The following is a 57671-nucleotide window of genomic DNA, read 5'->3' as shown; positions in this document are numbered from 1 at the left end:
ATGAACTCAGTGGAAGCGGAAGCCGAAGCCGAATGGTCTGACTGGCTATGAACCCGTCTGTAAAGGCAGCGCTTATTCTCGTTATAGTCTTCGCGATTGGAGGACTATCCGGTTTTGTCGCCAGCAAACAATTGGGTGGGCGTCCAACACGTACGATCGGCCCTGGCCTGGATCCCTTTAGAATGGAGCGAGGGGTTATTGAACACATCGAGAATCGTTTATCCAATCAGTATGACCTTACTGAAGAACAACAGATGGGTATTCGAAAGATTCTTGATGATTCCCAAAAGCTCTATGAGACCCTTTACCTGGACACACGGCCTTCACTTGACCAAATCCGTCGTGCTCAACAGGCAGCTATTCGTGAGCTCATGACCGATGAGCAGCAGGTGAAATTTGAAAAGTGGCTGGAAGAACGTCGAAAACGTTGGGAGGAACGTGGCGGCAGAGGGGAGCGTGGTCCTCGCAATGGAGAACGTGGCGGCAGAGGGGAGCGTGGTCCTCGCAATGGAGAACTTGGAGAACGACCACCTAGGATGAAAGAACCGACTAACGAGAGTAGTGGCGAATCGACCCAAAATTAATTTGTAAGACCTGGATCATCGATCCGGGTCTTTTTTTAGTACAGTTTATCTGCCAGTCCATTTAAGGCCTGCCGAGTTTCATAAAAACTCTGATAGAGATCGTCGTAGAGTTCCTGCATCGCGAACTCTTTAGCCAATGGGTGATTGCGTGCGGCCTTAAAGTGACTCCTGCCCATGGATTCGTAGTAGCGAAGTCCGGGAGCGGCTCGGCGTTGTTCCCGGTGACGGATGTGATTGGGGAAGAGTCCTGAGAGAAAGAGTGTTTGATTCCCCAGGTGGGCGTATAAGAAAAATCTGTGATAGTAATCGGACTTTTCAATCTGAGTCACGATATCGATCAAGTAGTGCATAGGCTCTTTCAACTCGGGGAACAGTTTTTTCTGATGATCTTCCCTCGAAAAGCTGATGAGCAAACTGGCGATATAATCTGACATCTCCCGATCATCGATATCGGCGTTTAGCAGAGTTTGCCGGACCAAAACATAGAAATAGAGCTGAGCTGAAATATTTACGGTTAAGGCACGGTCTTGAATCGCCTCATACAATTCACTCTGATCCAAGATGGCGTCCAGCATCTCCGGGTCGAGAAGGAGAGACTTCAAAGCTATTTCATCCTGCGCGGCCTCAAGAAGCACCGACTGGATAAATACAAAATCTTCAGCGGACAGGCGAGTCCGACATTTTGGACGGACGAGATTCATTGGTTAAAATCATAGAGCAGTGTGCATGCCATTCATAGCTTAAAAGGGCATCCTGCCTTTTTTATCATTTTATTAGCCCTCTTCTTAAGAATCTTAAACTTCTGCCTTGTCCCCTTTTGGGAAATGAACTCCCTTCTCCCTTTATGGAGATTGTGTTTATGGGGACTGGTACTTCACACGGAGTGCCCATGATTGGTTGCGACTGCAACATATGTACCAGTGACAATCCCAAGAACCGGAGGACGCGGACTTCGATCCATGTCCGCATGGGTGACCACGCGGTCCAGGTTGATATTTCTCCAGAGTTTAGACTCCAATGTATTGCCCACCAAGTGGATCATATTGATTGGGTCGTTCTCACCCATGCTCATGCAGATCATGTGGCTGGTATGGATGATCTTCGACGGTTTGTTGATTTTAGAGAAGGGGAGGGTGTTCCCGTCTATGCCTTCGAGGAGGTCTTGGAACGAATGCGCCTCATGTATCCTTATGCAGTTCGAGATCGTCCTGAATTTCGTGGTTACCCGGCGTTTATCCCTCATGCGGTGGAACGCCATGGGACGTTGGAGTTTCCTTGGGGGACGCTGGAAACGACGGTGTTACCTCATGGCCGCTTTGAAGTTATGGGATTAGTGTTTACCGAAGCGTCATCCGGTAAGAAATTTACTTACTATACCGACTGCAAGTCGGTGAGTGAAGAGGCTCGTGAACTCGCCAGCGATTCGGACATGGTGGTGCTCGATGGTTTGCGGCATGACCCGCACCCGACTCATATGAGCATCGAGGAAGCAGTGGAAGTTGCTAACTCTATTGGTGCTCCACAAACCTATTTGATCCACATGACTCATCATGTCGATCACGACGAAGTGGACATGCAATTGCCGGATCGAGTGAACCTTTCCTTCGACGGCTTGAGGGTTCGATTGTGATTCTTTCAGGAAGGGGCTTCTAGTTTCAGAAGGGCCAGACCATTGGTATTAGGAAAATACTTACGCTGAAATACATCAGGTTGAGCGGCAGGCCAAATTTAATGAAGTCACTGAATCGGTAGCCACCTACACCATAAACAAAGGTATTGGTTTGGTAACCAATGGGTGTAGCAAAGCTGGCCGAAGAAGCGATTGCAGTTACGACCAAGAACGCTCGAGGGTCCACTCCCATGCTGGCTGCTATGCCAATGCCGACCGGTGCCAGTAAAGCTGCCGTAGCGTTGTTTGAAAGTATCTCAGTGAGTATCGAGCACATGAGATACATAACGGCTAGCATCACGTAAGGTTGCCACTGAGGCGCTACAAAGGAATTCACAGCTGAGACGGCATTATCTGCGATCAGAGTAGAGGCGCCCGTTTCCTGCATGGCCAGTCCGAGTGCCAACATCCCATAGATGAGGAAAATGATGTTCCAGCCCACCGATGAAAAGGCCTCCTTGGAACTTACACAATTGGTTACAAGAAGCACTGCGACTCCAATAATCGCCGACGCTACGATGGGGAAGTTGGTGAAAGTGGTGAATCCAACGATACCTAGAATGGTTGCCAACACTATGGGGATTTTTTTCCGTCTGCTCCTTGAGGGCACGTGAGGTTTATCGAGCAAAATAATGTCGTTTGAATTTCTCAACGATCCGATGGCTTGATCGGTGCCCATCATGAGTAGCGTGTCACCAAATTCCAACGGCAGTGTTTGCAGCTTTTCTCGCACGTTCTTGCCTCGTCGGTGCAATGCGAGAACGATCATATGGAAGCGTTGGCGGAAATTGATTTCTCCCACCGTCTTACCAACGATAGAGGAAGCGGGTCCAATAAAGCCTTCCACGATTGAACCTTCTGATGCGGCTACCTGTTCGAGCCCCTCGCCAATTTCTCCAAGGAAATCAACACCTTCCAAGCTCCTTGCCTGAGCTATCCCGTGGGGTTTGCAGGCCAATACCAGTCGATCTCCTGATTGAAGGGTAATCTTATTCAATGGATCTTCCATTGGCATGCCGGATCGCACGATTTCCAGAATGCGAACACCTGGCGTTTTCAGGATTCCAGATTCGATGATTCCTTTTCCTGAAAGAGGAGAGTGAGCGTTTATGAAGGCTTCTGTGATGAATTCACGCCGTTCCTCGGGTGACAGAATTTGGGTCAGTGTTTCACGAACGGGTAGCCGTTTCCTTGAAAACACCATAAGGTAGATCGTCCCTAGTCCAAGCAGGGGTAGACCGACCTTAGCCAGCTCAAACATGGAGAAAGGGGCCATGTCGTAGGTCTCTGCGATACCACTTATAAGGATATTGGTGCTGGTTCCCATCAAGGTACAGACTCCACCGAAGATAGATGCATAGGAGAGTGGAATCAGTAGTTTGGAGGCCGGAACATCCATCTCTCGTGCCAAGCTCAGCAATACTGGCATGAATATTACGACGACCGGGGTATTATTAATAAACGCCGAGACAAACGCCACCGACAGTATCATGACAAATAGGAAGGGGATGTAACCCGCCTTGGCTAATTTTTTGAAATAGCCGGTCATGATCTCGATGGCTCCACACCTTTCCAATCCGGCGCTCACCATAAACATGGCACCGACGGTTACGGGCGCAGGGTTTGCCAGCACGCTGAGTGCGGAGTCCACAGGTAATAAGCCCAGGGCCAATATCAGGGCAAAGGCCGAGATAGCCGTTACCTCGACAGGCACTTTTTCCCAGACGAAGCTAGCGAGTGTTAATGCCAGAATAGCGAACACTAATACGATATCCAATGTCATACGTAATTAATGAGAAATCCAATATTGTGACTGCAAAATAGAGGAACGCCACCGTCGGGGTAAAGTGTGATTCCGTTTGTGGTTTTAAAACAACCAACGATCTACCACGAGCACGGCAAATAGCAAAGGGAGATGAATAATGGAGGCATAAAAGAGTTTTCTCGCGGGCCCATCCATATCGACGGCCTTAAAGAACTGCCAGGCTCGCCAGCCTATAAAGGCACTTAGGATTGTGGCTCCGGCCGAGTAAAGGTGTCCAGTGATGGATAGAAGGATGGGAACCAAGGTAACTGCTATCAGTAGTATGGTGTAGAAAATAGCGCTGTAGCTGATTTTTACCGCGCCGTTCTGAGTTGATACCAGCATGCGGAACCCACCGCGTTGGTAATCCTCACGATACATCCACGAGATGGCCATAAAATGTGGCATTTGCCAAAAAAGGAGAATGCCAAACAGTACCCAGCCCAAGGTAGAAATGGAGCCTGTAGCCGCTGTCCAACCCATCAGAGGGGGAATAGCTCCGGGAAGGGCACCGATTTCCGTGGCTAATGGGGTCACTTGTTTGAGTGGAGTGTAAATGACTACGTAGATGATGACGGTCGCAAGGCCGAGCCAGGCAGTCAACAAGTTGGTCCAAACGAACAATACTGCGATCCCTACGATCGTTAGCACAACGCCTAGAAACAAAGCAGTCAGTGGCGAGATAACTCCACGGGTTATGGGCCGATCCTGTGTCCGCTTCATCTTTTTATCTGCATCTCGTTCAAACCACTGATTGAGCACAGCAGCTCCAGCTGCAGCAAAGGAGGTCCCGATCGTCAATCCGAGGAAGACGGGTACGTTCTTAACCGGACTTGCTGCAAAATAGCCGAGCAATGCCGTAATGATCGACATCAAGCTCAGCTTGGGTTTGGTCAATTCCAAGTAATCAGCAAGACGTGCTTTACCCGCGATGGGTTCTGGTATCAGTGGTGACGATGAATCGACCGCTGAGTTGGAATCTCCCTGACTCATGAATGAGATTGTCCGGTGGAAACTTCGGAAAAGTCAACCGACTCTATGTTTTCTTCAGATGTAGGGAGTGTTGTTTTCAATGCTGGATTGTATTGGAAAAATGTAATCAGCCATGTGGTGGCGAAAAGGAAGGCTCCTACGATAACATGAACCGTAGTGGGAATCGGACTCCGGTAGGTCCAAATGACCATAGCTCCAAGAGTTACTTGAGTGAAGAGGAGTATCAGCCCAATACCGCAAAACAATTTAATTCGGCCGTCTAGCTCCTTAGTGGTCAGAATGCGACTCGCCCAGTAGATATAGACCGCAAAGATAGCCAAAGCCATCGCTCTGTGAGCAAAATGGATGCTAATGCGGAAATTCCAGGCTTCAGGAATGATACCTCCCTCTGGGGTCAGCGGAAAGGTCGGTATAGCGAGCCCGGCACCGGAATGACGCATGATGGCGGCGATGATCAGTTGCACAAAGATGAGTCCACACACGACCAGACCAAACCCTCTTATCTTGGCTTTGCCTTTTGGCGGAAACGAAAGGTCGCGGAACCACCAGCTGGATTGTCCAGCTGCGATAGATACAAGCATGCACAAGAAGACTTGAGCCAGGCAGCCATGAATCATGGCGAATTGCAGGCTGTTGAATAGCACTCGAAATCCACCAAGTAGACCCTGCAAAATGACGGCTACCAAAGATACAATTGCTAGTATACGCATCCATTTCCGGCTGTCCTTTACCCATATCCAAATCGCGAGGCTCAAAGTGAGCAGGCCAATCGTTGCGCCCAAGAGGCGGTGACTATGTTCTGCCAGCATGGCTTGGTTCTCCAACCAGCCCTTGGGATTGAGAGAACCATTGGATAGCGGCCAGTCTGGGAAGACCATTCCTGCGCCAATGGATGTGGTAAACCCTCCGGCATAAAGCAGAAAGGTCGTCACAAATAAGACGAACAGGCTATAAAATGCCAATAATGGCTTGTAGGCTGCGGATTTAGACACGGTTTTATTGATTCGGATAGTTGCTTTAAAAAAGGTGAGAGCCAAAAAGATCGATTTTGATCGGGAAATCAACCTTTTGGACCAACTAAACTGTAAAAAGATGTGTATTCCAAATTTACAGTTTGGCCATCCGCAAAAAATCAGATTCAAAGTCTAGTCTTTCTCTTACTTTTTCATCTCCCATAAAAATTGTAGAACTTTCTCCTAGAACATACGTCTAAATCCCCGATGAAACTGCTATTGCTTTGTTTGTTATGCCTTTCGCCTGAGGTGCTTCTAGCCGATGGATCCTGGTCTTTTTCAGGTGTTATTCGTTCGGTGAATAAGGAAGAGCCCAAGATAGTGGCTGCACATGACGGGATCCGTGGATTTGCAGAAGAGGCGGGCGAGCTTGAATTGATAGTCGGAGCCGGAGATCATCTAATTGCGAAGCCTGAGAGTATCATCAAGGGGCGATTAGTAGAAAAAGGGGGTGTTTTATCGTTGGAAAATATCTGGCCTGCTGAGCCTCAAGCTGAGCGCTCCATGATGCTTATCAATAGAGACCTCACCCGACCTCGCATTGGTGCTGTTAGCAAGGGCATCTTGAGGGTGGGGGACGATCTTCCTCGATTTGCGATGTATAACCAATTGGGAGATTTGATTACTGCCGAGGAGTTTCAGAACAAAGCCATCGTTCTCAATTTTATTTTCACACGGGGTAAGGTGCCTTCGATGAGTCCAGCCACGGCTGATCGCATGGCAGAATTGCAGGATAAACTAGAAGCCGCAGGATTGGCGGATTCAGTGTGTTTGGTATCTGTCAGTCTGGATCCAGAGTTTGATACGCCTGGATTGTGCTACGAATTCTTAGACGAGCGGAGTGTCGATCATGGGGGGTATTGGATGCTTACAGGGTCTAAGAAAACTTTAGACTATCTTACCAAGCAGGTCGGCGTTGTCGTCGCTCCGAGTGAAAAAACCATTCTCAACCACTCCATGGTGGTCTTGGTTTTGGATACGCAAGGAAAGATCTTTCATCGTATTCCTGGAACGCGATGGAAATTAGAAGACGTATACAATCGACTTGAGGTGATGCTCAAAGGCTGGAACTAGGGGCAGTTGCTGCCTGTTCTAACCAAAGGTCTTTTTATCCCATCCCCAATGTGTTCGAGCGGGAGAATCGAAACGGATGTATACCCGAGTGGCTTCAATGTTTAGCTGCTGAAGTAGGAAATCGCAGATGAGAGGTGTTAATTGAGCGGGTTGGTCCTCACTTAACCCGAGTGAGGCTAGTTCTACCGTTGCTGCCGGTTCCTCTGTGCCTCCGAAGGATAACCCAGCATCGAATTGCGTATGCACCATGCAGTAGGACTCCGGCTTGTTAAGCCACTCGGCTAATTGGGACGAAAGCTGCTTTCTCAGCGATGCTTCATCTTTGGGCTTTGGTTGATTGGTGATGACGGATATCTGAGGCATATAATAAAGGTTTTATCTTATGAAAAGAGCAGAGCTAAGCTCTTCTTTGATGAAGGAACGCTTGTAATTCGTATTAATCACTTTCAGATAAAGAGATATGTCAAATAGCTCCAGACCCAATATTTATCTCGTCGGTTTTATGGGAACCGGTAAGTCGACGATTGGGCGGCAGCTTGCACAGCAGCTGGAGTATACCTTTATCGATAGCGATCATGCTATTGAGGCGAAAGCTGGAATAAGCATTCCCGAGATTTTCGAGACCCAAGGTGAGTCAGCCTTTCGTGCCATGGAAAAAGCATTTGTCGAATCGGGTCATGACAGTGAGGGATGTGTGGTTTCTACCGGTGGTGGCTTGGTGTTTCAACCTGGTTTGACCGAGATGCTTCAGGCCAAGGGGGTAGTCATTACTTTATTCGCGTCTCCGGAAACGGTTTACGAACGCACACGTTCGAACAAGAACCGGCCGCTTCTCAATGTAGAAGATCCGAAAGTGGAGATTGAGCGATTGTTGAAAGAGCGGACACCTATCTATAGTAAGGCTGGAATTGGAGTGCTTACGGATGGTCGCGGCGTAAACGACATCGTCTCACATATTATCCGGATATACAGACGCAAAGTCGGTCTTTGAGGAATTATTCGTTAGCTCCGTTTTGTTCAAAGAGCTCTACGAACTTTTGGGGAGGTCGGATGGGCATGCCCTCGGGATTCATAAACGCATGCTCTGTTGATCCGGTCGCTATCAGTGTCTCTCCTCGAAATACCTCGTATGCCATCTTGAGGCGAATCCGTGGTTTTTCTCTCGCGGTACAAATGACGATTAATTGGTCATCAAAGTGCGCAGGCTTCTTGTATTTCAAATGGGCTCCCAGTACCGGTAGTAAATAACCCTCTTTCTCCATCTCTTTGTAAGGCATTTCGAGGGCGTCCATAAACTCAATTCGTGCTAGCTCGAACCACGCCAGGTAATTCGCATGGTGGGCGAATCCCATGGCGTCAGTCTCAACATAGCGTACACGGATGGCGGTCTTGTTCTGAATCATGACAGTTTGAATTAGGACTCGATGATCAAGTCATCATGGCCGAACAGCATGTCTACCGACTTGTCCCAGCGATACTTTCCTACCCACTGGCGGCCCGTTTGGCCCATGGATTTCCGCAATTCCGGATTTTCAATTAAATCCGTAAAGGCTTTAGCGAGTGCCTTTTTATTTCCCGGAGGGACTAGCAGACCGGTCTTGTTATGCTCCACCGCATCCGGAACACCGCCAATGTGATGGGCTACGACGGGCAATCCATGCGCGGATGCCTCGAGGTAAACCAGCCCGAATCCTTCAATACTCTTTTTGTAGTGCAGGCTGGTCATGGCAAATATGTCCGCTTGTTTGTAGACTGCTCGAAGACTTATATCGTCGAGTTGTCCAAGCATTTTCACGTTGATGTCAGACTGATCCACTAGACGCTGGAGTTCTTTTTGATACTCCGAGTGCTTGCCATTGCCGACCATCCAGAACTCCACTTTGGGTTTCAGGTGCTCTGGAAGTAGGTTGAGCGTTTTTAGGATGAAACTTTGTCCTTTTCGTGGATGTAGCCTGCCTACAGTCAGAATCACTACTTTTTCCTGATTCGCCGACTTCTGATGATTTGTGCCGACAAAGTCGGAGCGCAAAGCACAGGGCGTAAGCACCGTCTTGTGGGTTGCGTCAGGAAAACGAGAAACCAAAAGCCGGTGCGTATAGGAGGATACAGCGCTCACTCGGTCTGCTTTGGCGATCAATTTCTTCAGCAAAAGCCGATGGTGGATTTTTCCATAGTAGTTGAGAATCTCTGATCCGTGAAAGGTAAGAAAGAGCTTCCCCGGTTGGAATGCTTTAAAGAATTGGAGGTAAAGCATGGCTGAGATGGGGCCTGGTTCCGGCAAGTAAACTGCAGCACGCCTCAAATCTCGGCGTTTGTCTATGATCTCCTTACTGGTCGCCATTAAGCAGGGAAGGTCCTGCGTTCCCTTCATGTCCAGCCTACGGACTTTAAAGGGCCAGGGCTTGTCGCTCATCACGCCTCCATTGTCAGGCGCCCATACCTCAACATCAAATCCCTGCTGGCTGCAGGAAAGCGCCATTTCCTCAGTAAATGTGGCAATTCCTCCCTTTTGAGGGTGAAACTCGTGCGTCAGGATAAATAGAGGACGCGTTTGGCGTCTCTTTGCCTTGGGCGGGCGCTCTGCTCTATTTTGCAAAATAAGCATTTACAACGGCTATGAAGCTAAAATAGTTGGCGTATTACAAATGAATTCTGGGATTGAGAGTGATACCGTTGCAGTTGCCCCCTTATCTGATAATGAGCGAGGTGATTTAGCTGATAGTTTGAAGCGTTGTTCTGAGGAGACGCGTCAAGCTGCCTTTGAGTTTCGTGAGTCAGGCAAGTTGAGTCTGCTCCCGACAATCATTCTTGGAATCATTGAGCGATTTCTGGAACCGGAGATCCGCCCAAAGCTGAAAGAAGGGGATGGATCGCTCAAGCTAATTGATGACCTCGGGATCGATTCACTGACTATGATGGAGATCGTTGTGTTGGTTGAGGAGTCCCTCGATCTGTCAATCGACAACGAAGAACTCCGCGATCTTCGCACTTTGGATGATGTTCGAGTATTCCTCGATGCCAAGATCCGTAACATCCCAGTTCCTGAGAAAAATAAGCACTACGGAGTCGAAGCCATTTTGGCAGCCATCCCTCATCATGTGCCTTTTCTGTTCCTCAGTGAAGTCTCAGTAGGGAAAAATGAGGCCATCGGCATCTATCCCATATCTGGATTGGAGGAGTTCCTCAAAGGGCATTTCCCCGAGAATCCTATTTTTCCAGCTAGCATCATGCTCGAGGCGTTGGGGCAGTTGGCAGTATTTTACCTCGTAACCGCTCATAAAAGTGAGTCCGGACAACCGGTTAATCCTAAAAAGATTTTGTTTACTGGTTGTGAAGCAGTGCGTTGCCAGCGGATTTGTGTGCCAGGTGAGACCCTCACATTGAGCATCAAGCCTAAGAGTATTCGTCACCCGATCGCCAAATTTCAAGGCAAGATTACGGTAGAAGGAGAAAGTGCAGCCTGGGCCGAGGACATCAGTGTTACTTTTGATTGGGCAGAAGCAACGGAAGCCTAACGGTTTATCCGAAATATTTGCTTGCCTGTCAGATTGCCATGCGGCGACCATGCACCCCTGTTTTGACAGGTTATGTCGCGTGTATTTGTAACAGGTTTGGGTTTTATCTGCAGTATCGGAAACGATGAGCAGTCGGTGGTAGACCATCTTCGTGAATTGAAGCATGGAATGGAGCTATTTCCTCCTCTTCAGGTTCCTGAATCACCCGTGAAGTTGGCCGCCCCTGTCAAAGACTTCGATTTAGAATCCTTTGACCCTGAGGATTGGACCTATCCGAAGGAATATCGTCTGAGACGAGAAATGCTTCGAAGTTTCTCCCCACACGTGATGTATGCCTACTGCTCTATGAAGCAAGCCATCGAGCAGGCAGGATTGGAAGAGTCCGATGTCTCAAATCCTGAAACGGGGCTCTATACCGCTTCGGCTGGCTCTTCCCGATTCCTTTACCAGAGCATTGATAAAATGTACAAGCGCGGGATCATGCGCTGCAACCCCCTCAATATTGTATCATCGGTGGCTGGGACTGTAAGCTTTAACTTGGTATCAAATTATCAAATACAGGGTGCCTCAACGGGATTTGCTTCAGCGTGTGCCTCTTCAGGCCATGCATTGGGCTTTGCTTTTGATGAGGTGAAGCGTGGACGCCAAAAACGTATGTTTGTGGTCGGGGCAGAGGACTGTAATTTCGATAGTATCGTACCGTTTGCTGTCATGCGGGCCTTGAGTCTTTCAACAGACCCGGATTCGGCAGCACGACCATTTGATAAGAATCGACAAGGCTTCGTTTCCTCCGGTGGAGGCGTCACCATGATTCTTGAGTCTGAAGAGGAAGTCCAACGTCGTGGCGTAACTCCTTATGGCGAGATCGTTGGTTGGGGCCAGGCATCCGATGGCTATAATGTGGCCATCTCTCACCCCGATGGACGTGGATTGCAAAATGCTATGCAGTCTGCCTTGAAGGACGCTCAGATTACCTCTGAGAAAATTGGCTATCTGAATGCCCACGCTCCATCTACGCCAATTGGAGACTTGTCCGAGGTGATCGCCATGAAAGAACTATTCAATACCGGCACCTCTCCAATGATCAGTAGCACCAAAGCGCTTACGGGCCATGGGTTGTCGCTTTCCAGTATTTTGGAGTCAGGTATTTGCATGCTTAGCTATAAGCATGGCTTTGTTCCTGGCTCAGCTCATATTGAAGAACTCATGCCAGAAGCTGAGTCATTGAATATTATCCAGACGACACAGCAGGAAAAACCGGAGTACATGATGAGTAACAGCAGTGGTTTTGGTGGGGCCAACACATCGTTGATTTTCCGCTCATGCCAACGTTAGGCGAGCGGTATTCTCGAGCATTGATAACTGGAGCTAGTTCCGGTTTAGGTAAGGCGTTTTCTGAAGGACTTATTTCTGAGGGAGTTTGTGTGTGGGGCACATCGCGTGAGCCAGAGAAAATGGAGTCCAGTGATCAATTCACCCCGGTCAAACTAGACCTTACGAGGGAAAGAGAATTTAAAGAGTGGTTTGATCATTGGGATAGTGAGTCCGGCGGCTTTGACGTGGTCATCAATAATGCAGGGGCCTCTTGCTTTGGACGATGGAAAACGATTTCGGCTGAGGATGTGGAAGAGCAAATCCGTGTATTGCTCACAGGTCCCATGCAATTGGGGCGCGTTGCTTACAGGGCGATGGTTGGTCGCGGTCAGGGGAGTCTCGTAAACATCTCCTCAGTTGCAGGAGAAATGCCCATTCCCTACATGACCGCCTATAATGCTTCAAAGGCAGGGCTTTCTGCCTTTTCCCAATCGCTTATGCTTGAATCACCGAAGCGTCCGCCCTGGATCATTGATTTTCGTCCTGGTGACTATCAGACTTCATTCAACAAGCGTATGAAGAAGCGCCTGGAGAATGATTCAGAGTGTGAGTCCGTTTGGAATGAGCTCGAAAAGCTCATGGCCGAGGCCCCTGAGACGAGCGCAGCTGTCTCCGACCTCATCTCTGCTCTCGGTAAATTTAGGCATAGCACTCGGTATTCCGGCTCCTTTGTTCAAACAAGCATTGCTTCCTTGGCCAACCGGCTTTTGCCTAACGCACTCAAACGCTACACCCTTCGCAGCTACTATAAGATTTCGTGAGTAAAGAACCCTTAAGAATACTTGTCCTGACCTCTCGCACGGGTGGGGGACATGATGCACGTGCGGATGCATTCGAATCATGGTGCCACAAACTCTACGATGGGGAAGTCGAAGTACGTATTGAAAGACCCTTGGAAGAGGCATCTGCGGTGACTCACTTTGGTGTAGGGTTCTATAATTTTATTCAGAGGTATGCTCCTTTGCTCCATAATCCCTATTGGTTGATTGTTGAGTTGTTCGGCTATTGGCAGAGAAATAAGATCAAATTCGGTAAAGCTTTCTTTGAGCGCCTTCTGGGTGAGTACCAGCCACACCTGATTTTCAGTGTGCACGATTTTCTGAATCGGGGATACTTTCAGGCAGCTAGACGCGTATTGGGGGATCGGGTACGATGTGCCACTTATTGTGGAGAATTCTCTGGCGGCTTTGGCTACAGTAAAAATTGGGTGGAGCCTACAACAGACCTTTACTTTTCAAGGACCAAGACTGCTCAAGATTATGCTATTCAACAAGGGATGGCTCCTGAGCGTTGCCTGGTTCGTGGAAACTTAATGCACCCGGCTGTTTACGAAGGCATCATGGATGAGAAGGAGCGTAGAGACTTCCTCGTCAACGACCTCAATTTATCACCCAGTAAGCTCACTATTTTTCTAACAGCAGGTGGCATGGGCTCGCATAATCACTTGGAAATGCTTCGAGTGCTTAAACGTTACTCCAGCCGCGTTCAGGCCATTCTTGTGTGTGGGCGCAACGAAGCCACTGTAACAAGAGTGCGTGAGTGGAACCGGCGTTACCCGGACTTTCAGCTTTATGTGGAAGGCTACTCCATGCGGATGCATCACCTCATTCAAGTGAGCCATGCTATTGTGAGCCGGGGTGCCACGACTTGTGCTGAGGCATTATTCTTTGGTGTGCCGATCATCTTCAACACGATCGGTGGAATCATGCCGCAAGAGCGTTTGACCTTTAAGTATTTTTATCGGGCAGGGGCGGCGGTGCGCATTGCCAACCTGGATGATTTGAACTATCAATTGGGCTTGTGGCTTACCCATAGAAGGGAATACGCGCTCATGCAGGAACGGTGTAAAGAGATTGGTGTAATTGAAGACCCCACTCGATTGATGAATGAATTGATTGGCTTGGCCAGGGAAGCTGCTAATGGAAAATGAAACCGTTACGGGTCATCTATATATGTACTACTTTCCCAAAGCTGAGTGAGCAGTTCATCCAGAGAGAGGTAGATGGCCTTCGGGCCAGACCTGGAAGCATCGACTTAGAGATTGTGAGCCTCTGGGGAGGGGAACAGTTGTATAAAGGGGTTCCGATCCGTACGTTTCCGAAGTGGAAGTTACTGCACCTTCTTTGGAGTCTACCTTGGGCTCTTATTCGACAACCCGGGACTTTGGTAAAGAGTTTGGGCAAGTTCTTTACGGATAAACCGCCTTCCATGCTCAACTTTTTTGAAACAGCATTAGGTTATGGTTATGCCATCGTAAATTGGGTAAGCATCAAAAAAGATCCTCCAGATCTTATCCATGGAATCTGGGCCACGTCTCCGGTATCAGCTGCATACTTTTTAAGTGCGCTGACTGGCGTCCCATTCTCAATGGGAGCCCATGCCTTCGATGTCTTTGAAGATGGGGGCGATTGGCATCTGCAGGAAAAGTTAAAAGAGGCCGTTATGATTCATAGCTCTTCCGGCAATACAGGTCGTCAGTTACTTCGCTTGGGGGCTGACGAAAAGAAACTACGGGTCATACGTCGCGGACTGGTTGATTTCCCAGAGTTTAAACCCCTGCGTCACAATCGGAAAACTATTCGTATTGTTTCAGTCGGTCGTCTCGTTGAGAAGAAAGGCTTTTTCTATCAGATTGATATCTTCAAGGAACTGAAAGCCAGTGGTCTAGACTTCAAAGCGCGAATAGTCGGTAGTGGGGGCTTAGATCAAGCCCTACGTGATTATCGTGATAAATCAGGCTTGCACAACGATGTCGAATTCTGGGGTCTGCTATCTTTTGACGCAGTTCAGGAACAATTGGCCTGGGCGGATCTGTTCTTTTTTACCGGACGCATCAGTTCGAAAGGGGATCGGGATGGATTACCCAATGTGATCGGTGAGTCTCTTGCTCATGGATTGGTCGTTCTCTCAACGGACGTAGGCTCTACTACAGAAGCCATTAAAGATAGGAAAAGCGGTCTTATTTTGCCAGGTGACAATCCTGCGAAGTGGGTCGATGCAGTTCGTCTGCTTATTCAGGATGATCAGTTGTTTGAATCTTTGAGAGTTCATGGACGCGAGTGGGTGGAAGCCAATTTTGATGCCCATCAAAATTCCAACCAATTGCACAAGGCCTTTCAGTTTGCCGTAGAAAACAGCCCCTGATCTTCTATTCCGTATGGCACTTTTTTATGACGTCACCAAAGCAACGAGTTCGAAGCAGCACTCAGGGCTGATTCGAGTATCGGAAAGGCTGAGGCAGGCGCTTGAGGAACATGTGGCCGACGAACTTGTACCTGTAGAGTGGATTCAAAGAAAGAAATGCTTCCAGCTTGCAGGGAGCCGAGAAAAGGCCGTTCTGACTCCGCGAGATCATTTTCTAACTCCTGAAGTTTTTTCGTCTGACAATCGACCGGGCTTGTATCAGCTACTTATTGAATCAGGAGTGAAGAGCGCTGCTGTATTTCATGATGCGATTCCCTATAAATATCCGGACATTACTTGGCCAAAGAGCGTCGAACGTCATCCGCAATACATGCACGACTTGGCAGGTTTGGATCAGATTTTCAGCGTATCTCAGGCCAGCCAAAATGATCTGACAGACTATTGGGAAAGTGCTGGGGTGGATCCTAGATCCGAAATGGATCTTCTGAGATTGGGGGCTGACTTTTTCGACCCCTCTCAAATTGAATGGAAGCATCAGCCAGGAACTATTCCTGTGCTAGTCAACGTTGGTATCATCGAACCACGTAAGAATCAGGAGGAGCTTCTTGAAGTCGCCTGCGGTCTTTGGGATCGAGGCTATGACTTTGAGCTACATTTTGTTGGCCGGATTAACCCACACTTCGGTAAGCCCATTGCTAAAAAGATAAAGAAGGCTCAGAGGGCCGGCTATGCTGTTTTCTTGCAGTCTAAACAAAGCGACCAGACGTTACTTGATTTGTATTCGAAAGCTCACTTCACCGTATTTAATTCTATCACGGAAGGATTTGGATTACCGGTTGTTGAATCCCTTTGGTTGGGAATTCCTTGTATGACCAGATGGCTACCCAGTCTTGAAGCATATATTGATGGCAAGTCCTGCATCGGAGTCCGAAGCCCTGGCGAGTTGGAAACAGCGATGATCATCTGGGTATCCGATTCTAAGACATTAGCTGCGGCCACCAATAGTGCTGCGGATCGAGTCATGGGCACCTGGAAAGATACCGTGAAACCAATTCTTAAATGGAAGGAGACCTGTTGAAGCCCATCCATTGCCTGGCTATTTCCAATTCTTACCCGCCGGATCATGCCGGTGGATATGAATTGGGTGCCTGTAATATTCTGGAGCATTTGGCTGAAGGTTGTGCTTGGAAGAACACAGTTCTCTCGGCGGTCAGAAACGAGAAATCGCCTAAAACAGATCCCTTAACGCTAACAGGATTCTTTCCTGGAAGACTGGGTCCAGAAATCGAAGGTTGGAGAACCAAGCGAGTACTTCTGAAAAACCACGACCAAATCGGCCGGGGTATTAAGTCCAAGGCTGCAGAAGCAGACGTTGTATTTGTATTCAATCCACGACGGTTGATATACCCTGAGTGGACATCCGTTTTTGCGACTGAAACACCTGTCTTTGTTTTTGTATCAGACCATTGGCCAAATGATCCTTTGGCATCTGACATTTTTCACTTTAAATCCAAGAAAGACGGACAGGGTGAGCTGAGAGATCAACAGCTCCAGGAAATTTATTCCACTGCTCCCAAGGAGTCAGGATTATTACCAAACTTTCGGGGTGTCATATTTGGCTCTCGGTTCCTTCAGAAAGAACAAGCCAACGTCTTTGCCTCAAATCCAAATCAAAGCGTCGTGCATTGGGGTATCAACTCCGATCAGTTTCCTCAAGTGCCTCATACAACCGACAAACGTGAGATCTTCGGTTTCTGCGGTCGCCCAGAAAAAGAAAAGGGATTAGATTTGGCTTTGGAAGCGATTCGGGAGCTTGCCATGGACGATGCTGAGGTCCGACTTCTGGTGGCGTCAGACTTAAAGGGGAGCTCTTATGGGCGAGCGATTTTCAAACACATACAGAACGATTCAGTTTTGAAGGACTGTGTGTCTTTGTTGGGGCAAGTGCCTCACGCAGACCTTCACAAAACGTTTTATAGCCAAATTGGAACGTTGTTGTTTCCGAGTATTTGGCAAGAGCCATTTGCATTAACGGTCCTTGAAGCAATGGCTTCTGGCGTATTAGTGATTGCTTCATCTACGGGTGGAACTCCTGAGGTGGTGGAACCTGCAACGGGTTATTTATTCGATCCTGAAGTTTCAGGTGACCTTACGCGCGTTTGTCGGATCTCTCAGGTCGCTGATGCAGGAGACATCCAACGCATCATAGAGCAAGGTGCACGGCGTATCAGGGAATTTCATACGCTCCCGATTATGGCCAGCCGGGTGGATGAATTTATAAGAGCTCATTTATGAGAATGAGCCTTCACTGTTGGCAAATTGCTCGAATTCTGAGAAGTGTTCTTTCCGTTCATCTTTAGTTCTTATTTCTTATGTCTCGCCTAGAAAATCAAATTGCAGTCATTACCGGAGCAAGCAGTGGCATTGGAGCCGCTATCGCCAAAGCACTGACCAAAGAAGGTGCCCATGCCATCTTGGCCGCCAGGTCACATGACAAACTTCAATCAGTAGTCGCAGAGATTCAAGCGGATGGAGGTCAGGCAAGTGCAGTCATCTGTGATGTGACGGATGAAGAAGCTGTTCAATCCATGTTTAGTGAAGTTGCTTCGCAGTTTTCACGCTTGGATATAGTGGTGAATAATGCCGGCCTTGCGAAAGGGGGTCCGATTGATGAGCTAGATTTTCAAACCTGGCGAGATGTGATGAGTGTGAATCTGGATGGCGCGTTTCTATGTAGTCGCGAAGCCTTCAAATTGATGAAACCACAAAAGCGTGGACGCATCATCAATATCGGTTCAGTGTCGGCAAAAATGCCAAGGGTTCATTCCGCTCCCTATACGACGTCGAAGTTTGCTTTGGAGGGATTGACACGTTCTCTAGCGCTTGATGGTCGTTCCTATGGAATTTCTGTAGGTGTATTACAACCCGGCAACACGATGACCTCGATCTGGGAAGGACGGGAGGACAAAGTAAATGAAGAGGGCGTTATGAATGCGGACGACTTAGCTCAGGTGGCCCTCTCAATGGCTACATTACCGAATGGTGTCAGTGTATTGGAAAGTACGGTGCTTCCCATCAGCATGCCATTTCTTGGAAGAGGCTAGGCCCGTTCAGTCCAAGCTGCACTATATCCTGGTATCGAGTCGCTCCAATACACGAGCTCGGCTGCAGGTTCCACTTCCGATTTAAAATGCAGTTCGAGAGACTTTGGGTCTTTCATGAATCCGGTTCCGTGTGCCTTCAGGGCAGCTTCTTTACAGGTCCAAAACTTGAAGAACGTTTGGTTTTTTTTCTCGGTATCGTTGGTAGCGAATACTTCCGCTAACTCTTTCTCTGTGAAAACTTGTCTGCTGATACCTTCCAGGTCGTTCAAGTGTCGGATTTGTTCTATATCGATCCCTTGGGAAATCGTACCCAACGCAACTGCAATAAATCCTTCGCAATGGGATAAATTGTATTCCAGGGGAATAGATGAGTCACTCAATTGAATGAAAGGCTTATGATGCTCTGATTCCATCCATTGGATAGATGGGTATTCGTTTCCTAAATACTGTTTAAGCAGCAAATGAATAACTGCATGACCGACAATAAATTGTTTACGTGCGCCTTCGTGACGGAATCGATCTGCACGCTCTCTTTCAGGATCGGTCAAGAGCTGTTCGCAGTCGATCAGGTGTTTATCAATATCGTTGAGTGGGACAAACCATCGTCTGCGCTCGGTCGGAGTCGATTCGACGCTCGCTGAGAAACCATGAGCCGAGAGAAGATCATTCAGTAGGGTGGTGGGGACATTGTCTGTCCAGGGAAGGCAATCGACTTTGGTAGGCATGTGAAAAACAACATGCTGATTTCAAGGGATTACTGCGACAAGCAAAGAGTGGCAGTCTAATGCTTTATGAATTAGCCTTCGTTTCCTTTAGCAGCGTGTGGATATCAGTGGTAAGCCTTTGCATATCCAAGGATCGGATGCCATTGTATACTCCTCGAATTCTTCCCTCGGAGTCGATAAGCAGGAAGTTCTCTGTGTGAAGGAATTCCTTCGTGCTCTTGTTGAAGCCAATAGCTTTATCCGCAAAATAAGACTTCCTTGCCAAGGTATAAATTGAATCCTGTGAGCCGGTGAGTAGGTGCCACTTCGTTCCATCTATTTCGTTCCGTTCGGCGTAATCCTTGAGCTGCTTCACCGTATCTACTCCGGGTGCAACGCTGTGCGAAAGGATCTTTACGTGAGGTTCATTAGCAAATGACCTCTGTATGCCCTGTAGATTAGCTGTCATTTTAGGGCAGATCCCTGGACAGGCCGTGAAGAAAAAGTTGGCTATGTATATATTTCCTTTGAGCTGCTCTTGATTGATCGTTTGCCCAGATTGGTCCGTTAACGAGAAGGATGGGATTTCGTGCAGATCCTCTGGCATTTCATCAAACCATCGAGGGGTAAATGTGGGTTCGGTGTAGTAGGGGAGACGCGTGGCTGATGCTTCTCCTCTAACAATTCCGCCAAATGCCAGGACCGCGAAAAATAATAAGGGTCGTACTCTCATAGCTGGGCAGTGGGTGAAGTGATACAATTTTTGGATCCAACGAGTCCGTAACGGTAACCGTCTTTTACGACATAGTTAGCGCGAATTTGTCCATTGGCTTCATACACTTTTTGAGCTCCTACCTCTTTTCCCATTTCGTAATTGTGTTCCGAAGCAATCGACCCATCGGGATACCATTCTTTAGAGCTCCCATGATACTGGCCGTCGATGAAATGGTATTCAAACCGCGGTGTGCTGTCCGCAAACCATCCTTGGTGTTGGCCATCCTTTCGATTGTTTCTGTAGAAACGGATTTCTTTGATCTTACCATTCTCAAACCAACTGAGTTGTTTCCCGTGGCGCTTACCATTCACCCAATGGGTCTTCAGCTTTATATTACCGTTGGTGTAGAGGTCGTAGGTATAACCTGAAAGAAGCTCATTGTTATAAACCATGAGTCCTTGTTTGCGAACCAGGCCCTCGGTTCCGATTGTAAGCGAAAGCTCACCGCTTCCGAAAACGGGTAACCATAAGGTAATTATCAACCATGTAAGGAACGAGCGTTGCATGATACTAGTTGGTTTGCGTTCCCGGAGTTCCAAAGAATTGGCCCCCGTTTAGATAAGGGTCATCTTCTGTGAAATGGTAGTGATAGATCTCATCAGGGTATTCTGGAGTGATTCCGAAATGGCCGTGGTATTCATCCAAATCATCGCTGGTTAGCATCACCCCGTTTTCTTCCGGACCATAGACTGGGAAGCCATCCAGTAGGAATCCAAGAAAGGCTCCTCGGCCATGTTCGGATGATAAGTAGATCGGCTCAAAGTGATAATGGTATACCCCTGTGCGTTGTGGGTGACCGTTGTATTGATCGAAACTATTTATCTCGTTGGTCAGGGATTGATTGTTGGGCCCAGCATATTGATTAAACAAGGAGACTCCGTTGATCGCGATACCAATAGACCCTAGATTGGTGTTGGACTTATTGGTGGCTTCGCTCGGTTTGAGCGGGATTCTATAGACGAACGTTTGTTCGTCGATGTTGTTAGGGTTTTGATTATTGCTTCCGTTGTAGGCCTCATAACGGGAATCACTGTTTGAAAAATAAGGGCTTGGGTGGTTGGGAACATTGTCTGATTCAATGACCATGTAGTCGCCATCGATATACATCTCCATCTTCTCATCGAATAACTTGAAAGCGGCGGGTATACCATCGTCTTCGAAGGCACGGTAAAAAACCTTGGGGAGTTCAGTCAGAGTCAAATTAAAGTTTATGCGACCATCGTTGCCGATTTCTACCTGCTCAGCACTGGTAACATTTTCCCAATCGAAAAGCTCTGTGGATCGTTGAATGGTCCAAAACGTGCCTTCTTCTCCTGAAAGGGTCAGGTTGACCGATCCTTCTTCATCGGATTCTACGCTCAGGCTCGTTTCATCCTGTCCGAATACGTAAACGAATAGAAGGGAATGACATAACAGGAATATCAGAAATACTTTGGAGAAAACTAACATGACGATGGGTGTTGGATCACTAGGAGGCGTTTGCGTATACCGATATAACGGTATTTTGATGAACAAAAGTGACACTAGTTCATGACAATTCTGTCATTTCATCTAATTACCGCCCTTTTAGACCCACTATCGCGCTTTTTTCAGGATCAGCATCAAAAGGTAGCTGATACCGCATAGTAAGATGATGAACGGGCCCGTAGGGAGATCCCATGAATAACTCAGCCACGTTCCCAAAAATGTGAAGAGCATACAGATCACCGTCCCTCCTACCATCATCTGCCAAAGTTTTCTCGAAAAGAGTCCAGCCATAGCAGCCGGTAAGCTTAATAGAGCAATTACGAGGATGACCCCCACCATGCTCACTAAAAAAACGATGGTAATTGCGACCAGGCACAAGGTCAGCAAATAGAGAGAGGTCGTTTGAATGCCTCGCAGCTTGGCGAACTCTTCATCAAAACAGAGTGCAACCAAAGGCTGATAGCTATAAATCACAAATCCAACAACGATTGCGCAGAGTACCAGAACAAGCGTTATGTCTACTGAGGAGATCATTAAAATATCTCCGAAAAGATAACTCATTGGATCCACGTACTGGGGCGTTTTGAAAATAAACAACAAGCCTATCGCCATGCCTAGCGACCAGATGGCACCGATCAAAGTATCCTCGTATGCCCGATGCTTGATGCTAATCCAGCCTACAAGCAGCGCGGCCAGTATTCCTACCATCAGAGCACCTGTGAGTGGCTGAATCCAAGTCCATTCCCATTGATGTTTCGCAAACAACGAGAAACCGATACCGCCCAATACGGCATGGGCAATCGCTGCTGCGAGATAGCTTATCCGCCTGGCAACGACTAGGCTCCCCATGGTCCCGAAAGGAATACTCGCTAATAATCCCAGTAGGAGGGCCTGACTCATAAAGGAAAGTGAGTCGTCAAAAAATATGTCTCCCAGAGATCCCATTAGTGATGGTGATGGTCATGCCCCAAATCCGACGCATGCAAGATACGCCGTGGACTGGCTCCATAGAGTTCTTCAACCAGCTCTGCTGAAATCGATTCGGTAGGGTGGGTGTGGACATGCTTATTTACGCAGAGCACCTGCTTAACGGCACCTGAAACAAACCCAAGGTCATGAGAGACCATCACGATTTTCATATCTGAGTGGAATTGTAGCAATGTCTCCAACAGCTTGTCTTCTAAAGTAAGGTCCAGATTGGCTGTCGGTTCATCTAGTAGTAGCAATGCCGGCTTGGAGACCATCGCGCGTGCAATAAGCGATCGCTGTTTCTGTCCTCCTGATAATGCGGAAAACTGTTCATCAGCCCGATGATTAATGTCCACTGCATCCATCGCATCTTGGATCTGTTGCCGGTTTTTAGCTTTTCTAAAACCACCGAATCCCGATGTTAGCATTCCCATTCCAATCACTTCTTCGACCGTGATCGGGAACTTAGGATCAAACTCAAGAACTTGTGGCATGTATCCGACCTGACCTCTTGCTTTGTCTGGGGCGGATCCTAATACGGTGATAGATCCTGAATCGGGTTGTTTAAGCCCAAGGATCAATTTCAGAAGCGTTGTTTTTCCTCCGCCATTGGGACCGACTACACAGAGGGGCTCACCGGCTTCGATATCGAAGTCTGCATCGCAAAGCACATGGTTGTTCCCATACGATAGGGAAACCTTTTTAAAACAAACCAGTGGATTCGAATCAGCCATGAATTAACGGTAGCTCTTGGCAATGGTCTCTCCCATGTGCCTGAGGTTGTCCAAGTAATTTTCAGCGAGAGGATCAATGATTTCGACGGTCCCTCCGATGGCCTTTGCTAATGCTTGTGCTGAATGTCTTCGAAATTGTGGTTGAACGAAAATTACTTTTACCTGCTGTTCTTTGGCATGCTCTATCAACCTTTTAATCTGTTGTGGACTGGGTTGTTTTCCACGGATTTCGACGGTTTCCTGACGAAGTCCATAACGTTCCAAGAAGTAGCCGAATGCAGGATGGTAAACAAAAATGTTTGTGCCTTTTAGTCCTTTAAGTTGGTTCGCTAACTCTTTGTCTACCAGGTCAACTTCAGATAGAAATTGTGAGGCTCGTAGATCGATGTCGGAACCGAGCTCAGGTAACAGTTCCTTGAGGGTGCGACTGTAGTGACGTAGCTGAATCTTTACCAATCCAGGGCTTAGCCATACATGAGGATCGGCGACGTGTGAATGAGCATGCTCATGGTGATCTCCGTCATGTGAGTGGTCTTCCAAACTACGTTTCCGGATGCCGGCACTCGTATCGATTATTCGAATGTCAGGATAATTAGATTCAATGCGTGGCAGAATAAAATCCTCCATAGGTGCACCCACAGAGAAATAAGCTTCGGCTTCTGAGAGTTCTCTTAGCTGTCTAGGGCTTAGGGCAAAATTTGTCGGGTTTTGTCCTGGCTGTAATAGCACTTGGATATCCACAGCCTCCCCTACCAAGGCTTCAATGAAGCCTTTTTGTGGTGGAATCGATACAATCACCCTCGGTTTGGACAAGGCCATCAAAGGGCTCAAAAGAACCGTTAGAAAACTTAGGTAAATGAATGATCTTTGGAAACGCATGGGTGTTAGCCTCCCAGTATATAGAACCTGTCAAGTGGGCTAAAATAAAGAAGACTTCAGCCTAATTGACGAACTGGAATCTGATTATTGGCCAGGTAATCTTTGCACTCACTAATGCTGTAAGTGCCAAAGTGGAAAATAGAGGCTGCCAAAACGGCGGAAGCTTTGCCTTCTGCCAGTACATCTACCATGTGCTGGAGATTTCCGGCGCCTCCAGAAGCGATGACAGGAACTTCTACGGATTCGCTTATGCGGCGCGTCAGCTCGATATCATATCCATTGAGCATTCCGTCTTGATCCATACTGGTCAGGAGTATCTCACCTGCACCCAGCTTGACGACTTCTTTTGCCCACTCGATAGCGTCTAAGCCTGTATTGTTTCGTCCGCCGTGCGTATATACTTCCCAGGCTTGTTCTCCCGGGACTTGTTTCGCATCGATGGCTACGACAATGCACTGGTTGCCAAAGCGATTGGAGGCCTGGTCTACCAGTTTTGGATTATGGATAGCGGCTGTGTTGAGGCTGATCTTATCGGCTCCAGAATTGAGCATCGCTCGAATATCGTCTGTATTGCGAAGTCCTCCTCCCACGGTGAGTGGCATGAAACACTGCTCCGCGGTCTGAGAGACCACATCGTGCATGATGTTTCGCTCGTCGCTAGAAGCGGTGATATCAAGAAATACGAGTTCATCAGCTCCCTGAGCTTCGTAAGCTTTCGCGCAATCGACTGGATCACCAGCGTCGCGAAGCTCTTTGAATTTTACTCCCTTAACTACGCGACCATCGGTCACATCCAGGCAGGGGATGATACGCGAGGACAACATGACTAAAAGTGCTTAGCCCTCTGCGCGAGCGAGATCGGGTTCGAAAGATACCGTGAGACGGTACTGTTGCCCTGGTCGCATATTGAGGGGATGGTCCCTTACCAATGTTTGCAAGTAGTGAATCTTGGCCCACTGGGTCTTGTATTCCGGATCGTCCGTAACAACTTCCGTTTGTGCCCATTGTGCTTGGAAATCATCTTTGATCACCGAACAGCGAAGGCCTTCCTGGCCAAGCGTAAAGGTATTGCCTACACGGTTATGCGAGTGTGGTGAAGCGATCACCAACATATAACGCATACGCTCCATAGTTACCGGCTGTTTCACCGTGAAAATGAATTCACTGGTGACAGTGTTCTTATTGAAGCTCCAATTAACCTTACAGCTTCCAAGACCGGAAACGATTTTCTGTTGGGTGTTTACCAATTCAGGCTGCTCGTAACGGAAGTAAATCGAATTACGCAGGCCAAGTCCCGTGGTGCAACGTTTGCCGTAATAGCTGGGAATGATATAGTCATCACCGAACTTTAGTTCCGGGATCATCACGGGGAGCTGGCGATTGACTGGCCAGTCAAAAATGCCAGGACTGTGAGGAAATGCCAGTGAGTCTGACGTGTATTCCTCATCCGTATGGGTCAGTGGGATATTTACGTGCAGTCCGGACTCGGCATTGCGGTAAATGAATAGCCCTTGCTCCTTGCGTGAGCTCTTATCGAAAATAACGAAGCGGCCGGTGTTTTTCGTCTTAAATCCTTCGGCAGCTTCTGGAGCATTGATCGTCTTGGCCAGACGTGCCCATTGACTTAGATAACGTGCACCATCGAAGTCAGCCATCCGGGTCGTGTGGAGTTTGGTAGTTTCCCTTTGGTTATCGCGGATGATTAGGTTGCCGTTCTCTTGATCGAGAAAAGTTAGATAGAAAAAGTAGAATAGACGACGCAGTAGGTCGAAGTATTGGCCTTGCTTCTCGGGAGCGATCCAATTGTCACGAAATCCTTGCAGAATTAGACTGATGCAATGCATTTGCCCGTAAGCTCCACCTCCACGGCCGAATGACCAACCGAGTCCATCTTCGCGAACGAGGTCAGGGAGTAGGCGAAGATATTTCTCCGCATGGGTTCTCAGACTTGGAAGTTTGCGATCTCGTAGATGAATATTCGCGTGTAGCTGTAGCGCCTGGCGGATGCAAATGAATGAGAGTACACCGTAGATGTTGAATACACCCTTTCCGTCTTCTCCGTCGTCATGGAAGTTGCCTGAACTCTTTTCGCCGATTCGCTCAAGAAAGCGGTCTATCAGTTTTCCAGTTTCGTCTTTCTTCGACAGACCCATGCTGTAGCGAGCAACTGCTTTTGCGATATTGAAGGCCTGCCAATGATTTTCGTGATCGGAGCGAGCAAGCAGCAGTCGATCTAAGCGAGTACGGGTTTCTTCGACGAGACGTTCCCAAACCGGGTTGCGGTCTTTGGCTGGGCCGAAGGAGAGGAGTCCGAGTGCCGCGTAGGCGATACCGTTTTCTGCTACGGGATCAGCGAACACTTGAGCGGTAATACAACGCGCTGCCAGATCGATTAGATCATGTCCGTCCAACTCTGTTTCACCGGTTGCCCGATAGAATTCTCCGATGGCCAATGCTGCATGGCCAGGTTCGTCGATTCGTTTTTCTTCCCCGTCGATCGGGGTGATTGTTCCGTCCTGGTTAATGGAGGCGAGATTATGGCCCAACATAGAACGGGCCATTTCGGTGCATTGGTCTGCAAATTGTTGCATCTAGAGTCTGTAGCCGTGTTTTGTGAAACGTTTTATCAGGAAATCATAGGTCCTATCTGTCAACGACTTATTAGCGTTAAGAAAGCGTCGTTGGTTGTGGTCTTCGAGAGTCGTGTCAGCATGGTCTCAGCGGCATCTTCAATCCTTAGTGGAGCGAGTGCTCGCCGGAAGAAATGAATCGTGTCCAACTTCTTCGGATCGATGAGCAATTCTTCCTTACGAGTACCGGAAGAATTGATGTTCATGGCGGGCCAGAGTCTGAGCTCCGCCACCTTGCGGTCGAGGACCATTTCCATGTTACCGGTACCTTTAAATTCCTGGAAAATCAGGTCGTCCATCTTGCTTCCCGTTTCGATCAGCGCGGAGGCGATAATGGTCAGGCTGCCGCCTTCTTCTGTATTGCGAGCTGCCGAGAAGAGCTGTCGTGGTTTTTCCAATGCACGAATATCGAGGCCACCCGTCATGGTGCGTCCGCCGCCACCTTTGGCTGCATTGTAGGCGCGACTCAAGCGAGTCAGGGAATCCATACAGATCACCACATCTTCTCCGACTTCGACCAGATTCTTGGCCCTTTCGATACAAAGCTCGGCAATTTTAATGTGATTTTCTACGGGTTCATCGTTGGATGAGGCGAATATTTCAGCCTCATCGACGGTGCGCTTCATGTCGGTCACCTCCTCGGGGCGCTCATCCACCAGTAACATCATCACGTGACATTCAGGGTGGTTTTCCAGCACTCCGATGGCGATGTCCTGAAGCAAAGTCGTTTTTCCGGTGCGGGGTGGGGCAACAATCAATCCGCGCTGACCTTTTCCAATCGGGCAGAATAGATCGATGCAACGCAGCGTCATTTTGTGCTCCTTGGTTTCCAGAATTAACTGCTTATCTGGAGCGACCGTAGTGAGGCTGGTGAACTGGAAGCAGCGTTTTCTTTTGTCCAGGTCCAGGCCGTCGATCGATTCAATGAATTTTACCTTGGGATTGGGGAAACGGGGATCAGCGGAGGCAACACCCTTGATGTATTGTCCTTTTTTGAGCTTGAAGCGGCGTACCAACTCTCTGGGCACAAATGGGTCCGTTGGTTTTGGCTTTCCGTTATATAGCGGATCCAGAAGTTGGCCGGTCTTATTATTTAAGAGATTCAAGATTCCCTCAACCTCGATGGTATTGGAGGAGGATTTATCCATAAAGATAGTAAATTGATGAAAACTGAGCGTCCAGAAAGTGAAAGAAATTTCTGTTTACAGGGAAATGAATCTGGTTCCGGACGGTGGCTATAACCGGCTGATTAACACTCAAATCAGCTCTTCCGTCTCACCAGAATGCGTGCTATCTTGAGGTGGAAATGGTCCCTGTCAACAACGCATTCGCCCTGTATTTCATTGCTTTTCAGTGGGAAAAAGCTCGTCTCCGAATGGCGTTTTTATGCCAATGAAGAGTTAATGGCTTCAACTTCTTCAGAATGCTTTCGATGCAAGGGCTTCACCTTGGTGGAATTATTGGTCGTCTTGTTGATTGTAGGTATTCTTGCCGGGCTTTTATTTTCCATTTCCGACGGCATTTTCAATCGCGGTGATCGTAGCCGTGCCGCATCCGAGCTAACTGCCATTTCTGTAGCCTTGGAAGCCTACCGTGCCCAGTTCTCAGATTATCCCGATGTTGGGACGCCTCGGCAGTTATTTGATGCCTTGGACGGCAAGCTCGGTCCCAAAGGAAATACCTTGGTGCCGCCTTATCCTCCTTTTCTGGAAGCTGGCAATTTTACTATAGGTAGCGATGAGAGTGCTGAACTACTGGATCCCTGGGAGGAACCATATGTATATAAGTATCTGAAGGGAGAGGGAGCGCGTCCTGCCAGCTCCTTCCTCATTTTCTCTGCTGGACCTGATGGTAAGGCGAGTCCGGATGGTCAAGGACCTGCCTCTGAAAATGATGACAACCTATGGCCCGATGGTTGACCCGGCTTAACTCCTGCTTCTAGATCCTTTCTTTGAATATGATTTCTCCAAAGAGCAAAGACCCCCGAAAAAGGCGCCAGGGTTTTACTATCGTTGAACTAATTACGGTTATTGCGATCATCAGTATCTTGTTGGGACTATTGATTTCCGCCGTATTTGGAATTCAGAATAAAGCCAAGCGCGCGAAGACGGAGGCCTTGTTTGGAAAGTTGATTACTTCCCTGACTGTCTATCGAAAGGACAATGGAGCCTATCCGGATATCGGTACCAATTCAGACTCGGGAGATCGTGTGATCGATCTAAACAATGGCGATCAATGGCAGCGCTTCTCTGAGATTATGGCGCTGAGCCTGCCGGACGGATCTGCCATCGAGGATCCTCAATCCGACCCCGATCTGAAAAAGACGAACCCAAAGCTGAAACGATACTTCGACCTGCAGCTTTCCGAGTTGGAAGATCTTGGGGGTGGTGAGCGACTCGTAGATGCTTTTGGAAACCCACACATTTATATTGTGGTGGATGCGAACTTGGATGGCCGAATTAACAAGGCCAGTTTGCCGGATTCTGCGAAAAAGGATTTACGCCAACGCATCGTCATCTACACGACGGATGAGGAGAAGGATGATTATCCAGAACTGAAGAGTTGGGATTCCTGATTGGTAAACCTATGGTTGTAGAGGAAGCTTGCTGGGACTTTTGGATCGATACTGGAGGGACCTTCACCGATTGCTTGGCGCTTGATCCAGATGGTAAGTGGCATCGAGTCAAAGTTTTGAGTAGCAGCACGCTTCGGACGAGTATAGAAGATCTGGATACTCGAAAAATTAAGACAGACCTCTCCGAGGTGTATCCAGATGACTTCTTTGTAGGCTTCGAGGTTCAAGCTGCTTCTGGCAATTATAGATCCCGAGTTACCGGTTATGATACGTCGACTCGAACACTGATCGTTTCGCATGATATCGATGCTGGCCTTACCCGGGGAGATCTTTTAGTATTACACTTTGATGGTGAAGCTCCTGAACTTGGTGCTCGAGTGATAAGTGGGACGCCTGGGAATAAACCACTACCGCCATCTCGTCTTCGACTTGCAACGACTCGCGGGACCAATGCTCTACTCGAGAGGAAAGTTGCGCGAACCGTGTTGTTTATTAATGAAGGCTTAGGAGATCTATTGCGAATTAATACTCAGCAACGTCCGGATCTATTTGATCTCAACATTTGTCGACCAGAGCCTCTCTATGAAGCGGTCGTTGAGGTTCCTATCAATGAAGACACCGGCGAAATTATTACGAATGAACTTTTACCAAGGATAACGTCATTGTTGAAACAAGGGATCGATTCGGCGGCGGTTTGTCTCATGCATGCGTATCAGGATGCCTCACAGGAATCAAAGCTCAGCGCATTTTTGAAAACTGCCGGTTTTGAGACGATTGTGAGTTCCTATGATTGCGCTCCATTTATCAGGATTCTGCCTCGTGCGGAAACCACCTTGGTGGATGCAGCTCTGTCACCCATCTTAAACCGGTATCTTGATCGGATTGAAAGCCAGTTCGGTAGGGATGGTTTATCGGTGATGACGAGTGCAGGGGGATTGGTGTCGAGAGAGACTTTTCGAGCCAAAGACAGTTTGTTTAGTGGGCCGGCCGGCGGAGTTGTGGGTGCTGTCGACGTAGGCTCCCGTGCTGGCTACGATAAAATTATTGGCTTTGATATGGGAGGTACAAGTACGGATGTGACACGTTACAGCGGAGCCTTGGCCTATCAGTTTGAAACACGGGTCGGTGATGCACGGGTAATGGCTCCCAGTCTGAAAATTGAGACGGTAGCTGCTGGAGGTGGATCCATTTGTCAATTTGATGGGGAACGTCTTCGGGTAGGTCCCGAAAGTGCGGGCGCTTCACCAGGTCCTGCCTGTTACGGCACCGGTGGGCCACTCACCGTTACAGATGTGAACCTGCTGCTTGGCCGCATGGATTCCGATCAGTTTGGAATTCCAGTTGATCAAGAAGACAGTCACCGGCGCTTGAAAGAGCTCGGGATTGATTTGGGGATTCATTCAGAGAAGGAAGAGCATTTGTTACTTTCTGGCTTATTAGAAATCGCGAATGAAAACATGGCAGATGCGATTCGTAAGGTTTCGACTGGGGAGGGGTATGATCCGGCAGAGTATGCGTTAGTTGCCTTTGGCGGTGCGGGTGGGCAACATGCCTGTGGCATCGCTGAAAAACTCAATATGAAAACAATCCTCATTCCAGAAGACGCAGGATTGTTAAGTGCGGCAGGACTGTCTCGTGCAGTTTTGGAGGCTTTTGCTGAGCGCCAATTGCTCTGTTCTTTTTCTGACTGGGAAGAGACCTCAAACTCTGTGGCTGCCGAGCTGGTTGATCAGGCGCTTTTAAGCTTGAAAGAAGAAGATCGCTTAAAGGCATCTCTTAGCCGTCTCATATTGAGTATGCGCTTAGTAGGGCAGGAAACTACCCTTGATATTGATGCAAAGGAAGGAGCCTGCTCCTTGGAGCTTTTTGAGAAAAACTATCAGGCTACTTTTGGCTATGAGCCTGATCTCACAAGAGTGGAAGTGGTAAGTGTTCGGGCGGTTGTAGCCACGCCGCATTCGGCTCAGGAGAATGAATCCTTTCCTGACACAAATAATACTCTGAATCCTGAGAAGCAGTTGATGTCATTCAGCGCCGGGAAATGGATGGAGACGAATGTATACAATCGAGACAAATTAGCTTCTGGGGATCTTGTGTTGGGTCCTGCAATCATACAGGACCCTTTCAGTACCCTATTTATTGATACGGACTGGCAGGGGAGGATTGGGAGTCAAGGGACGTTGCGCTTGGAGAACTGTAGCTCAGAAAAAGAGATCTTAAAAACATCGCGTGAAGTGGAGATCGAGTTATTCAGCAATCGATTTCAATCGCTGGTAGAAGAAATGGGTGTGCGATTGAAACGTACGGCCGTTTCGACCAATGTGAGGGATCGGCTCGATTTTTCATGTGGTTTGTTGGATGATCAAGGTGGTCTGGTGGTGAATGCCCCTCATATTCCGGTTCATCTGGGCGCGCTGGGAATGTGTGTTCGCACGTTGAGTAAAACGCATACTTGGGCGCCTGGTGAAATGGTAGTTACTAATCACCCGGGCGTTGGTGGGTCGCACCTTCCTGATGTGACTATCGTCTGTCCTGTGTTTTCGGATACAGATGCATTGATTGGCTTTCTTGTGAATCGCGCCCACCATGCTGAATTGGGGGGTGTTTCTCCTGGGTCCATGCCGCCTGCTGCTCGATCACTTGCTGAGGAAGGAGTAGTGGTTTCGCCAACCATCATAATGCGGGAAGGCGTTCTAGATTTAAGTCCTGTGGAGTCCCTCTTGAAAAACGGGCCCTATCCTTCGAGACGGGTCGAAGAAAATCTATCGGACTTGAAAGCGCAAGTGGCGTCCAACTTGAAGGGTAAAAATGATCTGGAGGAGTTGTTGCAAATACACGGAGCCTCCAAAGTTACCGGTTTCATGAATGGGATTCAATCCCGAGCAGAAGCGAGCCTTCGTCATAAACTGTCTGCAATGACGGATGGTGAATACAGAGCCAAACAGAAGTTAGACGACGGCACACCGATCGAAGTAAATGCCAGGGTTGCTGGGGACTCATTGACTTTGAGCTTTTCTGATGGGGGAGGTGTGCATCCAGGAAACTACAATGCCACACCTGGTATTGTATTTAGTGCGGTGGTCTACTTTCTTAGAGTCTGGCTGAATCAACCCATGCCCTTGAATGAAGGACTCTTGCGACCTGTGACGATAGATATCCCTAACGGATTATTGAATCCTCCATTTCCCGAAGATCCTGCAGCATGTCCTCCGGTAGTGGCTGGCAATGTGGAGACCAGTCAGCGATTGGTGGATACATTGTTGTTGGCATTCGAGGTGGTGGCCTGCAGCCAGGGAACTATGAACAACCTCATCTTTGGTAATGAGAAGGTGAGTTTCTACGAAACCATCGCAGGAGGTGCGGGTGCCGGTAACGGATTTGACGGTGAGAGTGGTATTCACACGCATATGACCAATACCGGCATTACTGATCCTGAGATTCTCGAATATCGTTACCCGGTAAAGCTCAGACAATTTGCTCTCCGCAACCGGTCCGGTGGAGATGGGAAATACTCCGGTGGTGAAGGAGTTATTCGGGAATTGGAGTTTACCGAATCGGTCACCTTGTCTCTCCTCACGCAGCACCGGAAAGAACAACCCTATGGCTTGTGTGGCGGCCAGCCTGGTCAGGCGGGTGAGCAACGGCTTCTTCGAAAAGGTGAAGATCCGAAATCGCTCGACTCCGCAGTTACGGTCGATCTTCAAGCCGGTGATCGACTTCGTATGCTTACCCCGGGCGGTGGTGGTTGGGGAGTTTCCTGAAGAAAAAGAGATCGCGGTTGATTCTTTGTGCTTATCGCCCTAGTTTTCCTAAGGGGAGAGAATGCCATGAAACAGCAAAAGGGAAACCGGCAGGAACGGTATCAGGAAAAGATCAAGGATGCTGAGTCTGCATAGAGATGCATCCAGCCTGGCAGGCGGGTATTCATTGGTTCGGGTGCGAGCGAACCACTCGATCTTGTTAAGGAATTGTCGGCTTTAAAGGGTCTCACGGATACGGAAATCGTACACATTCTCACGCTGGGAGTTGCGCCCTATGCGGAGGAACGGCTGGGAAAACGCTTTCGTCATAATGCCTATTTTATTGGCCCCAATGTGCGAAACGCCGTTGCTGAAGGTCGGGCTGACTATACGCCGATCTTTTTATCTGAGATACCGCGTTTATTTCGGCAGCGTCGTGTGATGATTGACTTCGCACTGATTACGGTAAGTGAGCCGGATGATCACGGATACTGCAGCTATGGTGTTTCAACTGATATCGTAAAGTCTGCCGCGGAGTCGGCGAAGATGGTCATTGCGGAGGTATGTTCCGAAATGCCGCGGGCGTTGGGAGATTGTTTTATTCATGTGGATGACATCGATGTGCTTGTGCCGAGTGACAGACCTGTGCTGGAGGCACCTCAAGGAGCTCCGGATGAACTCTGCAGTCGAATTGGAAAACACATTGCAGCTCTAATAGAGGATGGTTCCACGCTTCAGTTGGGTATCGGAAAGATCCCAGATGCAGTATTATACTATCTTTCTGATTACGGACTGAAAGATCTTGGTATACACACTGAAATGTTTAGTGACGGAGTCATCCCGCTCATTGAAAAGGGGATCATTAATAATAGATGCAAGACCATCCACCCGGGTAAGATTGTGGCTAGCTTCGTCATGGGGTCGCGCAAGTTGTATGACTTTATTGATAACAATCCGCTAATAGAATTTCATCCTACGGAGTACACCAATGATCCGTTCGTAGTGGCGCAAAACCATAAGATGATTTCCATTAATGCGCCCATAGAAGTCGATCTAACGGGGCAGGTTTGCTCCGATTCCTTGGGAGACATGTTCTACAGTGGAATTGGTGGTCAGGTTGATTTCGTAAGAGGAGCGGCTCGTTCTGAAGGCGGGAAAGCCATCATCGCACTCCCGTCCACCGCAAGGGATGAAACGATCTCACGCATTGTGCCTCATCTAAAATCGGGTGCCGGTGTTGTGACCAGCCGTGGTGATGTTCATTATATTGTGACCGAGTATGGCTGTGCTTACCTGCACGGGAAAAGCATGCGCGAAAGGGCCATGGCATTGATTCAGATAGCTCATCCGAAGTTTAGACCGTGGCTGTTCGGAGAGGCGAAGGCTCGTAACCTGGTCTACTCTGATCAGATTGAATTGCCGTTTCAATTGCCTCAGTATCCAGACAGTTTTGAGCAATGGTTTGAGACGAGGGATGGAAAGAGATTATTTTGCCGACCACTAAAGTTAACAGATGAGAGCCTGGTGCGGGAACTGTTCTACCAGCTGTCCCAAGATAGTATCCACTACCGGTTCTTTCATCTGATCAAATCGATGCCCCATGAAAAGCTGCAAGAACTGCTCCGGGTAGATTATAACCAGAATATGGCGATGGTTGTACTTACGGATTCGGATGAGTCAGGAGAGATGGTGGGTATCGCCCACTATTATAATGATCCCCGTAGTAATATCGCCGAGGCTTCTTTTCTCGTTCGAGATGATTGGCAGGGGCAAGGCATCGGCAGGTATCTCCTGCGCGCGCTAACAGAGTTTGCTCAGTTCAATGGCATTGGAGGCTTCACGGCCAATGTCCTCACGAAAAATAAACGCATGCTTCATGTGTTTCATGACTGTGGATACTCCGTTAAGAGTAAGTTGGAAGAAGGTGTGTATGTGTTGACTATCCCGTTTGAGGGCTCTCAGAAGGAGGATTCGGACATTTCACCAGTGGAAATCTCTGACTGATACCGGCCTTGTTAAATGGCCACCTAGTCCTCTAAGCTTAATAAGAATGAATACAACAGATACTCACATTTATTATCATCCACTATCCTTAGAACACGACACCGGCCCTGGGCACCCGGAACGAAGTGCTCGGATTCAAGCGATTCTGGACAGGCTTGAGGAAACGGGGCTCAAGAAGGATGTGGTCTGGCAGACACCCCAAGCAGCACCTTTGGAAACCATAGAAACGACGCATGGTAGAGATTACATCGAATTAGTTGAAATTGCTGCCTCGGGCGGTGGTGGTCCACTGGATGCGGATACCATTTTATCCAAGAAATCCTATGAGGCAGCATTGCATTCCTCAGGTGCAGTGGTCGATGCGGTGGATGCTGTATGTGAAGGAAGGGCTGCCAATGCCTTCAGCGTGAATCGACCTCCAGGGCATCACGCACGCAGGTCTGTGGCTATGGGCTTCTGTTTGTTTAACAACATCGCGGTAGGAGCTCGTCATGCGATGCTGAAACATGGCCTGGAGCGTGTGTTTATCTTTGATTGGGATGTTCATCATGGGAATGGCACGCAGGATAGTTTTTATGAAGATGCTTCTGTGTACTTTTGTAGTATTCATCAGAGTCCGCTTTATCCCGGTACAGGGATGCTAAACGAAAGGGGTCAAGGAGTTGGTGAGGGCTATACGCTAAACTTACCTGTGTCTTCCGGTGCGGGAGGTTCCACCTACGAAACCTTGCTCAAGGAGCAGGTGATTCCAGCTATGCGATCTTTTAAACCTCAGCTTATTCTAATCTCGGCGGGATTCGATGCCCATCGAAGAGATCCATTGGCAGCTGTCATGCTAGAGGACGAGGATTTTGCAGCCATGGCTGAGTCCCTGCTCTCAGAAGCGGACGACTTGTGTGATGGGAAGGTGGTCGCCGTTCTGGAGGGTGGCTATGATCTTGAAGGGCTTTCGGGTGGGGTAGAGCAGTTCGTGCGAGCCCTGTTAGCTCACAGCTAATACTAGGAGACCATCGTGGTTTCTCTTTGTGGCTGCTCCGGTTGCTTAACGATGTCCGAAACGGCCTCAATGACCTGTGATAAGCAAATGAGATTCGAAGAAGCACCTCCGTATCGAGGGCAGTTAGACGGCTGTACTACTTTTACTGTACTGTTGAATACGGGTTTTGTGAATACTGGATTTGTAATTCCGTATAAACCTATCGTGGGAATGCCCAAAGCGTTCGCAAGATGAACGCCGCCGCAGTCATTGGAGATGACGACGGAACAAGAGCGAACGGCCATGACAAATTGCATCAAGTTTGTAGAGCCTGTAAAATCATGAATGGATCCAGGTTCAAACCGCTCGATGATTTGACGGCTAACCGGTAAGTCGGGTTTTGCGCCAAACAAGCAGATATTGCTATCTGGATATAGGTCCATCAATGACGCTACGCATTCAATCCAGTAATCGACGGGCCAACATTTCTCTGGGTGATTTCCAGCTCCACAGATCAAGCCGAAGTAAGGGGCTTCGCGTGATTCTGTCTGTAAACAGCGGAGCGGATTGATGACTTCATTCGCCGGGGCCAACCTTAAAGGACTGAAGTCAATGTCTCCCTGCAGCCCGAAATGCCGCAGAAAGTTTTCCCACAGTGCGGTTTGATGATTCTTCCGTTCATCCCAACCTGGATCCATCTTAAAGGTGTCGGTGAGAAGTGGTCGCTTTGCTCCTGGCCACAGAATGCCATACCTGCGAGGAGCATTCACAAGTCGGGCTTCAATATCTGCCGCCAAAGAAGTGGTTAGCTGATAATAGGTATCTGGAAATTGATTCCTAAGCCGGAAAAAATTAGCGATGTAGCGGCTATTTCTTTTCGGGATTTCAATGATTTTATCACAGACTTGGAGTGCTTCTACCAAGGGGGCAAATTGGCGTTTTACAAGGAGTGAGATTTCGGCGTCGGGTCTGGAGGAGCGAATCGTTCTGATAAAAGGAATCCACTTTACAAGGTCACCCAGGTGATTGGGCATGCGAAACCAGATCCGATTATTTTTTGGAAGTTGGTCCCAGTTATAAAATGTCCGACTTTCTTCAACGAGATTTCGGTTCTGATCGATAGACAGGTTTTGGGAGGGGTCTACTTGTCCATCCCATCTTTCTTGAAGCCACATCCAGTCCTGCCTGAAAAGCTCATCGTTTAACAATTTGTTCTCCAGCCATTGGTTGGTTTTAAGCACTACCGTTTCGTCTTTCTTTCCTTCCGCAATCTTTTCGACTTGGAGATTGCCTTCCCAGAACCCGGTTCTCTCTCCATAGAATGCCAACACATCCGCCTCGTAATTCTGAGCGAGGAGCTGGTGGAAGCCCGCAGTGGATGCAGTTCGGTTTAGGAAAAAACTCAAATAGCCCGATGACTCCACACTTTGGTCGATGACCAGAATCATCCACCCGTTGTTCTTGATGAGCGTTCTCGCCTGATGGATGCCATCGGCTGCATCTATCAATGTAACCCCATGTTTGGCTCGATGTGCCTTCCGATAAGCATCCCGCTTTTTATTTTTGTGTGCCTCGTAAAGGACTCCCACTTCAGGGTTGTCTACATCGATGGTTCTCGGAACGAGCGAACCAGCTTCCATCAAACTGCTATGGATGGTCACCCCGATCAAAGGTTTCGCCGGGTTCGTATATTGGCTTAGAAGCTCGGTAGCGTCTTCAGTCGCAATCAAGGTGCGATCCAGTCGAACATCCGAGAAAAAGGGGAGAGCTAACTTAAATAGGTACGTTTCCACCGTTCTGCGACAACTGGTGCGTGCCTGTACTCTTCTCCACGCCGTAGGCTTATCGGGAAAAGTGTGGTGAAAATTCGATAGAATCGTCCTACGGCAGCGTGTCGGGGAAAAATAAATCAGATCACCGAGGACGATTGAAAGCAGCTGTGCATATTGCCTGGGAAGTGTGGCTAGAATCCAACCGGCAGATTTGATGAGTAAGAGCACTGAATAAAGTTGGTTTTAGTAGGACGGGGTGCAGCTTTGAATTTCATCAAAGGATTGGCAAGCCCTAGGATGGAGATGCTCTAGGTCCTGATTTGCCTGGTAAATTGCCCATTGTTGTCTCTGCACACTTTGACAGCGACTTTATACTTGGAATTCCAGACAGCTCACGGCTAGGGTAGCGCGCTTTTTAACCTGGATGATCCATGATTGATATTAAGATCCTGCGAGAAGAACCGGACCGCGTCCGCAAGGCTATCGCTGACAAGGCCAATGACTGTGACTTGGACGCCATTCTGGAAATGGATATTAAACGACGGAAGCTGATTGCTTCAGTCGAGCAATTGCGCGCCCAGCAGAAAAGTGTAAACTCTGAAATGGCGGCCTTACAGAAAGGGTCGCCCGAGTTTCTGCAGAAGATTGAAGAGATGCGAGGTGTGGCTGCTGAAGTGAAGCAGGGAGATACCGCTTTGAAGGACTTGGAGGAAACATGGGAAGAACTTATCCTAACCGTGCCAAATATCGCTCATGATTCCGTTCCGGTTGCCCCCGATCCATCTGGAAATGTTGTCGACTCCACGTGGGGAGATTCTGCCAGTGCATCCCCTCACGCGAAAGCTCACTATGATGCCGACATTTTTAATGAACTCTCCGACTTCCCTCGTGGTGTCAAAGTCACTGGAGCTGGGTGGCCATTTTTTAAAGGAGGTATGGCACGATTGATTCGTAGCCTGATTAATTTCTATCTCGATGAGGCCAGGGATGCTGGCTACGAAGAATTGATGGCTCCCTTAGTCGTTAATGAGGCAAGTGCCAGAGCGACGGGACAGCTTCCAGACAAGGAGGGACAGATGTATGTGATTCCTCAGGAAGGATTTTACATGATCCCAACATCGGAAGTTCCGGTAACGAACTTTTACAGGGATGAAATCTTAGAAGCGGATGATTTACCTGTTTTTCGAGCCTGCTATACTCCTTGCTTTCGTCGAGAAGCGGGCAGTTATGGCAAGGATGTCCGAGGTCTTAACCGTACACACCAGTTTGATAAAGTTGAATTGGTCAAGTGGGTCCATCCCGATGAATCCTACAATGAGCTCGAAAGTTTAAAGTCTCATGCCGAGTCACTTCTGCAAAAACTGCAACTCCCTTACCGTGTATTACTCATGTGTAGCGGTGATCTTGGGTTTACTCAGAGTAAAAAGTATGACCTCGAAGTCTGGGCCGCAGGCCAGGAACGATGGTTGGAAGTATCCAGCTGCAGCAATTTTGAAGCTTTCCAGGCACGTCGTGCAAACATCCGTTATCGCGTAAAGGGTGAGAAACCTATCCATGTGCACACCCTAAATGGCTCTGGGCTCGCCGTGCCGCGTGTATTAGCCGCGATTTTGGAAAATAATTTGCAGGAAGACGGACGTGTTAAAATCCCCGAAGTATTAGTGCCTTACTTTGGGCAGGAATATTTAGGATAAGGAAACGTATGAATGGGGCTGCCAAAGCAGAGGCATTGGGTGCATTCTATCCCAAGTCGGAGCTACATGCCCAGGCGGTCGACTATTTAGAACAGTCCACTTGCCACATCGGTGTGGCTTGTTCCGGGGGCGCAGACTCAGTTGCCGCCCTTTTAGTCGTGTATCATCATTTTCCGCAATTGCGCGATCGACTGACGGTCCTTCACTTCAACCATCAATTGCGGGGAGTTTCATCTGAGGAGGATGCATCGTTCGTAGATGCCTTGGCCAAGGATCTTGAATTGCAGTTTCAATTGGCTACTTGGACTGACCGGGATTTGACTAAAAATGTGTCTGAAGCCGATGCTCGTGAAGCTCGCCAGGCTTTTTTCGATTCCTTTGTAACGGCTCACGGTAGGGCGATTATTGTGACTGGTCACCAGCAGGAAGATATTCTGGAGACCATGCTGTTGAGGATCGCTCGTTCGAGTGATCTCGCTGGACTGGTAGCTCCTAGACCGGTTTCTGAATTTACTAGTGGAAAAGTGATGGTTCGGCCACTGCTCGATTTGCCTAAGAAAGCGTTACTGGAGAGTCTGGCTGAATGTCAGATTGCCTGGAGGGAGGACAGGTCAAACCTGGAATCCCAGTTTGATCGGAATCGTTTGCGAAATGAAATTATTCCTGCCTGGCAGGAAGCCACACAATTTGACCTTTCCGAGGCTGCTTCAAATGTTCGCGAATACTTGGAAGACGCAGATGACCTGGTCGAGCATTTCCTTCATGAGGCTAGCTTTCCTGACTCCGCAAGCAATCCCGCCCAACTTCCTGGGAATCCTCCGCCTCGGTCGTTGGTGCGCAGGTGGTTGCACAACTGGTTGAGTCACCTCAGTCTGGGAGGCATGTTCCAGCGCTCGATGATCGAGGATATGACCCGAACGGTGATAGAAGGTGAAAGTAAGCAGTGGAGCGCGGGCAGCGGTTTTATCCGTTTGAACAAGGGGGAGATCGCCTTTGAAGAAGAAACCGAGCTTCTTTCTCCATCTTGGGAGGCATTGCAATTGAGCCCGGGACAAACGGTGGCACTTCCCGAGGGTCGAACTTTGTCCTGTTCCTGGCATGATTCTTCGGCATCTGTGCTCTCCGATTTGAAAAGAGGGAAATATTCTGAGATGTGCTCGGTTCTAATAGATAGTGAATCTATTAATAACAGTTCTTTTGTGGTCCGCCCTTGGCAGCATGGGGACCGTTACAAGCCCCTCAACGCCCCAGGAAACCGGAAGTTACAGGATATGTTTGTAGATCGTAAAATCCCCAGGGAGGAACGAATCCACTTACCCGTGGTCCATACAAATGACTGTTTAATCGTTTGGTGCCCGGGTCTTCCCGTGAACCATATCTGTCGTATTACCGAAAAAACTAAAGAAATACTGCAATTGACTTATACTTAAGGACACTAAGATTGTCTTAGAAAATTTACCTAGAAAACTTTCAACATGCCTCCCGAAAACGATTCAGAGGGCCGTCGCCCACTTAAAAATAGCCCACCCGACCGGTTTCAGCCGAAGGTGGCCATGATCTGGTTGATCGTGGTCATGGCTATCGCTAGCTTATTTCTTCTTGGTCCTCGCACCAATAAAGGTGTCATCGAATTGGGATTGCACGAAGTATTTACCGAGCTGGAGCGTGAAAATGTCGTGTCTGGCAAAATCAAGTCGGATCCCTCTGGAGGGCCAGAATGGTCTATCGTCACAGGTGTATTATTGGTCAAACCGGGTGAAAGTATGCCTCTTGATCCAGATGCATCGACCACCTATGTTTCTTCTGAAGCAACCGAAAAGACCACGATTCGTTTCAAAGCCAACGGACGGTTGACTGACAGTGTTCACCAACGGCTCCAAGAGTCTGGAAAATTTGCCGAAGAAAAAAGTAGCAGTCTGATGACCGAGCTTCTGTTGGGAATGGTTCCATTCCTCATCATTATCGGGGTTCTTTATTTCCTTTTTGTTCGCCAATTGAGAATGGCGGGTCGCGGAGCTATGAGCTTCGGAAAAAGCAAGGCACGCTTGCTGACACGGGAACGCGATAAAGTCGATTTCTCACATGTGGCTGGTTGCGATGAAGCCAAAGAAGAAGTCGGTGAAGTTGTCGACTTTCTTAAAGATCCCAAAAAATTTCAACGCATTGGTGGTCAGATTCCCAAAGGCATACTCATGGTAGGCCCTCCTGGGACTGGTAAAACATTAATCGCTCGCGCAGTAGCTGGTGAAGCGGAAGTGCCATTCTTTACCATCAGCGGCTCTGACTTTGTGGAAATGTTTGTAGGTGTAGGTGCCAGCCGGGTACGTGACATGTTTGAACAAGCTCGCAAGCATGCACCTTGTATCGTCTTTGTTGATGAGATTGATGCGGTAGGACGCCAACGTGGAGCCGGACTCGGTGGAGGAAACGATGAGCGAGAACAAACTTTGAATTCACTCTTGGTTGAGATGGATGGTTTCGATGGACACGAAGGTGTTGTTATCATCGCTGCTACCAACCGTCCGGATGTCCTCGATAACGCATTGCTGCGTCCAGGGCGTTTTGATCGCCAAGTTATGATCGACCTGCCCGACCTCAATGGCCGCGAAGAGATTTTGAAGGTGCATGCCAACAAAATCAAATTGGGTGCCGATGTTGAGTTACGTGACATCGCACGTGGCACCCCAGGTTTTTCGGGTGCAGATTTGGCAAATCTTCTGAATGAAGGAGCGCTCATTGCAGCTCGCTACGATAAGAAGGAAGTTGATCGCCATGATATGGACGAGGCGCGTGACAAAATTTCATTCGGACGGGAGCGTCGCAAGCTCATGGACGATGAGGACCGTCGTATGACTGCCTTCCACGAAGCTGGACATGCTTTGGTGCAAGCGGTTCTTGGAGACGATAAGATGGGCCTTCACAAGGTAACTATTATTCCCCGTGGTCGTGCTCTTGGAATGACTATGTATTTACCTAAGAAGGATATTCTTGGACAGTCGAAGAAAGAGCTTCTCAACCATATCTGTATGGCAATGGGTGGACGTCTCGGTGAAGAGATCGAAACTGGCGACTTTAGCAATGGAGCTGCGGGTGACATCAAGCAGGCCACGAAAATTGCCCGTCACATGGTGTGTGACTGGGGAATGAGCGATCTTGGTCCGGTTGCTTTGGGTGAAAACTCTGAGCACATGTTCCTCGCTAAAGAAATTACCCGTTCACAGAACTATAGTGAAGAAACTGCTAAGCGCATTGATGAAGCTATTCGTTCAATTGTTAACAAACAATACGATCGAGCAAAGGAGATGATTGAAGATCATCGCGAAGCGTTGAGACTTATAGCGGAAGCACTGCTTGAGTTCGAAACGATCGAAGGCAAGCATGTGAAGGAAATATTGGCTGAAGGAAAAATTATTTCGCCCATCGAGAGTAATGACCTGATTCGTAAGAAGAAGGATCAGGAAGAAGAGGACGGAACGAAAGAGTCCAAGGAAGAGAAGAAGCCCGAGATCGGACCTTCTACTGATCCTGCTGGAGCAATGGCCTAAGGCCCGGGCTTCTTAGCTAAGCTTAATACTTGATGGCCCACTCTACTGGGGCCATTGTGCAGCTTTACCTATGAGCTCTCCTAGCATTCGTTTTTCACGCATCGGTCAATGGGCCGAGCCGCCCGTTATCTCTGAGGTAATGAAGGTGGCATTAGAGAATAAAGATCTCCTGTCCCTGGCTGCTGGATTTACGGATACCGAAGCACTGCCTGTAAAAGCCGTCCGAGATATTTCAGTGGCGTTGGCCACGAGCGGAAAACCTCCTCAGTATCTGCAATATGGTACTACGCTGGGACGACCTGGCTTGAGAAAGTTTGTGTCCAAGCGCTTGAGTCAATTCGACCAGCATCAGAGTCCTGATTATCATCCGGATCATGTGATGCTGACGAACGGCTCTCAACAAGCTCTCTATCTCGCGATGCAGGTGCTTTGTGATCCGGGAGACATCCTACTGGTGGAGAGTCCTAGTTACTTTGTCTTTCTTGAGCTTCTCAAGGGGCTCGGGATCGAAGCGGTCGGGATTCCAATCAATGAAGACGATGAGCTGGATTCAAAAGGGCTCATTTCCTTATTGGAAGGCATGAAGGCCAATGGAACAGACAAGCGCGTGAAAGGTATCTACCTGGAATCATGGTTTTCAAATCCATCCACCCGCTGCCTTACCAATGAGAAGAAGGCTGAAGTCGCCCACATCCTCCGGGATGCGGGATTGATGATTCCGATTTTGGAGGATGGGGCCTATCAGGAACTCTATTTTGAGGAGCCGTTCCCATCCACTTCGGTCTTTGCCATTGAGGCGTTTGATGCTTTTCCCCGTTTGTTTTTTGGCACGTTCACCAAATCGTTCGCAACGGGTTTAAAGGCGGGTTTCGCCATCTGTGATCACCCGGATCTTCTCAGCAAGATGACCAGCGTAAAAGGGCACCACGATTTTGGTTCTTCCAACTACGCACAGGCGATTTTGGAACATGCAATCGAGCAAGGTGATTACGATGCCCAGCTCGAGCGAGGCCGCAAACGCTACCAATTAAAAATGGAAGTACTCCATCGTACGCTGGTTGAAGAAGAGCTACAAAAAGTGGGTTGGAGTTGGCAAAAACCTGACGGTGGATTGTACCTCTGGCTGAAAGGTCCGGAAGGGCTGGATACCTCCATGGAAGGCGCTTTTTTTGAAAATGCTGTAAAAGAAGGTGTTCTCTATGTTCCGGGCAATTTATGTTTTGCTCCTGAAGGCCCGAAAAACTACCTGCGTTCATCATACGGAGTACTTGAAGTCGACGATTTGGTGGAAGCCGGAAAGCGCTTGGCTAAAGTAATTCGTCAGTTTAATTAGTTTCTACACAAATCTTATCTTATCCAAGTTATGAAAATCTGTTGTATCGGTGCTGGCTATGTAGGGGGACCTACCATGGCTGTCATTGCAGAAAAATGCCCTCACATAAACGTCACAGTTGTGGATGTTGATGCATCTAAAATTGATGCATGGAATAATGGAAACCTTCCCGTTTTTGAGCCGGGTTTGGCCGAAGTGGTCGAACAGCAGCGAGGAAAGAACCTATTCTTTTCCACCGACCGAGAAACGGCTATAGCCGAAGCTGACATCATTGTCGTGGCTGTCGGAACGCCTACCAAAAAATATGGTATTGGCGCCGGACGCGCAGCCGACCTCGTTTACATAGAAAAATGTGCCCGCGATATCGCCAAGATGGCAAAGGGGCCTAAGATCGTAGTTGAGAAATCTACGATTCCGGTAAGAACAGCGGACGCGTTGAAACAGATTTTGGATGAAAGCGACAGTGCTCAGTTCCAAGTACTTTCTAATCCAGAGTTCCTTGCTGAGGGAACAGCCATTGAAGATTTGCACAACGCCGATCGCGTTTTAATTGGTGGCGACCAAACTCCGGAAGGACTGGAAGCGATCGAGACGCTTACCAGTGTCTATGCAAACTGGATTCCCAGGGAAAGAATTTTGGCGACGAATCTCTGGTCTTCTGAACTTTCCAAGCTTACCGCGAATGCATTTCTAGCCCAGCGTATTTCTTCTATCAATGCAATGAGTGCACTCTGTGAAGAAACAGGTGCGGATGTGGATGAAGTTGCCAGAGCGATTGGAACAGACAGCCGTATCGGGCCGAAGTTTTTAAAGGCTTCTGTTGGTTTCGGTGGATCTTGTTTCCAGAAAGACATTCTGAACCTGGTGTATCTTTGCGAACACTTCGGTCTGCAAGAGGTCGCCGATTACTGGTGTAAGGTCGTTGAGATGAACGATTATCAGAAAAAGCGTTTTTCAGGTAAAATCGTGCACTCGCTTTTCAACACCGTAAATGGCAAGAAGATCGCCATCCTCGGTTTCGCGTTTAAGAAAGATACCAATGATACCCGCGAGTCTTCATCGATATACGTCTGTCAGGATCTGATCGCTGAGAATGCCACGGTTTCTATCTACGATCCACAAGTGACTCGGGATAATATTTTCCTCGATCTAAGTGAATCTGAAGTCGATGAGAATGGAATTCCCAATCGCAATGTCGAAATTGCTGAGGACGCCTATGCCGCTTGTGAAGGAGCGCATGCTGTAGCGATCTTGACTGAGTGGGATATGTTCAAGGATCTGGATTACCAGCGCGTTTATGATGCGATGGAGAAACCGGCCTGTATCTTCGACGGTCGAAATATCCTGGATCGTGCCGCCTTGGAAAAGATTGGTTTTAAAACCTATGGTATCGGAAAACCGTCTGCTTAACAAGCAGCCAATGCTTTCCATTGAGTTTCGGTAATCGCTTCGGGTCTTGTTTCGGGAGCGAGCCCGCTTTCGATCATGGCCTTCAACCAAGCCTGAAAGGAATCAGGGAGCGGAGCTTTGGCAACGATGGAGCTGATTTGTTTTCTGCGCTGACGAAAGATCTGCCGGATCCCTTCTTTGATTTCCTTTTTAAATACCAGGGGATTTTCCAAGCGCCTCAGGCTTAACAGAGCAGATCCCACATCTGGAAGCGGATAAAAGCATTGGGCACCGACCTTGTGGATCTCGTGCACTTCGTAGGCACTCTTCAAGAACAGAGAAATGGGGCCAAAGTTCCCCGACCCTGAATTGGCAACAAACCTATCCGCCGCTTCTTTCTGTAGCATCAGGACCATGCGTTCCGGCAACGGGCCCGCCAATACCGAATCCAACCATGGAGTCGAGATGGCATAGGGTAGGTTGGCCACAATTTTGGTTTGGGCGGGAGCGTCAGTTAAGGATGCCAGTGGATGGTCCATTGCATCTCCCTGCATCAATTTGAGTTGTTCTGGAAATCGTGGGGCAATGGATTCATCTATGAATCGGTGCAACCCAAAGTCCTTTTCTATAGCGAAGACCTGAGAACCTGCTTCGAGTAGCAATTGCGTCAGTGCTCCGAGTCCTGGTCCAATCTCTACAATCGTATCTCCTTCACTGACTTTGGCTAGCTCGAGAGATTTACGGGCGATATTGGCATCGACGAGAAAGTTCTGCCCAAGTCGTTTGCGCGGTGCCAGTCCCTGTGTTTGCAGGATCTCTTTGACGACGGTGAGAGTCGGGTAGGTCGACATGCGCCCGCAGTGTTATAGCTCGTGGATCTGCCGGATGAAGGCTCCGGGGTCGGCATGCTCCATCAGGGCTTGTCCAATTAGCACCGCTTGAGCTCCCGCCGCTTTTACACGGGCAACATCTTCGATCGTGAAAATACCAGACTCAGCTATGCTTGCGCAGGCATCAGGGATCTGTGGTATGAGAGTTTCGGAGAGTGCTAGATCAGTTGTGAAGGTGGCAAGGTTGCGATTGTTGACGCCAATGATTTTCGCTTCGGCTCCTACGGCGCGCTCAAGATCCTCTTCATTATGAATTTCAAAAATGGAATCGAGACCCGCCAGATTGGCACTCTGGTAGAGTGTGGAGATCTCTTCATCTTTTAGAGCTCTGACAATGATAAGAATGGCACTGGCTCCAGCTTGTGCTGCTTCTACCACCTGAATTGGGTGAACGAAAAAATCTTTTCGAAGACAGGGTATTCCGGCCTGTTTCTCTTTGATATAGCCAGTCGCATCTTCAAGGTCATGAAGGGTGCCTGAGAAGAACTCAGTGTCAGTGAGCACGGAAATTGCGTCCGTACTAGCTTCAACGTAATTCGTGGCTTGAGTCAGTGCAGAGGCTCCTGCGGCGATGTTCCCTGCAGATGGTGATTTCCGTTTGATCTCCGCGATGACAGATACCTTGTCATGACCTTTAAGGGCGGTGAACAGAGATGGACGGTTGGCATCTATCAAACCGTTCAGTTCGCTCTCAGGTACATCCCTTACGCGGTCGGCAATTTCCTGCCGCTTGAAGGCCATGATCTCAGTCAGTTTGTCCATTTTTCGGATTCCGTTCTTTATTTGTAATGCAATCTGTTATAACCAAGAACCGAATAATCCAACCTATCCAACCAAAAAATACAATTGTGAGCTCTATCGACGCTTTGCGTGAAACGGTAGCCGCCTTGCGCGCCCCAGATGGCTGCCCTTGGGATATTGAGCAGACCCACCAATCCTTGGCTGTTTGCCTGATTGACGAATGCTGTGAACTGCTTGAAACGCTCGACTCACTTGACATGGAGCACATGCGTGAAGAATTGGGCGACGTCCTTTTGCAAGTGATCATGCACGCTCAGATTGCCAGTGAGAACGAAGTGTTCGATTTCGATGCGGTCTGTGATGAGGTGAATGAAAAATTGATCCGGCGTCATCCGCATGTGTTTGGTCCCAAGGATTTAGATCTGAAAGACTCAGCTGCAGTTCTTAAGAAGTGGGACGAGATCAAAGCGACGGAGAAGAAAAACGGGAAACAACCTGAAGGAAAGGTCTTTAAGCACCTACCTCCTCAATTGCCGTCACTGCTTCGCGCCCGTGATGTTTATAAACAGATTCAAAAGAAAGAGCTCGATCCAGGCACCCTCGCAGACACGGAGTCTATTGATGAGTCCGCCAAAGATTTAAGTGAAGCCTCTGCAGGAAAGCAGCTGTTTGAGTTGGCAGCAGCATGCCGGGTTGCTGGCATCGATCCCGAGTCAGCCTTGCGAAGGTATGCTAACCAGATTGTCGATACCATTGAAGAAAGAGACTGAAACACGCTTCCATACGGTTCAGACGGCTGAGGGGCCGGTCATGATTCCGTATTTGATTCGTCGCTCCGGGAGGTCGCGTAGAATCTACATCAGTTTGGATAAGCAAAATCAGGCGCTTCTCACGATTCCCATGCGAGCGACGATCAAGGCTGCCCTTGAGTTTCTGGATCAATGTGGAGATTGGTTGCTTCAGCAAATGGCAAAGACTCCCAAGCCCAAGTCGATCTTGGAGTATCTTCGAGACAAGCCAGTGCTCACTCTGGATGGAAAGAAATGCAACGTCGTATTTGGTTTTACCAATCTGTGCCCATTTTGTGAATACAATTACGATCTTGGCCAAGTCACTCTGCGCTATGATCCCTATGCCATTAATGAGGCGCGCATTCGTGAGGCGCTCAAGGAACTGGCAAAGAAACAACTGAGCGAACGGCTTTTCTTCTTGTGCGAACAAAAATCGATCAAACCCCCGAGTCGCGTAACGGTTAGAGATCAGTCAAGCCGGTGGGGATCCTGTTCATCTTCACGAAGTATTTCTCTCAATTGGCGTTTGATTCTTCTTTCAGTAGGTATGCAAGACTACGTGATCCTACATGAGTTGGCTCACCTCAAAGAAATGAATCACTCCCAAAAGTTTTGGGGACTTCTGAATACTTACGACTCCCGTAGCAAGCAGCATGACCGACGTTTGAATGAGGTCGGTCGCTCGATCATCTCCTTGGGGCAAACCGCATGACTGAGGAAAGCGAAGCAGTGGTCCTTCCGCATTTGGATGCTTTTTTGTCGCACCTTGAAAAAGAACGACGCCTTTCAGCCTATACTGTAAGAAACTATAGCCAGGCTATTCGTGACTTCTCGCAATGGATGAAGCAAAACACCCGTTGGGATGGAGTGTGGGAAAACTTATCACCCACCCTGTTGAAACGCTTTCTCATACAGCGTCAGGGAACGCATTCACGGCGAACGATTCATAACCATTTTTCTGCTCTCAAAACATACTCCCGCTATCTCCAAACACGAAAGTCGATTCAAAAGAATCCCTTTACTGGGATCGCTTTGCCCAAGTTGGATAAACCTCTACCCAAGTTTCTCACCGAGAAGCAAATGAGTGAGCTTTTGTCGGGTCCTATGAGATTATTAGACAATGAGAGCTTGGGACCGTGGTTGGCTTGGAGAGATCGTCTGGTACTTGAATTGCTTTATGGAGCCGGTCTTCGGGTCAGTGAATTGGCGGGACTGAATTATGGGGATGTCGATTTTCGTCGAGGCGTTGCCAAGATTCGAGGGAAGGGAAACAAAGAGCGTCTTTGTCCATTGGGGAAAATCGCGATGTTGGTGCTCAATAAGTTTCGTCAGAAGTTCTCAGAGCACTGTGGCTTTAAAGATCCCGTGGTTCTGGGGAATCGAAAGCAGCGTATCCGTGTCAGGCAGGTGCAATTGTTGATTAAGAAATACCTGGCACTGGCCGATCTGCCACTAGATCTCACACCTCATAAGATTCGTCATTCGTTTGCCACGCATTTGCTCAACCACGGCGCAGACTTGCGGCTTGTTCAGGATTTGTTGGGACACGCCAGCCTTTCCACTACTCAGGTCTATACCCATGTGACTCTGGGGCGGTTAAAAGAAGCGCATAGTAAAGCACATCCTAGAGCCTGAGCTTGGAGTTTCGGACTTTCGTTCCCGAAGCTTTCCTAGGCCGACGAATCGGTAATAATCTGCATTACTAAATTAAAATATGCATTAATGATGTAGGAGAGGAGCTTGCTCCCGATTCCATTGTGTCAGAGTCTAGACAAATGGAAGAGCGCAAGAGTCCCGGTTACTAGGCTTTGCGAAAAGGTCGATTCTCGCAAGAAGGGGCAAGCTACTTTCTCACCGTATGTACTACGAATAGGCAAAAGATACTGACAGAGCCCGGTGTTCCCACGGACGTTTTTAATGCTTTGATGATATGTAAGGAGATTTTCGACTTAGTTGCGTCAGTGGTTATTTCAGATCACATTCATATTATTATCAAACTCCACGGTAGTTCTTTAACCAAGGCAATCCAGATTCTAAAAAGTCGATCTGCTATTGCGATTAATCACGCCTTGAATCGGAAAGGACCTGTTTGGCAGCCGACATCCTTTGATCACAAATTTCGCAATGATGAGGATCTGTTTCCCATCTTAATGTATATGTGGAAGAATCCAAGTCCTTCTGGGCTGAATTTTCGTTGTAGAAATGAGGAGTGGTTATGGTTCAAAAGCATGGTGACCAAGGATGTAGAGTATCCGTCTTGGTTGAAGGAGCATCCGATGGGATGAGGACGCTGAATCGGCAGCAAGCTACCTTCCTACATTTTCAATTCCAGTTTATCTCCCAGGCGGACGCATCCACCCTCTATGACGCGGCAATAGATACCGCGGAGATTCAGGTCATGGTAGTCAGAGACATTAATCCACTTGAGGACGTCCTTGCCAAATTCGCCGGCAAATTTGGCGCAGGCATCGTTGTAAACATCGGTGACTTCCAAGGTGACTTCTCCCACCTTAAAGCGTCCACCCACAGGAAATTCGTCGGCTCCTAATTCGCGGTCTACCATGATGTTGTCACCAGGATGGTAAGGGTTGTTTTTCTCTTTCTGCAGCAATTCGATGATACGGCTGTTACAAACCGCGATTTGTACCCGAGGATCCGAGTCTCCATTAGGTAAGTGTTTCCAGGTTCTCCAAACCCAGCGATCGCCAATGACTCCTTTCTCAATATCTATGTCGATCTTGTCCGGGTGCTGCCGGATACCGTCATCCTTACGTATGCAAAGAGAAGTAACTTGCGCAGAGTAGGGAGTCGTCGCAACGGAGGCGTGCAGTTGTTCTAGGCGTGGATCGCTATTCATGGGTTCCTAAGCATTTCAAAAATCGAGATGTGATGGAAAGCAAGGCGCAGCTTGCAATTTGACAAAAAAGCGTAGGCATCTACGCGACTGAGCAAATTGTAGGCTGGAACACAGCTATTCGCACATGTCGATTTTAGCCTTCTAATGCGCGAATTTATAAGTCCGCTATGTTTTCGAATTTGATTTTGAAGAATAATGTTCACAATGGATGCCATTTTAAATTTCATTAGGTGCGTATTTGAAGGCGATTCAAATGTTTGGGCTAGTAGTGGGCGTGTTCAAAAACCCAGTCTCGATCAGAGAGGCTGAATTTGTGATAGTCTCTTTTTGGTAATGTATTCAAAAATTGGATGCCATATCGCTTGGTGAAAATCCGTGAGTCCAGGATAGTGATGATGCCCTTGTCATCTTTCTTCCGAATGAGGCGGCCCATGCCTTGTCTGAATTTGATTAATGCATCGGGTAGGGTCAGCTCGATGAATGGGCTTTTGCCTTGTTCTTTTATCCAGTCGCTTTTGGCTTCGGCAACCGGGTGCGAAGGATTCTCGAAAGGCAGTCGAGTGATGATGACCTGTGATAGCGAAGGACCGGGAACATCGACTCCGGCCCAGAAGCTTTCTGTGCCGAGAAGAACTCCATTGCCGGCCTTGGCAAATTCCCGAGTGAGTTCGGATCGTGAATAATCACGTCCTTGCTGAAACATAGGACGTCCGAGATTCTCCAGCTCGGGCTCAATGCGGCGGGCAATTTGATTTAGATCGTAGTAGTTGGTAAAGAGAACCAAGGTGCCACCCTCCATTTGCTCGACGCTGAAGAGGATCATGTTCTCCATGTAGTCAAGGTCCTGACGTCCGTCCTTGGCGTTGGGTGCTGGCGCGTCTTCGGAAATGAAAATCTGGACGTTGCGTTGATAGTCGAATGGTGAGGTGACTTGAAACGCCAGTTCCTTCTCAGCTCCGACCTGTTTCTGAAAATTTCCCATAGACTCACCCGTAGCCAAAGTAGCACTGGTGAGCAGAATCCCGGTTTCCTGCATGAACAGACTTTGCTTTAAATACTCGGAGACATCGATGGGCGCACTTCTAAGATAGATGATTTTGCCTCCTCGTCCTCCTCGTTCGACCCAGTAGACCTGATCTTCTAACGATTGTGCTATGAACTGTTTGATGCCGTTGTGGAGATCCGATAACCGGTCACGATGATCTTCCACGACTAATTTCTCCGGCCCATCATCTAAGTGAATAGCGATCTCTTTGATGCGTACAATCAGTCCGCGTAGTTGAGGTAGTAGAGAAGGATCCAGCCAATCTGGTTTGTAAATGCGGGCGATCTGCCTCTTTTCCAGGAATAGATCTCCGACTTGTCTGAAAAAATGATCGGCCTCGTTGCGCACGCGAATGACCAGGTCGCAATCACCTTTGGTGCCGTGTCTTTTAAGGAGGCCTTTTCTGCGTTTGGGATTGTAGAGAAATGAAAGCAGGCGATTCACTCCGTAGGAGCTGAGCCCCATGCCGTAGTGTTCAGTCGCAACCGCCGGAACGGTGTGCGCTTCGTCCAGAACCACAAAGTCTTCAGGGTAGAGAATACCGCGGCCTTTGGGTTCTGGTTTGCCCGAACCAAGTAGAGAAAAAAGCAGACTATGGTTTACGATGAGCAGATGAGCGTCCCGTATGCGGGCACGTGCTTTTTGGTAATGACAGGTTTTCGGATCGCAGTGCTTTTTGCTGCAGGCCGATGAGTCTGCATTCACCCACTCCCAGACGTCAAAGGAGGGTGGAGGCATCAGTTCCTGGCGAATGCCTACTTGGGTTTCCATGGACCACTTGACGATGCGTTCCAACTCAGTCTGCTCGTCGGAAGGAATGAGTTCCGTCTTCTGCGCAATGGCTTGATCTAAGCGAGTGCTGCAAAGGTAGTTTCCTTTGCCTATCAGGAATGCGACTTTGAATTCAGCATAAACAGCAAGTTCCGGCACCTTCTTGAAGAGCGTGCGACAGATCTCCAGATCGTTGTCTTTGATCTGTTCCTGTAGAGAGATGGTATGGGTAGCAACGATCCCCTGGCGCTTTTGGTGAACTGCTAGCAAGATGGCAGGGATCAGGTAAGCGAGGCTTTTGCCGACTCCAGTTCCAGCTTCAAATAGTAAGGGTTGATCGTTGTTGAAGGCACCCACGACTTCTCGTGCCATGGTCTCTTGCTGGGGACGGTATTCCATGCCCAATTCCGTTTGCAGCCAACCATCCTCACCGAAGGTCTTTTGAACCAAATCAAATAGCAGTTCCGGGGCGGACTCTGCTTCGATTTCGTTTTGAAAACCTATCATTCTGGAGATCAAGGCTTCCGTTCAGGCAGTGTCGATGCAAAACAATTCCTGTTCTTCGATTAGAATCATTCTAAATTGGATTGATTGTTTTTAGAGTCCCTTCACCCTTTCTTCCAATGGCTGAAAAAGGAGGTAAGTGTAAATCATCCTGGATGGAAGATCTGAGGACCTTCCTGCGCGACCAAGAGGACGTGCAGGCCATTCGTATTAGCCCTGAATCCCACACTGTATCTGTGGCCACCTTTGGAAAGGGGGAATTGGATGAGATCGAGTCAGCCTTACGTGAACTGCTCAATGGCGTGGAACGTCAAATGAAAGCCCGGTCGGGAATCGAATCCCGTTTCCCAGCCGAAGGGCTTTGGCTCAGGACTGAATCGGATCAGACCGTGTTGGAGAAGACTCAGTGTCCTGCTGTGCGATCTCTTTGGACCTGGAAAGAATATGATTGGCCGTCCGAAGATGAGGGTGATGAAACGGAGGAAGAGTGGAAGTTATTAGCGGTGCTGGCTGGGACCTGTGGGGTGTTTCTAATCTCAGCCTTTGGGCTTGGGTTTTGGGAAGCGACTCCCTCTTGGCTTGGCTACCTATTGTATGGTCTGGCCATTGTTTCTGGAGGCTGGGATGCCGCTTTGGACACCTTCGAGAATCTCAAGCGTGGCCAAGTCGACATTCATTTTCTCATGCTGGCGGTCGCTTTGGGCGCGGTTAGCATAGGCTCATGGGCCGAGGGTGCGCTTCTTCTATTTCTGTTTTCATTGTCGGGTGCGCTGGAAGAATTTGCTGAGCACCGTACGTATAGAGAAATTGATTCTTTAACCAAGGCTGCCCCGAAAACGGCGACGGTTTTAGACGAAGAGGGTGAGGCGTCCATTAAGCCCATTGAGTCGGTAGAACCGGGAATGACTATTGCCGTAAAACCGGATGAACTGTTTCCCGTAGATGGGGAAGTGGTTTCGGGTAAGACGGCCTCAGACGAGTCCAACCTTACCGGGGAAGCGACCCCCGTTGAAAAGTTGAAGGGTGACGTCGTATATAGCGGTACTCTGAATCTTTGGGGGGCGGTTCAGGTGCGAGTTCTGAGAAAGGCGACGGAAAGTTCTCTGCAGAAAATTGTCCGCCTTATCCAGGACGCGCAGCACCTAAAAGCCCCGAGCCAACGATTTACTGACAAGTTTGGGACGGGCTACACTTACCTTATCTTAGGCATCACCTTGGCCTTCTTTTTGTTCTCATGGTTGGTGTTGGATCTTCCACTCTATAAAAATACTGAAAGTTCCTTGTCCGCCTTTTACAGGGCGATGACTTTTCTTGTGGTCGCTAGTCCGTGTGCCTTAGTGCTCTCCATTCCCTCAGCCATTTTGGCGGCCATTGCCTGGGGAGCTCGAAAGGGGATTCTATTTCGGGGTGGGGCGGCGATTGAGAAATTGGCCGAGGTGGATGTTGTTGCCATGGATAAAACCGGTACGCTCACCCAAGGTGAATTAGCTGTTCGAGATGTAGAGAGCTTTCCGGCGGGCAAAGAGGAAGCAGTTCTACAACGAGCTTATAGCTTAGAAATGCAGTCTAACCATCCGATTGCCCGTGCCATTGTGAGCCACGGTAAAAAGAAGGGGCTTAATGCGATCCCAGTTGAAGATTTTCAATCGGTCAGTGGGCGGGGGCTTCGCGGTCAAGTTGAGGACGAATCCATCTTTCTAGGTCGACGAGAGTTGATGGCAGATGGACCTCTCGCAGACTGGATCGAGCATGTGGAAGAACCACCGCCTTCGGTGACTGAAGTGTGGGTATTTCAGAAAGACTTGATTGGAAGGATTCTGCTCGAGGACAAGATTCGCGAGCATTCGGGGGATACCTTGAAAAAACTTAAGGCTCTGGGACTCAAAACGCTCATGCTAACTGGAGATCGTCGCAGCGCGGCCGAAGCGGTCGGGCAGGAAATCGGAGTCCAGGAAGTCAGAAGCGGTTTAATGCCCGAAGATAAAGTCCAAATCATCACCGAGCTAACAGAAGCAGGTAACAAGGTAGCCATGGTCGGTGATGGAGTGAACGACGCTCCCAGCCTGGCAGCTGCTTATGTAGCGGTTTCTATGGGTGCTCGGGGAAGTGATGCCGCGCTCGAGCAGAGTGAAGTCGTTCTCATGAATGACAAGATTGAGAAGTTCCTCACCGCATTTCAGCTCAGTTGTAAAGCCAAGCGCATTATTAAGCAGAATCTGGTCATTTCTCTTGGAACGGTTGTTCTCATGGCTGGAGCGGCTTTATTTGGCCTGATTCCTTTAACGATAGGCGTTCTTGCCCATGAGGGTAGCACAGTGGTTGTCTGCCTGAATAGCCTGCGATTACTGGTCTCAAGCGAGCAGTAAAAAGGACCTTAAAAACATGCACTATGAGGTTGTTAATAGCCAAATAGGGCTATTTATTACTTTATTACCTAAAAAACTAAAGAATAACAGTGAACCAGGCTCTACCAGTCAAAAACACTAAATCAGTGACCGAAGTCGATCCAGCTAGCAATCCCTTGGAGGATTCCAGCGCCCAGGAGCGTATTCGTTGGGCGGTGGACCAGTTTGGGGATCGGTTGATCATGAGTACCAGCTTTGGCGCTCAGTCGGCGGTGATGCTTCATATGGTATCGGTGGCAGCGCCGCAGGTTCCGATTATCATGGTTGATACGGGGTATATGTTTCCCGAAACATACCAATTTGTTGATTCTCTGAAGGAAAAGCTGAATCTCAACTTGCACGTCTATCAGCCATTGATGAGCGCTGCCCGGCAGGAAGCCATTTATGGAAAGCGCTGGGAGCAAGGTGAGGAAGCTTTGGCCCAGTACAATCTTATGAACAAGGTGGAGCCCATGAATCGTGCCTTGGTGGATTTCAATGCCAAGGGCTGGTTGGCTGGGTTGCGCCGTGAGCAATCGTCTACCCGCAAGCATTTGGACGTGGTTATGAAGCAGGGCAACATCACCAAGGTTCATCCGATCATTGATTGGACTGACCGGGAGATCTATCAGTATCTGACCAACAACAATCTGTCATATCATCCATTGTGGGAGCAGGGGTATGTTTCCATCGGAGATAAGCATAGTACTTCCCGACTGTTAGAAGGTATGACGGCCGAGGAAACACGATTCAATGGTCAGAAGCGTGAGTGTGGATTGCATGAATTGTCCGGTCAGTCGGACTTCATGATTTAGCGCATTTGTACTTCAAGAGTAGGGTGGAAGGGCCCAATTGAATGGATTCTTTCAACGTTAGTGTAGCGAGAGATGGCTCTGTGGCGATGGGCGTGCCGGATCCGAAGAGCTGAGGCTCAAGGGTGATCCAGAATTCATCAAGCAGTCCTGCGTTTAAAAATGCACTGTAGACGGCTCCTCCTCCTAGAACGGCTACCCTCGAATCGGTCAATGGTCGCTGCTTCAAAGACGCAACGATCTCATCCACCGAACTGTCTTTAAATTCAAGGCGATCAGGAATATAGCAGTCTCTGAAGTTTGTAGGATCCCGGGTCATCACGACTCGCAATCCTGGTCCACTCGCTTGTGAATGGGCCAAGATAAAATCTTTGGAGACTTCGAAGGTTTTTCTCCCCAAAACCTTGATGGGGAATTCGCTCATTGTTTTCCCAAACCAGTCTTTGTCCTCCTGGGAGGTGAACGCAGTTCCAGGTTCATCACCCTGAGTAATAAAACCATCGAGGGACATGGCCGCTATGGCGATTATTTCCATGTCTCGGTAGCTTGATGGCTGTCTTGAAGGCAGCAAGGGAAAGAAAAGGTGTTCGGGCTTGCAATAGGCTGGGAGTTCTTATCTTTCAGTTTCTTATGATTACTCCTGAAACACGTAGCAAGATAGAAGAGATTAACAAACGTGGCGGTTATCTTTGGAGGTATCTTTGACGTAGAAGGAAAACAAGCTTCGGTAGCTTCTATGGAAGCGACTATGGCTGAACCGGGTTTTTGGGATAACCAGGAAACCGCGCAGAAAACAGTCGCCGACATGAATGTTCTCAAACGTGCGATAAGTGGAATCGTCGCCTACAACGCCAAACTCGAAGATCTCAATGCCATTGCCGAACTGGTTGATGAGGAGGAAGCCGACGAGGATGGAGAATTTTCAAAAGAGCTTCTCTCAACGGTTGAAACTCTACTCACGGAACTGGAAGAGCTGGAGATCGCTTCGTTCCTCAATGGTCCACATGATAATAGTAATGCATTCCTGACCATTCACTCAGGAGCAGGAGGAACTGAATCCTGTGATTGGGCTGAAATGCTTTATCGTATGTATACTCGCTGGGCTGAGCGGAATGGTTATACTGTTGACGTTCAGGATATGCAGCAGGGTGAAGAGGCGGGATTAAGTCGTGTTACGATGATGATCTCCGGATTGAATGCGTATGGATATGCCAAAGCCGAACGGGGCGTGCATCGTTTGGTTCGGATTTCTCCGTTCGACTCCAATAAGAAAAGGCACACCTCTTTCTGTTCAGTGGATGTGATCGCCGAGATTGTCGACGATGTAGGTATTGAACTCAGAAAAGAGGATTTACGCGAAGACACATACCGAGCGAGTGGTGCAGGAGGGCAGCACGTTAATAAGACTGAGTCAGC

53 protein-coding genes (2 of these 53 only partly in view) are annotated in these 57671 nt (G+C 48.5%); 30 read left to right on the top strand and 23 right to left on the bottom strand.

Translation table 11 applies throughout. The features are described 5' to 3' along the window. Together GA003_15915 and GA003_15910 are read left to right on the top strand one after the other, a co-directional pair. A protein-coding gene (locus GA003_15915; protein ID QXD27488.1) for a hypothetical protein crosses the window boundary here: on the top strand, positions 1-51 show its 3' end. 417 nt of this gene lie to the left of the window's left edge; only the last 51 of its 468 coding nucleotides appear in the window; the start codon falls outside the window, past its left edge; it ends in the stop codon at positions 49-51. Then, complete coding sequence (locus GA003_15910; GenBank protein QXD27487.1) at positions 48-584, top strand: hypothetical protein; 537 nt, start codon at positions 48-50, stop codon at positions 582-584. Before GA003_15915 ends, GA003_15910 begins: the two co-directional genes overlap by 4 nt. Positions 585-619: 35 nt before the next feature. On the opposite strand, the gene GA003_15905 is transcribed toward GA003_15910, so the two are convergent. Then, positions 620-1285 carry a hypothetical protein gene (locus GA003_15905; GenBank protein QXD27486.1) on the bottom strand — a complete coding sequence of 222 codons (666 nt, stop codon included), beginning with the start codon at positions 1283-1285 and terminating at the stop codon, positions 620-622. 143 nt (positions 1286-1428) lie between these two features. Here GA003_15905 and GA003_15900 point away from each other — a divergent pair, with 143 nt between their 5' ends. Continuing rightward, the gene (locus tag GA003_15900; protein QXD27485.1) at positions 1429-2214 is read left to right on the top strand and encodes an MBL fold metallo-hydrolase; all 786 of its coding nucleotides are present in this window, start codon (positions 1429-1431) and stop codon (positions 2212-2214) included. Between the two features lie 25 nt (positions 2215-2239). Here GA003_15900 and GA003_15895 read toward each other — a convergent pair whose 3' ends face one another. From GA003_15895 to GA003_15885, 3 genes are all read right to left on the bottom strand, one after another. After that, the gene (locus GA003_15895; protein QXD27484.1) at positions 2240-4036 is read right to left on the bottom strand and encodes an SLC13 family permease; all 1797 of its coding nucleotides are present in this window, start codon (positions 4034-4036) and stop codon (positions 2240-2242) included. Positions 4037-4120: 84 nt separating this feature from the next. Then, on the bottom strand, positions 4121-5050 hold the full coding sequence (cyoE, locus tag GA003_15890) for a heme o synthase (GenBank protein ID QXD27483.1): 930 nt from the start codon (positions 5048-5050) through the stop codon (positions 4121-4123). Then, positions 5047-6042, bottom strand: a complete 996-nt coding sequence (locus GA003_15885; GenBank protein ID QXD27482.1) for a COX15/CtaA family protein — start codon at positions 6040-6042, stop codon at positions 5047-5049. The genes cyoE and GA003_15885 overlap by 4 nt, the downstream gene beginning before the upstream one ends. Before the next feature lie 228 nt (positions 6043-6270). Here GA003_15885 and GA003_15880 point away from each other — a divergent pair, with 228 nt between their 5' ends. Beyond that, entirely contained in the window at positions 6271-7137 is an 867-nt protein-coding gene (locus GA003_15880; GenBank protein QXD27481.1) for an SCO family protein, read from the top strand. An 18-nt stretch (positions 7138-7155) separates the two neighbouring features. Here the strand turns inward: GA003_15880 and GA003_15875 are convergent, their stop codons facing one another. Next, the gene (locus GA003_15875) at positions 7156-7500 is read right to left on the bottom strand and encodes a hypothetical protein (protein ID QXD27480.1); all 345 of its coding nucleotides are present in this window, start codon (positions 7498-7500) and stop codon (positions 7156-7158) included. 97 nt (positions 7501-7597) lie between these two features. On the opposite strand from GA003_15875, the gene GA003_15870 reads away from it, so the two are divergent. Further along, positions 7598-8128 carry a shikimate kinase gene (locus GA003_15870; GenBank protein ID QXD27479.1) on the top strand — a complete coding sequence of 177 codons (531 nt, stop codon included), beginning with the start codon at positions 7598-7600 and terminating at the stop codon, positions 8126-8128. Positions 8129-8132: 4 nt separating this feature from the next. Here GA003_15870 and GA003_15865 read toward each other — a convergent pair whose 3' ends face one another. Beyond that, entirely contained in the window at positions 8133-8540 is a 408-nt protein-coding gene (locus GA003_15865; protein ID QXD27478.1) for an acyl-CoA thioesterase, read from the bottom strand. Positions 8541-8551: 11 nt separating this feature from the next. After that, a complete protein-coding gene (locus tag GA003_15860; protein QXD27477.1) occupies positions 8552-9742 on the bottom strand; it encodes a glycosyltransferase family 4 protein in 1191 nt (396 codons plus the stop codon). Between the two features lie 40 nt (positions 9743-9782). On the opposite strand from GA003_15860, the gene GA003_15855 reads away from it, so the two are divergent. The 8 genes from GA003_15855 (at position 9783) to GA003_15820 (ending at position 18274) form a co-directional block, all read left to right on the top strand. Further along, entirely contained in the window at positions 9783-10652 is an 870-nt protein-coding gene (locus tag GA003_15855; protein QXD27476.1) for a FabA-like domain protein, read from the top strand. Positions 10653-10724: 72 nt separating this feature from the next. Next, positions 10725-11987, top strand: a complete 1263-nt coding sequence (locus GA003_15850; protein ID QXD27475.1) for a beta-ketoacyl-[acyl-carrier-protein] synthase family protein — start codon at positions 10725-10727, stop codon at positions 11985-11987. Then, the gene (locus tag GA003_15845) at positions 11975-12787 is read left to right on the top strand and encodes an SDR family NAD(P)-dependent oxidoreductase (protein QXD27474.1); all 813 of its coding nucleotides are present in this window, start codon (positions 11975-11977) and stop codon (positions 12785-12787) included. Before GA003_15850 ends, GA003_15845 begins: the two co-directional genes overlap by 13 nt. Next, positions 12784-13956, top strand: a complete 1173-nt coding sequence (locus GA003_15840) for a glycosyltransferase (protein ID QXD27473.1) — start codon at positions 12784-12786, stop codon at positions 13954-13956. Before GA003_15845 ends, GA003_15840 begins: the two co-directional genes overlap by 4 nt. Beyond that, positions 13953-15170 (top strand): glycosyltransferase family 4 protein, encoded by a 1218-nt coding sequence (locus tag GA003_15835; protein QXD27472.1) that lies wholly within the window; start codon positions 13953-13955, stop codon positions 15168-15170. The genes GA003_15840 and GA003_15835 overlap by 4 nt, the downstream gene beginning before the upstream one ends. Positions 15171-15183: 13 nt before the next feature. Beyond that, positions 15184-16248, top strand: a complete 1065-nt coding sequence (locus GA003_15830) for a glycosyltransferase (GenBank protein QXD27471.1) — start codon at positions 15184-15186, stop codon at positions 16246-16248. Further along, entirely contained in the window at positions 16230-17465 is a 1236-nt protein-coding gene (locus GA003_15825; GenBank protein QXD27470.1) for a glycosyltransferase family 4 protein, read from the top strand. Before GA003_15830 ends, GA003_15825 begins: the two co-directional genes overlap by 19 nt. 77 nt (positions 17466-17542) lie before the next feature. Next, positions 17543-18274, top strand: coding sequence for an SDR family oxidoreductase (locus GA003_15820; GenBank protein ID QXD27469.1), 732 nt, complete (start codon positions 17543-17545; stop codon positions 18272-18274). Here GA003_15820 and GA003_15815 read toward each other — a convergent pair. The 10 genes from GA003_15815 to rho form a co-directional block, all read right to left on the bottom strand. Continuing rightward, positions 18271-18999, bottom strand: coding sequence for a 4'-phosphopantetheinyl transferase superfamily protein (locus GA003_15815; GenBank protein ID QXD27468.1), 729 nt, complete (start codon positions 18997-18999; stop codon positions 18271-18273). The genes GA003_15820 and GA003_15815 overlap by 4 nt on opposite strands. 64 nt (positions 19000-19063) lie before the next feature. Beyond that, positions 19064-19711, bottom strand: coding sequence for an SCO family protein (locus tag GA003_15810; GenBank protein ID QXD27467.1), 648 nt, complete (start codon positions 19709-19711; stop codon positions 19064-19066). Continuing rightward, a complete protein-coding gene (locus GA003_15805; protein ID QXD27466.1) occupies positions 19708-20259 on the bottom strand; it encodes a hypothetical protein in 552 nt (183 codons plus the stop codon). Before GA003_15805 ends, GA003_15810 begins: the two co-directional genes overlap by 4 nt. Before the next feature lie 4 nt (positions 20260-20263). Continuing rightward, entirely contained in the window at positions 20264-21202 is a 939-nt protein-coding gene (locus tag GA003_15800) for a YHYH protein (GenBank protein ID QXD27465.1), read from the bottom strand. A gap of 126 nt (positions 21203-21328) precedes the next feature. Further along, entirely contained in the window at positions 21329-22165 is an 837-nt protein-coding gene (locus GA003_15795; GenBank protein QXD27464.1) for a metal ABC transporter permease, read from the bottom strand. Next, entirely contained in the window at positions 22165-22923 is a 759-nt protein-coding gene (locus tag GA003_15790) for a metal ABC transporter ATP-binding protein (GenBank protein QXD27463.1), read from the bottom strand. The genes GA003_15795 and GA003_15790 overlap by 1 nt, the downstream gene beginning before the upstream one ends. Before the next feature lie 3 nt (positions 22924-22926). Then, positions 22927-23802, bottom strand: coding sequence for a zinc ABC transporter substrate-binding protein (locus GA003_15785; GenBank protein QXD27462.1), 876 nt, complete (start codon positions 23800-23802; stop codon positions 22927-22929). Positions 23803-23858: 56 nt separating this feature from the next. Beyond that, on the bottom strand, positions 23859-24626 hold the full coding sequence (gene hisF / locus GA003_15780; protein ID QXD27461.1) for an imidazole glycerol phosphate synthase subunit HisF: 768 nt from the start codon (positions 24624-24626) through the stop codon (positions 23859-23861). A gap of 12 nt (positions 24627-24638) precedes the next feature. Continuing rightward, positions 24639-26393: a hypothetical protein gene (locus GA003_15775; protein ID QXD27460.1), complete on the bottom strand. Its 1755-nt coding sequence runs from the start codon at positions 26391-26393 to the stop codon at positions 24639-24641. A gap of 59 nt (positions 26394-26452) precedes the next feature. Continuing rightward, complete coding sequence (rho, locus tag GA003_15770; GenBank protein QXD27459.1) at positions 26453-27580, bottom strand: transcription termination factor Rho; 1128 nt, start codon at positions 27578-27580, stop codon at positions 26453-26455. A gap of 255 nt (positions 27581-27835) precedes the next feature. Here rho and GA003_15765 point away from each other — a divergent pair, with 255 nt between their 5' ends. The 5 genes from GA003_15765 (at position 27836) to GA003_15745 (ending at position 35748) form a co-directional block, all read left to right on the top strand. Continuing rightward, complete coding sequence (locus GA003_15765; GenBank protein QXD27458.1) at positions 27836-28351, top strand: type II secretion system protein GspG; 516 nt, start codon at positions 27836-27838, stop codon at positions 28349-28351. A gap of 38 nt (positions 28352-28389) precedes the next feature. Continuing rightward, on the top strand, positions 28390-29007 hold the full coding sequence (locus GA003_15760; GenBank protein QXD27457.1) for a prepilin-type N-terminal cleavage/methylation domain-containing protein: 618 nt from the start codon (positions 28390-28392) through the stop codon (positions 29005-29007). A gap of 11 nt (positions 29008-29018) precedes the next feature. Further along, positions 29019-32768, top strand: coding sequence for a hydantoinase B/oxoprolinase family protein (locus tag GA003_15755; protein ID QXD27456.1), 3750 nt, complete (start codon positions 29019-29021; stop codon positions 32766-32768). Positions 32769-32975: 207 nt separating this feature from the next. Then, entirely contained in the window at positions 32976-34751 is a 1776-nt protein-coding gene (locus GA003_15750; protein QXD27455.1) for a GNAT family N-acetyltransferase, read from the top strand. Between the two features lie 46 nt (positions 34752-34797). Next, entirely contained in the window at positions 34798-35748 is a 951-nt protein-coding gene (locus GA003_15745; protein ID QXD27454.1) for a histone deacetylase, read from the top strand. A gap of 2 nt (positions 35749-35750) precedes the next feature. Here the strand turns inward: GA003_15745 and GA003_15740 are convergent, their stop codons facing one another. Next, positions 35751-37727: a hypothetical protein gene (locus tag GA003_15740; GenBank protein QXD27453.1), complete on the bottom strand. Its 1977-nt coding sequence runs from the start codon at positions 37725-37727 to the stop codon at positions 35751-35753. A 203-nt stretch (positions 37728-37930) separates the two neighbouring features. Between GA003_15740 and serS the strand changes: the two genes are divergently transcribed. The 5 genes from serS to GA003_15715 all read left to right on the top strand — a co-directional run bounded on the left by serS (position 37931) and on the right by GA003_15715 (position 45481). Continuing rightward, complete coding sequence (gene serS, locus GA003_15735) at positions 37931-39193, top strand: serine--tRNA ligase (GenBank protein ID QXD27452.1); 1263 nt, start codon at positions 37931-37933, stop codon at positions 39191-39193. 8 nt (positions 39194-39201) lie between these two features. Further along, positions 39202-40623, top strand: coding sequence for a tRNA lysidine(34) synthetase TilS (gene tilS, locus GA003_15730; GenBank protein ID QXD27451.1), 1422 nt, complete (start codon positions 39202-39204; stop codon positions 40621-40623). Positions 40624-40668: 45 nt separating this feature from the next. Beyond that, positions 40669-42738 carry an ATP-dependent zinc metalloprotease FtsH gene (gene ftsH, locus GA003_15725; protein ID QXD27450.1) on the top strand — a complete coding sequence of 690 codons (2070 nt, stop codon included), beginning with the start codon at positions 40669-40671 and terminating at the stop codon, positions 42736-42738. Positions 42739-42808: 70 nt separating this feature from the next. Further along, complete coding sequence (locus GA003_15720) at positions 42809-44071, top strand: PLP-dependent aminotransferase family protein (protein ID QXD27449.1); 1263 nt, start codon at positions 42809-42811, stop codon at positions 44069-44071. Between the two features lie 30 nt (positions 44072-44101). Then, entirely contained in the window at positions 44102-45481 is a 1380-nt protein-coding gene (locus GA003_15715; GenBank protein QXD27448.1) for a UDP-glucose 6-dehydrogenase, read from the top strand. On the opposite strand, the gene rsmA is transcribed toward GA003_15715, so the two are convergent. Beyond that, positions 45478-46311, bottom strand: coding sequence for a ribosomal RNA small subunit methyltransferase A (rsmA, locus tag GA003_15710; GenBank protein ID QXD27447.1), 834 nt, complete (start codon positions 46309-46311; stop codon positions 45478-45480). The two genes, GA003_15715 and rsmA, sit on opposite strands and share 4 nt — an antisense overlap. Before the next feature lie 12 nt (positions 46312-46323). Next, complete coding sequence (locus GA003_15705) at positions 46324-47112, bottom strand: indole-3-glycerol phosphate synthase TrpC (GenBank protein QXD27446.1); 789 nt, start codon at positions 47110-47112, stop codon at positions 46324-46326. Between the two features lie 86 nt (positions 47113-47198). Here GA003_15705 and GA003_15700 point away from each other — a divergent pair, with 86 nt between their 5' ends. The 4 genes from GA003_15700 to GA003_15685 all read left to right on the top strand — a co-directional run bounded on the left by GA003_15700 (position 47199) and on the right by GA003_15685 (position 50167). Further along, positions 47199-47861, top strand: coding sequence for a MazG family protein (locus tag GA003_15700; protein QXD27445.1), 663 nt, complete (start codon positions 47199-47201; stop codon positions 47859-47861). After that, positions 47821-48594, top strand: a complete 774-nt coding sequence (locus GA003_15695; GenBank protein QXD27444.1) for a M48 family metallopeptidase — start codon at positions 47821-47823, stop codon at positions 48592-48594. The genes GA003_15700 and GA003_15695 overlap by 41 nt, the downstream gene beginning before the upstream one ends. Continuing rightward, positions 48591-49517 (top strand): tyrosine recombinase XerC, encoded by a 927-nt coding sequence (locus GA003_15690; GenBank protein QXD27443.1) that lies wholly within the window; start codon positions 48591-48593, stop codon positions 49515-49517. The genes GA003_15695 and GA003_15690 overlap by 4 nt, the downstream gene beginning before the upstream one ends. A gap of 173 nt (positions 49518-49690) precedes the next feature. Next, positions 49691-50167, top strand: coding sequence for a transposase (locus GA003_15685; GenBank protein ID QXD27442.1), 477 nt, complete (start codon positions 49691-49693; stop codon positions 50165-50167). A 29-nt stretch (positions 50168-50196) separates the two neighbouring features. On the opposite strand, the gene GA003_15680 is transcribed toward GA003_15685, so the two are convergent. Both GA003_15680 and GA003_15675 read right to left on the bottom strand, forming a co-directional pair. Further along, the gene (locus GA003_15680) at positions 50197-50739 is read right to left on the bottom strand and encodes a hypothetical protein (GenBank protein QXD27441.1); all 543 of its coding nucleotides are present in this window, start codon (positions 50737-50739) and stop codon (positions 50197-50199) included. A 262-nt stretch (positions 50740-51001) separates the two neighbouring features. Then, entirely contained in the window at positions 51002-53062 is a 2061-nt protein-coding gene (locus GA003_15675; protein QXD27440.1) for an ATP-dependent DNA helicase, read from the bottom strand. A 152-nt stretch (positions 53063-53214) separates the two neighbouring features. Between GA003_15675 and cadA the strand changes: the two genes are divergently transcribed. Continuing rightward, positions 53215-55425 (top strand): cadmium-translocating P-type ATPase, encoded by a 2211-nt coding sequence (gene cadA / locus GA003_15670; GenBank protein ID QXD30461.1) that lies wholly within the window; start codon positions 53215-53217, stop codon positions 55423-55425. Positions 55426-55514: 89 nt separating this feature from the next. Further along, a complete protein-coding gene (locus GA003_15665) occupies positions 55515-56258 on the top strand; it encodes a phosphoadenylyl-sulfate reductase (protein ID QXD27439.1) in 744 nt (247 codons plus the stop codon). On the opposite strand, the gene GA003_15660 is transcribed toward GA003_15665, so the two are convergent. Continuing rightward, the gene (locus tag GA003_15660; GenBank protein ID QXD27438.1) at positions 56248-56790 is read right to left on the bottom strand and encodes a dihydrofolate reductase family protein; all 543 of its coding nucleotides are present in this window, start codon (positions 56788-56790) and stop codon (positions 56248-56250) included. The two genes, GA003_15665 and GA003_15660, sit on opposite strands and share 11 nt — an antisense overlap. A gap of 95 nt (positions 56791-56885) precedes the next feature. On the opposite strand from GA003_15660, the gene prfB reads away from it, so the two are divergent. Continuing rightward, positions 56886-57671, top strand: a protein-coding gene (prfB, locus tag GA003_15655; GenBank protein QXD27437.1) for a peptide chain release factor 2 whose coding sequence is annotated in 2 segments (ribosomal slippage) — positions 56886-56957 and positions 56959-57671 — 1143 coding nt in all (it continues 358 nt past the right edge of the window). Because the reading frame shifts where the segments join, the coding sequence is not laid out codon by codon here.

Source organism: Opitutia bacterium ISCC 52 (assembly GCA_014529675.2).
In the GTDB taxonomy this organism is placed as follows: domain Bacteria; phylum Verrucomicrobiota; class Verrucomicrobiia; order Opitutales; family UBA2995; genus UBA2995.
Note: the sequence above shows the minus strand (reverse complement) of the source record. Positions and strands in the feature narration are given on the sequence as shown.

Excerpts from the sequence above, each read along its gene's own strand:
- GA003_15910 (QXD27487.1), top strand. The coding sequence starts at position 48 with ATGAACCCGTCTGTAAAGGCAGCGCTTATTCTCGTTATAGTCTTCGCG.
- GA003_15905 (QXD27486.1), bottom strand. The coding sequence starts at position 1,285 with ATGAATCTCGTCCGTCCAAAATGTCGGACTCGCCTGTCCGCTGAAGAT.
- GA003_15900 (QXD27485.1), top strand. The coding sequence starts at position 1,429 with ATGGAGATTGTGTTTATGGGGACTGGTACTTCACACGGAGTGCCCATG.
- GA003_15895 (QXD27484.1), bottom strand. The coding sequence starts at position 4,036 with ATGACATTGGATATCGTATTAGTGTTCGCTATTCTGGCATTAACACTC.
- cyoE (QXD27483.1), bottom strand. The coding sequence starts at position 5,050 with ATGAGTCAGGGAGATTCCAACTCAGCGGTCGATTCATCGTCACCACTG.
- GA003_15880 (QXD27481.1), top strand. The coding sequence starts at position 6,271 with ATGAAACTGCTATTGCTTTGTTTGTTATGCCTTTCGCCTGAGGTGCTT.
- GA003_15875 (QXD27480.1), bottom strand. The coding sequence starts at position 7,500 with ATGCCTCAGATATCCGTCATCACCAATCAACCAAAGCCCAAAGATGAA.
- GA003_15870 (QXD27479.1), top strand. The coding sequence starts at position 7,598 with ATGTCAAATAGCTCCAGACCCAATATTTATCTCGTCGGTTTTATGGGA.
- GA003_15865 (QXD27478.1), bottom strand. The coding sequence starts at position 8,540 with ATGATTCAGAACAAGACCGCCATCCGTGTACGCTATGTTGAGACTGAC.
- GA003_15860 (QXD27477.1), bottom strand. The coding sequence starts at position 9,742 with ATGCTTATTTTGCAAAATAGAGCAGAGCGCCCGCCCAAGGCAAAGAGA.
- GA003_15855 (QXD27476.1), top strand. The coding sequence starts at position 9,783 with ATGAATTCTGGGATTGAGAGTGATACCGTTGCAGTTGCCCCCTTATCT.
- GA003_15850 (QXD27475.1), top strand. The coding sequence starts at position 10,725 with ATGTCGCGTGTATTTGTAACAGGTTTGGGTTTTATCTGCAGTATCGGA.
- GA003_15845 (QXD27474.1), top strand. The coding sequence starts at position 11,975 with ATGCCAACGTTAGGCGAGCGGTATTCTCGAGCATTGATAACTGGAGCT.
- GA003_15835 (QXD27472.1), top strand. The coding sequence starts at position 13,953 with ATGAAACCGTTACGGGTCATCTATATATGTACTACTTTCCCAAAGCTG.
- GA003_15830 (QXD27471.1), top strand. The coding sequence starts at position 15,184 with ATGGCACTTTTTTATGACGTCACCAAAGCAACGAGTTCGAAGCAGCAC.
- GA003_15825 (QXD27470.1), top strand. The coding sequence starts at position 16,230 with ATGGAAGGAGACCTGTTGAAGCCCATCCATTGCCTGGCTATTTCCAAT.
- GA003_15820 (QXD27469.1), top strand. The coding sequence starts at position 17,543 with ATGTCTCGCCTAGAAAATCAAATTGCAGTCATTACCGGAGCAAGCAGT.
- GA003_15815 (QXD27468.1), bottom strand. The coding sequence starts at position 18,999 with ATGCCTACCAAAGTCGATTGCCTTCCCTGGACAGACAATGTCCCCACC.
- GA003_15810 (QXD27467.1), bottom strand. The coding sequence starts at position 19,711 with ATGAGAGTACGACCCTTATTATTTTTCGCGGTCCTGGCATTTGGCGGA.
- GA003_15805 (QXD27466.1), bottom strand. The coding sequence starts at position 20,259 with ATGCAACGCTCGTTCCTTACATGGTTGATAATTACCTTATGGTTACCC.
- GA003_15800 (QXD27465.1), bottom strand. The coding sequence starts at position 21,202 with ATGTTAGTTTTCTCCAAAGTATTTCTGATATTCCTGTTATGTCATTCC.
- GA003_15795 (QXD27464.1), bottom strand. The coding sequence starts at position 22,165 with ATGGGATCTCTGGGAGACATATTTTTTGACGACTCACTTTCCTTTATG.
- GA003_15790 (QXD27463.1), bottom strand. The coding sequence starts at position 22,923 with ATGGCTGATTCGAATCCACTGGTTTGTTTTAAAAAGGTTTCCCTATCG.
- GA003_15785 (QXD27462.1), bottom strand. The coding sequence starts at position 23,802 with ATGCGTTTCCAAAGATCATTCATTTACCTAAGTTTTCTAACGGTTCTT.
- hisF (QXD27461.1), bottom strand. The coding sequence starts at position 24,626 with ATGTTGTCCTCGCGTATCATCCCCTGCCTGGATGTGACCGATGGTCGC.
- GA003_15775 (QXD27460.1), bottom strand. The coding sequence starts at position 26,393 with ATGCAACAATTTGCAGACCAATGCACCGAAATGGCCCGTTCTATGTTG.
- rho (QXD27459.1), bottom strand. The coding sequence starts at position 27,580 with ATGGATAAATCCTCCTCCAATACCATCGAGGTTGAGGGAATCTTGAAT.
- GA003_15765 (QXD27458.1), top strand. The coding sequence starts at position 27,836 with ATGGCTTCAACTTCTTCAGAATGCTTTCGATGCAAGGGCTTCACCTTG.
- GA003_15760 (QXD27457.1), top strand. The coding sequence starts at position 28,390 with ATGATTTCTCCAAAGAGCAAAGACCCCCGAAAAAGGCGCCAGGGTTTT.
- GA003_15755 (QXD27456.1), top strand. The coding sequence starts at position 29,019 with ATGGTTGTAGAGGAAGCTTGCTGGGACTTTTGGATCGATACTGGAGGG.
- GA003_15745 (QXD27454.1), top strand. The coding sequence starts at position 34,798 with ATGAATACAACAGATACTCACATTTATTATCATCCACTATCCTTAGAA.
- serS (QXD27452.1), top strand. The coding sequence starts at position 37,931 with ATGATTGATATTAAGATCCTGCGAGAAGAACCGGACCGCGTCCGCAAG.
- tilS (QXD27451.1), top strand. The coding sequence starts at position 39,202 with ATGAATGGGGCTGCCAAAGCAGAGGCATTGGGTGCATTCTATCCCAAG.
- ftsH (QXD27450.1), top strand. The coding sequence starts at position 40,669 with ATGCCTCCCGAAAACGATTCAGAGGGCCGTCGCCCACTTAAAAATAGC.
- GA003_15720 (QXD27449.1), top strand. The coding sequence starts at position 42,809 with ATGAGCTCTCCTAGCATTCGTTTTTCACGCATCGGTCAATGGGCCGAG.
- GA003_15715 (QXD27448.1), top strand. The coding sequence starts at position 44,102 with ATGAAAATCTGTTGTATCGGTGCTGGCTATGTAGGGGGACCTACCATG.
- rsmA (QXD27447.1), bottom strand. The coding sequence starts at position 46,311 with ATGTCGACCTACCCGACTCTCACCGTCGTCAAAGAGATCCTGCAAACA.
- GA003_15705 (QXD27446.1), bottom strand. The coding sequence starts at position 47,112 with ATGGACAAACTGACTGAGATCATGGCCTTCAAGCGGCAGGAAATTGCC.
- GA003_15695 (QXD27444.1), top strand. The coding sequence starts at position 47,821 with ATGCTAACCAGATTGTCGATACCATTGAAGAAAGAGACTGAAACACGC.
- GA003_15690 (QXD27443.1), top strand. The coding sequence starts at position 48,591 with ATGACTGAGGAAAGCGAAGCAGTGGTCCTTCCGCATTTGGATGCTTTT.
- GA003_15680 (QXD27441.1), bottom strand. The coding sequence starts at position 50,739 with ATGAATAGCGATCCACGCCTAGAACAACTGCACGCCTCCGTTGCGACG.
- GA003_15675 (QXD27440.1), bottom strand. The coding sequence starts at position 53,062 with ATGATAGGTTTTCAAAACGAAATCGAAGCAGAGTCCGCCCCGGAACTG.
- cadA (QXD30461.1), top strand. The coding sequence starts at position 53,215 with ATGGAAGATCTGAGGACCTTCCTGCGCGACCAAGAGGACGTGCAGGCC.
- GA003_15660 (QXD27438.1), bottom strand. The coding sequence starts at position 56,790 with ATGGAAATAATCGCCATAGCGGCCATGTCCCTCGATGGTTTTATTACT.